Annotated in this window: 56 protein-coding genes and 1 pseudogene (1 of these 57 running past the window's edge); 24 read left to right on the forward strand and 33 right to left on the reverse strand. The window is 50.0% G+C overall.

All coding sequences use genetic code 11. From position 1 onward, the window contains the following. On the forward strand, nt 1–117 hold a 117-nt coding region (locus FQZ95_RS26995), incomplete at its 5' end, for an autotransporter outer membrane beta-barrel domain-containing protein (protein WP_123057327.1). A 366-nt stretch (nt 118–483) separates the two neighbouring features. Here the strand turns inward: FQZ95_RS26995 and minE are convergent. The 3 genes from minE to minC are packed head-to-tail and all read right to left on the reverse strand — an operon-like array spanning nt 484 to nt 2,285. Beyond that, nucleotides 484–750, reverse strand: coding sequence for a cell division topological specificity factor MinE (minE, locus tag FQZ95_RS13715; protein ID WP_001185665.1), 267 nt, complete (start codon nt 748–750; stop codon nt 484–486). Nucleotides 751–753: 3 nt separating this feature from the next. Further along, nucleotides 754–1,566: a septum site-determining protein MinD gene (minD, locus tag FQZ95_RS13720; RefSeq protein WP_000101055.1), complete on the reverse strand. Its 813-nt coding sequence runs from the start codon at nt 1,564–1,566 to the stop codon at nt 754–756. A 23-nt stretch (nt 1,567–1,589) separates the two neighbouring features. Further along, entirely contained in the window at nt 1,590–2,285 is a 696-nt protein-coding gene (gene minC, locus FQZ95_RS13725; protein ID WP_000072536.1) for a septum site-determining protein MinC, read from the reverse strand. A 519-nt stretch (nt 2,286–2,804) separates the two neighbouring features. On the opposite strand from minC, the gene FQZ95_RS13730 reads away from it, so the two are divergent. Continuing rightward, nucleotides 2,805–3,173: a YcgJ family protein gene (locus FQZ95_RS13730; protein WP_001056847.1), complete on the forward strand. Its 369-nt coding sequence runs from the start codon at nt 2,805–2,807 to the stop codon at nt 3,171–3,173. A gap of 102 nt (nt 3,174–3,275) precedes the next feature. Here FQZ95_RS13730 and pliG read toward each other — a convergent pair whose 3' ends face one another. Further along, nucleotides 3,276–3,677, reverse strand: coding sequence for a g-type lysoyme inhibitor PliG (pliG, locus tag FQZ95_RS13735; protein WP_000693759.1), 402 nt, complete (start codon nt 3,675–3,677; stop codon nt 3,276–3,278). Between the two features lie 239 nt (nt 3,678–3,916). Here pliG and FQZ95_RS13740 point away from each other — a divergent pair, with 239 nt between their 5' ends. From FQZ95_RS13740 to FQZ95_RS13750, 3 genes are all read left to right on the forward strand, one after another. Further along, nucleotides 3,917–4,210 carry a YcgL domain-containing protein gene (locus tag FQZ95_RS13740; RefSeq protein ID WP_001297679.1) on the forward strand — a complete coding sequence of 98 codons (294 nt, stop codon included), beginning with the start codon at nt 3,917–3,919 and terminating at the stop codon, nt 4,208–4,210. A gap of 70 nt (nt 4,211–4,280) precedes the next feature. Continuing rightward, complete coding sequence (locus FQZ95_RS13745) at nt 4,281–4,940, forward strand: fumarylacetoacetate hydrolase family protein (protein ID WP_000284282.1); 660 nt, start codon at nt 4,281–4,283, stop codon at nt 4,938–4,940. 91 nt (nt 4,941–5,031) lie between these two features. Continuing rightward, nucleotides 5,032–5,478, forward strand: coding sequence for a YcgN family cysteine cluster protein (locus FQZ95_RS13750; RefSeq protein ID WP_024218650.1), 447 nt, complete (start codon nt 5,032–5,034; stop codon nt 5,476–5,478). Nucleotides 5,479–5,684: 206 nt separating this feature from the next. On the opposite strand, the gene hlyE is transcribed toward FQZ95_RS13750, so the two are convergent. Further along, nucleotides 5,685–6,596 carry a hemolysin HlyE gene (gene hlyE / locus FQZ95_RS13755; RefSeq protein ID WP_001306826.1) on the reverse strand — a complete coding sequence of 304 codons (912 nt, stop codon included), beginning with the start codon at nt 6,594–6,596 and terminating at the stop codon, nt 5,685–5,687. 371 nt (nt 6,597–6,967) lie between these two features. Between hlyE and FQZ95_RS13760 the strand changes: the two genes are divergently transcribed. Both FQZ95_RS13760 and umuC read left to right on the forward strand, forming a co-directional pair. Next, nucleotides 6,968–7,387 carry a translesion error-prone DNA polymerase V autoproteolytic subunit gene (locus tag FQZ95_RS13760; protein ID WP_000897378.1) on the forward strand — a complete coding sequence of 140 codons (420 nt, stop codon included), beginning with the start codon at nt 6,968–6,970 and terminating at the stop codon, nt 7,385–7,387. Further along, nucleotides 7,387–8,655: a DNA polymerase V catalytic protein gene (gene umuC, locus FQZ95_RS13765; protein WP_032302892.1), complete on the forward strand. Its 1,269-nt coding sequence runs from the start codon at nt 7,387–7,389 to the stop codon at nt 8,653–8,655. The genes FQZ95_RS13760 and umuC overlap by 1 nt, the downstream gene beginning before the upstream one ends. 44 nt (nt 8,656–8,699) lie before the next feature. Here the strand turns inward: umuC and dsbB are convergent, their stop codons facing one another. Continuing rightward, complete coding sequence (gene dsbB, locus FQZ95_RS13770; RefSeq protein WP_000943444.1) at nt 8,700–9,230, reverse strand: disulfide bond formation protein DsbB; 531 nt, start codon at nt 9,228–9,230, stop codon at nt 8,700–8,702. Nucleotides 9,231–9,375: 145 nt separating this feature from the next. Continuing rightward, nucleotides 9,376–10,917 carry a Na(+)/H(+) antiporter NhaB gene (gene nhaB / locus FQZ95_RS13775; protein WP_088542326.1) on the reverse strand — a complete coding sequence of 514 codons (1,542 nt, stop codon included), beginning with the start codon at nt 10,915–10,917 and terminating at the stop codon, nt 9,376–9,378. Between the two features lie 221 nt (nt 10,918–11,138). Here nhaB and fadR point away from each other — a divergent pair, with 221 nt between their 5' ends. Then, nucleotides 11,139–11,858: a fatty acid metabolism transcriptional regulator FadR gene (fadR, locus tag FQZ95_RS13780; protein WP_000234823.1), complete on the forward strand. Its 720-nt coding sequence runs from the start codon at nt 11,139–11,141 to the stop codon at nt 11,856–11,858. A 51-nt stretch (nt 11,859–11,909) separates the two neighbouring features. Here the strand turns inward: fadR and FQZ95_RS13785 are convergent, their stop codons facing one another. Further along, entirely contained in the window at nt 11,910–13,442 is a 1,533-nt protein-coding gene (locus FQZ95_RS13785; RefSeq protein ID WP_000190855.1) for a SpoVR family protein, read from the reverse strand. Nucleotides 13,443–13,771: 329 nt separating this feature from the next. On the opposite strand from FQZ95_RS13785, the gene dadA reads away from it, so the two are divergent. Beyond that, the gene (gene dadA / locus FQZ95_RS13790; RefSeq protein ID WP_001266925.1) at nt 13,772–15,070 is read left to right on the forward strand and encodes a D-amino acid dehydrogenase; all 1,299 of its coding nucleotides are present in this window, start codon (nt 13,772–13,774) and stop codon (nt 15,068–15,070) included. 9 nt (nt 15,071–15,079) lie between these two features. Beyond that, on the forward strand, nt 15,080–16,150 hold the full coding sequence (gene dadX, locus FQZ95_RS13795; RefSeq protein ID WP_088542325.1) for a catabolic alanine racemase DadX: 1,071 nt from the start codon (nt 15,080–15,082) through the stop codon (nt 16,148–16,150). Between the two features lie 167 nt (nt 16,151–16,317). Here dadX and FQZ95_RS13800 read toward each other — a convergent pair whose 3' ends face one another. Beyond that, nucleotides 16,318–17,727 (reverse strand): hypothetical protein, encoded by a 1,410-nt coding sequence (locus FQZ95_RS13800; RefSeq protein ID WP_160530302.1) that lies wholly within the window; start codon nt 17,725–17,727, stop codon nt 16,318–16,320. 151 nt (nt 17,728–17,878) lie between these two features. Here FQZ95_RS13800 and FQZ95_RS26170 point away from each other — a divergent pair, with 151 nt between their 5' ends. Then, nucleotides 17,879–18,286 carry a hypothetical protein gene (locus FQZ95_RS26170; protein ID WP_186269286.1) on the forward strand — a complete coding sequence of 136 codons (408 nt, stop codon included), beginning with the start codon at nt 17,879–17,881 and terminating at the stop codon, nt 18,284–18,286. A gap of 53 nt (nt 18,287–18,339) precedes the next feature. Beyond that, nucleotides 18,340–18,528: a hypothetical protein gene (locus tag FQZ95_RS27000; RefSeq protein WP_420106936.1), complete on the forward strand. Its 189-nt coding sequence runs from the start codon at nt 18,340–18,342 to the stop codon at nt 18,526–18,528. On the opposite strand, the pseudogene FQZ95_RS13805 reads toward FQZ95_RS27000, so the two are convergent. Together FQZ95_RS13805 and ldcA are read right to left on the reverse strand one after the other, a co-directional pair. After that, nucleotides 18,466–20,136: pseudogene (locus tag FQZ95_RS13805) on the reverse strand (potassium/proton antiporter); the annotation flags it as partial. The gene FQZ95_RS27000 and the pseudogene FQZ95_RS13805 overlap by 63 nt on opposite strands. A 94-nt stretch (nt 20,137–20,230) precedes the next feature. After that, nucleotides 20,231–21,145: a muramoyltetrapeptide carboxypeptidase gene (ldcA, locus tag FQZ95_RS13810; protein ID WP_160530303.1), complete on the reverse strand. Its 915-nt coding sequence runs from the start codon at nt 21,143–21,145 to the stop codon at nt 20,231–20,233. A 99-nt stretch (nt 21,146–21,244) separates the two neighbouring features. Between ldcA and emtA the strand changes: the two genes are divergently transcribed. Further along, the gene (emtA, locus tag FQZ95_RS13815) at nt 21,245–21,856 is read left to right on the forward strand and encodes a membrane-bound lytic murein transglycosylase EmtA (RefSeq protein ID WP_001295616.1); all 612 of its coding nucleotides are present in this window, start codon (nt 21,245–21,247) and stop codon (nt 21,854–21,856) included. 1 nt (nt 21,857) lies between these two features. On the opposite strand, the gene ycgR is transcribed toward emtA, so the two are convergent. Beyond that, the gene (ycgR, locus tag FQZ95_RS13820) at nt 21,858–22,592 is read right to left on the reverse strand and encodes a flagellar brake protein YcgR (protein WP_160530304.1); all 735 of its coding nucleotides are present in this window, start codon (nt 22,590–22,592) and stop codon (nt 21,858–21,860) included. A gap of 200 nt (nt 22,593–22,792) precedes the next feature. Here ycgR and FQZ95_RS13825 point away from each other — a divergent pair, with 200 nt between their 5' ends. Next, nucleotides 22,793–23,047: a GlsB/YeaQ/YmgE family stress response membrane protein gene (locus tag FQZ95_RS13825; RefSeq protein ID WP_000511315.1), complete on the forward strand. Its 255-nt coding sequence runs from the start codon at nt 22,793–22,795 to the stop codon at nt 23,045–23,047. 49 nt (nt 23,048–23,096) lie between these two features. Here the strand turns inward: FQZ95_RS13825 and FQZ95_RS13830 are convergent, their stop codons facing one another. The 10 genes from FQZ95_RS13830 to dhaK form a co-directional block, all read right to left on the reverse strand. After that, complete coding sequence (locus FQZ95_RS13830; protein ID WP_160530305.1) at nt 23,097–25,067, reverse strand: TonB-dependent receptor plug domain-containing protein; 1,971 nt, start codon at nt 25,065–25,067, stop codon at nt 23,097–23,099. Nucleotides 25,068–25,092: 25 nt separating this feature from the next. Next, nucleotides 25,093–25,947, reverse strand: a complete 855-nt coding sequence (gene modD, locus FQZ95_RS13835) for a ModD protein (protein ID WP_000576817.1) — start codon at nt 25,945–25,947, stop codon at nt 25,093–25,095. Beyond that, entirely contained in the window at nt 25,944–26,756 is an 813-nt protein-coding gene (locus FQZ95_RS13840; protein ID WP_160530306.1) for a class I SAM-dependent methyltransferase, read from the reverse strand. Before FQZ95_RS13840 ends, modD begins: the two co-directional genes overlap by 4 nt. A gap of 9 nt (nt 26,757–26,765) precedes the next feature. Continuing rightward, nucleotides 26,766–27,524, reverse strand: coding sequence for an ABC transporter ATP-binding protein (locus tag FQZ95_RS13845; RefSeq protein ID WP_000173311.1), 759 nt, complete (start codon nt 27,522–27,524; stop codon nt 26,766–26,768). Further along, on the reverse strand, nt 27,521–28,501 hold the full coding sequence (locus FQZ95_RS13850; RefSeq protein ID WP_001261252.1) for a FecCD family ABC transporter permease: 981 nt from the start codon (nt 28,499–28,501) through the stop codon (nt 27,521–27,523). The genes FQZ95_RS13845 and FQZ95_RS13850 overlap by 4 nt, the downstream gene beginning before the upstream one ends. Next, a complete protein-coding gene (locus tag FQZ95_RS13855) occupies nt 28,501–29,523 on the reverse strand; it encodes an iron ABC transporter substrate-binding protein (RefSeq protein WP_160530307.1) in 1,023 nt (340 codons plus the stop codon). The genes FQZ95_RS13850 and FQZ95_RS13855 overlap by 1 nt, the downstream gene beginning before the upstream one ends. Nucleotides 29,524–29,852: 329 nt before the next feature. Then, nucleotides 29,853–31,550, reverse strand: a complete 1,698-nt coding sequence (gene treA / locus FQZ95_RS13865) for an alpha,alpha-trehalase (RefSeq protein ID WP_160530308.1) — start codon at nt 31,548–31,550, stop codon at nt 29,853–29,855. Nucleotides 31,551–31,870: 320 nt separating this feature from the next. Next, nucleotides 31,871–33,289, reverse strand: a complete 1,419-nt coding sequence (gene dhaM, locus FQZ95_RS13870; protein WP_160530309.1) for a dihydroxyacetone kinase phosphoryl donor subunit DhaM — start codon at nt 33,287–33,289, stop codon at nt 31,871–31,873. Nucleotides 33,290–33,299: 10 nt separating this feature from the next. After that, nucleotides 33,300–33,932, reverse strand: coding sequence for a dihydroxyacetone kinase subunit DhaL (gene dhaL, locus FQZ95_RS13875; RefSeq protein ID WP_160530310.1), 633 nt, complete (start codon nt 33,930–33,932; stop codon nt 33,300–33,302). Nucleotides 33,933–33,942: 10 nt separating this feature from the next. Continuing rightward, a complete protein-coding gene (gene dhaK, locus FQZ95_RS13880; protein ID WP_105271254.1) occupies nt 33,943–35,013 on the reverse strand; it encodes a dihydroxyacetone kinase subunit DhaK in 1,071 nt (356 codons plus the stop codon). Nucleotides 35,014–35,240: 227 nt separating this feature from the next. Here dhaK and dhaR point away from each other — a divergent pair, with 227 nt between their 5' ends. Beyond that, nucleotides 35,241–37,160 carry a dihydroxyacetone kinase operon transcriptional regulator DhaR gene (gene dhaR, locus FQZ95_RS13885; RefSeq protein ID WP_176263664.1) on the forward strand — a complete coding sequence of 640 codons (1,920 nt, stop codon included), beginning with the start codon at nt 35,241–35,243 and terminating at the stop codon, nt 37,158–37,160. 99 nt (nt 37,161–37,259) lie between these two features. On the opposite strand, the gene FQZ95_RS13890 is transcribed toward dhaR, so the two are convergent. The 3 genes from FQZ95_RS13890 to pth all read right to left on the reverse strand — a co-directional run bounded on the left by FQZ95_RS13890 (nt 37,260) and on the right by pth (nt 42,764). After that, nucleotides 37,260–40,127 (reverse strand): autotransporter outer membrane beta-barrel domain-containing protein, encoded by a 2,868-nt coding sequence (locus FQZ95_RS13890; protein WP_088542313.1) that lies wholly within the window; start codon nt 40,125–40,127, stop codon nt 37,260–37,262. 844 nt (nt 40,128–40,971) lie between these two features. Further along, nucleotides 40,972–42,063, reverse strand: coding sequence for a redox-regulated ATPase YchF (gene ychF / locus FQZ95_RS13895; RefSeq protein ID WP_000505866.1), 1,092 nt, complete (start codon nt 42,061–42,063; stop codon nt 40,972–40,974). Between the two features lie 116 nt (nt 42,064–42,179). Further along, nucleotides 42,180–42,764 carry an aminoacyl-tRNA hydrolase gene (gene pth, locus FQZ95_RS13900; protein WP_160530311.1) on the reverse strand — a complete coding sequence of 195 codons (585 nt, stop codon included), beginning with the start codon at nt 42,762–42,764 and terminating at the stop codon, nt 42,180–42,182. Nucleotides 42,765–43,041: 277 nt separating this feature from the next. Between pth and ychH the strand changes: the two genes are divergently transcribed. Beyond that, nucleotides 43,042–43,320 (forward strand): stress-induced protein YchH, encoded by a 279-nt coding sequence (gene ychH, locus FQZ95_RS13905; protein ID WP_000823885.1) that lies wholly within the window; start codon nt 43,042–43,044, stop codon nt 43,318–43,320. Nucleotides 43,321–43,374: 54 nt separating this feature from the next. Here the strand turns inward: ychH and dauA are convergent, their stop codons facing one another. From dauA to lolB, 4 genes are all read right to left on the reverse strand, one after another. Further along, complete coding sequence (gene dauA, locus FQZ95_RS13910; protein ID WP_001033364.1) at nt 43,375–45,054, reverse strand: C4-dicarboxylic acid transporter DauA; 1,680 nt, start codon at nt 45,052–45,054, stop codon at nt 43,375–43,377. 124 nt (nt 45,055–45,178) lie between these two features. Next, nucleotides 45,179–46,126, reverse strand: coding sequence for a ribose-phosphate diphosphokinase (gene prs, locus FQZ95_RS13915; protein ID WP_001298109.1), 948 nt, complete (start codon nt 46,124–46,126; stop codon nt 45,179–45,181). 150 nt (nt 46,127–46,276) lie between these two features. Next, complete coding sequence (ispE, locus tag FQZ95_RS13920) at nt 46,277–47,128, reverse strand: 4-(cytidine 5'-diphospho)-2-C-methyl-D-erythritol kinase (RefSeq protein ID WP_032302911.1); 852 nt, start codon at nt 47,126–47,128, stop codon at nt 46,277–46,279. Further along, on the reverse strand, nt 47,128–47,751 hold the full coding sequence (gene lolB, locus FQZ95_RS13925; RefSeq protein ID WP_160530312.1) for a lipoprotein insertase outer membrane protein LolB: 624 nt from the start codon (nt 47,749–47,751) through the stop codon (nt 47,128–47,130). Before lolB ends, ispE begins: the two co-directional genes overlap by 1 nt. 213 nt (nt 47,752–47,964) lie before the next feature. Between lolB and hemA the strand changes: the two genes are divergently transcribed. From hemA to kdsA, 6 genes are read left to right on the forward strand one after another with little or no spacing between them, the layout of a single operon-like run. Next, nucleotides 47,965–49,221, forward strand: coding sequence for a glutamyl-tRNA reductase (gene hemA, locus FQZ95_RS13930; protein WP_001299679.1), 1,257 nt, complete (start codon nt 47,965–47,967; stop codon nt 49,219–49,221). Nucleotides 49,222–49,261: 40 nt separating this feature from the next. Further along, complete coding sequence (prfA, locus tag FQZ95_RS13935) at nt 49,262–50,344, forward strand: peptide chain release factor 1 (RefSeq protein ID WP_000804726.1); 1,083 nt, start codon at nt 49,262–49,264, stop codon at nt 50,342–50,344. Beyond that, nucleotides 50,344–51,177 (forward strand): peptide chain release factor N(5)-glutamine methyltransferase, encoded by an 834-nt coding sequence (prmC, locus tag FQZ95_RS13940; RefSeq protein ID WP_000456456.1) that lies wholly within the window; start codon nt 50,344–50,346, stop codon nt 51,175–51,177. The genes prfA and prmC overlap by 1 nt, the downstream gene beginning before the upstream one ends. Then, nucleotides 51,174–51,566 (forward strand): invasion regulator SirB2, encoded by a 393-nt coding sequence (gene sirB2, locus FQZ95_RS13945; RefSeq protein WP_000200378.1) that lies wholly within the window; start codon nt 51,174–51,176, stop codon nt 51,564–51,566. Before prmC ends, sirB2 begins: the two co-directional genes overlap by 4 nt. A 3-nt stretch (nt 51,567–51,569) precedes the next feature. Further along, entirely contained in the window at nt 51,570–52,379 is an 810-nt protein-coding gene (gene sirB1, locus FQZ95_RS13950) for an invasion regulator SirB1 (protein ID WP_160530313.1), read from the forward strand. A 35-nt stretch (nt 52,380–52,414) separates the two neighbouring features. After that, nucleotides 52,415–53,269, forward strand: a complete 855-nt coding sequence (gene kdsA, locus FQZ95_RS13955; protein ID WP_000811065.1) for a 3-deoxy-8-phosphooctulonate synthase — start codon at nt 52,415–52,417, stop codon at nt 53,267–53,269. Nucleotides 53,270–53,416: 147 nt separating this feature from the next. Here kdsA and FQZ95_RS13960 read toward each other — a convergent pair whose 3' ends face one another. The 3 genes from FQZ95_RS13960 to chaA all read right to left on the reverse strand — a co-directional run bounded on the left by FQZ95_RS13960 (nt 53,417) and on the right by chaA (nt 55,565). Continuing rightward, entirely contained in the window at nt 53,417–53,524 is a 108-nt protein-coding gene (locus FQZ95_RS13960; RefSeq protein ID WP_000170965.1) for a type I toxin-antitoxin system toxin Ldr family protein, read from the reverse strand. A 427-nt stretch (nt 53,525–53,951) separates the two neighbouring features. After that, nucleotides 53,952–54,059: a type I toxin-antitoxin system toxin Ldr family protein gene (locus FQZ95_RS26175; RefSeq protein ID WP_000170956.1), complete on the reverse strand. Its 108-nt coding sequence runs from the start codon at nt 54,057–54,059 to the stop codon at nt 53,952–53,954. Nucleotides 54,060–54,464: 405 nt separating this feature from the next. Then, entirely contained in the window at nt 54,465–55,565 is a 1,101-nt protein-coding gene (chaA, locus tag FQZ95_RS13970; RefSeq protein WP_001301956.1) for a sodium-potassium/proton antiporter ChaA, read from the reverse strand. 269 nt (nt 55,566–55,834) lie between these two features. Between chaA and chaB the strand changes: the two genes are divergently transcribed. After that, complete coding sequence (gene chaB / locus FQZ95_RS13975; protein WP_001146444.1) at nt 55,835–56,065, forward strand: putative cation transport regulator ChaB; 231 nt, start codon at nt 55,835–55,837, stop codon at nt 56,063–56,065. A 157-nt stretch (nt 56,066–56,222) separates the two neighbouring features. After that, on the forward strand, nt 56,223–56,918 hold the full coding sequence (gene chaC, locus FQZ95_RS13980; protein WP_032184002.1) for a glutathione-specific gamma-glutamylcyclotransferase: 696 nt from the start codon (nt 56,223–56,225) through the stop codon (nt 56,916–56,918). Nucleotides 56,919–56,961: 43 nt separating this feature from the next. On the opposite strand, the gene ychN is transcribed toward chaC, so the two are convergent. Continuing rightward, nucleotides 56,962–57,083: the 3' end of a DsrE/F sulfur relay family protein YchN gene (ychN, locus tag FQZ95_RS13985; protein ID WP_001169669.1), read on the reverse strand. Its footprint extends 232 nt past the window's final position; 122 of the gene's 354 nt are visible here — the last part of the coding sequence; the start codon falls outside the window, past its right edge; the stop codon is at nt 56,962–56,964.

Consider the following 57,083-nt stretch of genomic DNA (forward strand, 5'->3'; position numbering starts at 1 on the left):
GGTATTAAAGCCTCATTCAGCAGTTCGTTAAGCGGGCATCTCGGGGTGGGGTATAGCCATGGTGCCGGTGTGGAATCGCCATGGAACGCGGTGGCTGGTGCGAACTGGTCGTTCTGACCATCAACGCTTAAACTGCGCTTCGGCGTAGTTTCCGTTTACAGGATGTTAAAAGGGAAAATTCTGCGGCAAAAAAAGCCCGCCAGTTACGGCGGGAAACCTCATCCTATGGGAGAACAATGAATAATGAAATTGCGGGGTTATCATCTCCCAGCATACCAATACTAACAATAAGGTTATTTACTCAGCCAGGTATAAACAATTTGTTCTGTGTGGGGGGAACGGCATTAAGGTGTAAAGGGGGGGGAAGCAATGAGTAGCATCAGCAAGAATACTCGCCGCTCTTATCAAACGTGGATGAGGGGGATGAAAAACTCAAGGCAGAGATGACTCTGCCTTGAAGATAAATGCGCTTTTACAGCGGGCTTATTTCAGCTCTTCTGCTTCCGGTAAGGTCACGTTCAGCTCAAGAATAGAAATATCGCCATCTTTTTGCTCAAGCTGTACGGTTACCATCTCAGGATCAATTTGTACGTATTTACAAATGACCTCAAGAATATCTTTACGCAACTGCGGCAGATAATGCGGTTCTGCATCGCTGCGACGGCGTTCAGCAACAATAATCTGCAGCCGTTCTTTTGCAATGTTGGCCGTGTTTTTCTTCCGCGAGAGAAAGAAATCGAGTAATGCCATAACTTATCCTCCGAACAAGCGTTTGAGGAAGCCTTTCTTCTCTTCTTCAATGAAGCGGAAAGGACGTTCTTCTCCCAACAGACGTTCTACGGTATCTGCGTAGGCTTTACCCGCATCGGCGTTAATGTCGAGAATGACCGGTTCACCCTGGTTAGAGGCGCGCAATACTGATTGATCCTCAGGAATCACGCCGACGAGTTTGATGCGCAGGATCTCCAGCACATCTTCCATGCTCAGCATGTCACCTCTGCTTACGCGGCCTGGGTTATAGCGCGTTAACAGCAGGTGCTCTTTAATAGGCTCTTCGCCATTTTCTGCGCGGCGTGATTTCGACGCCAGAATGCCTAAAATACGGTCAGAGTCGCGTACTGAGGAGACTTCCGGGTTGGTGGTAATAATGGCTTCGTCTGCAAAATAGAGTGCCATTAACGCACCGGTTTCAATCCCTGCCGGGGAGTCACAAACGATAAATTCAAAGTCCATCGCTTTCAGATCATCAAGAACTTTGGCGACCCCTTCACGGGTAAGGGCATCTTTATCGCGTGTTTGCGATGCCGGAAGAATATAGAGATTTTCAGTACGCTTATCTTTAATTAACGCCTGATTTAGCGTTGCATCGCCCTGAATGACGTTGACGAAATCGTAAACGACCCGGCGTTCACAACCCATAATCAGGTCGAGATTACGCAGGCCGATATCAAAATCTATCACGACAGTTTTCTTTCCCTTCTGGGCCAAACCAGTGGCGATGGCCGCGCTGGAGGTTGTCTTACCAACACCCCCTTTGCCCGAAGTAACAACAATAATGCGTGCCATAGAAATTCCTTGTTAAAAAGGGATCAATTTAACGGTTGAACGGTCAAAGCGTTTTCGACTAACTGTAGTCGCGCTGCTTTGCCATAAAATTCTGCTGGGATTTGATCACTCAGCCAGTATTCACCTGCGATGGACACCAGTTCCGCCATCAGGTTCGTACAAAATATTTGCGTTTCCCGGTCACCACTTGCCCCTGCCAGCGCACGACCGCGCATCATGCCATAAACATGAATGTTACCATCGGCAATCAATTCGGCCCCAGCGCTAACGTGGCTTGTAACAATCAGATCACATTGTGGAGCATAAATACGCTGACCGGAACGCACCGGGGTATCTATTAAACGCGTTTTTGTGACCGGCGTTGTATTTTGCGCTGGAGCCTGCGGTGCGGGAGCTGGACGCGGCGCTTTTTCCTTTCCTTCCGTCAGGATAGGCAGCCCCATCTTTTCAATTTCGGCTTTAAGTTGCGCATCTTTGCAGCCACTTACGCCAATAACCCGCAAACCGGTTGCCGAAACAGCCTTATGCATCGCTGACCAGTTTACCGGGTCTTCAAGTGCACTGACGTTGAGTACAACAGGGGCATGTTTTAAAAATGCGGGGGCCTGAGCGATTTTGTCTTCCAGCGCCTGATGGATAACCTTAGGTTCTGCCTCATGCAGATGAACCACAGATAAAGTGAAGCTACTGCCTTTAAGCTCGATTGGCGTGTTTGACATCCTGGCCTTACTCAATTAGCTATTAATCATCGCCAGCGCGCGATGATGTTCCGAAGACTATAAGGCATGTTATAGTCTGGATTATATTGAGGCAAGTCACCCTCCCATTTATTCAGAGTAAAAGTCTATTCTGTGATAAATGGCGCTGATTCATAGCTTAAAAAATATCCTTGTCAATCAACCTATTGCCGTCGTACTTTTGATTGTTCTTATTTACGCTTCCTTTTTCCGCACCCTAATCGTGACAGCATCTTCAGACCTGTTTAAATATCCAGTATTGAGACGAGTGTATTTTTTCACCACGCCAGGCTTTCTTAACTTTCCATTTTTTGCAGCATCATTAAAGAACAGATACCCGTTATCTTAATATCCGCCACAGAATTGCTCTATCATAGAAACCGCAGAAGACGTCTGATACTTCTGTCAGGTCATCGTAACTCGTCCAGGTCAGCGGTTTTGATTACGGATTGATGATGAAATGAGCATAAGTGTTGTACGGTTGGATTATCAGGATGTGCTATGAATATGATGCGTATTTTTTATATCGGATTGTCAGGTGTGGGGATGATGTTCTCATCAATGGCGTCTGGAAATGACGCTGGCGGACTTCAATCTCCGGCGTGCGGCGTTGTTTGCGACCCGTATATTTGTGTTAACTCAGATGGCATTTCCCCAGAGTTAACAAGGAAATATCTCGGCGAAAAAGCCGCTGAAAACTTACAATCAGTACAAGGTTACGATCCCAGCGAATTTACATTCTCTAACGGTGTATTTTGCGATGTTAAAGAAAAATTATGTCGTGATGATCGTTATTTTGGTGTGAATGGTAAGCGGAGTGGAAAAATCAATCAAACCACCACAAAGATGTTATTTATGTGTCGTGAGTGATGTCTTGTTTACATTATGTTCTATTCGTCATTAACCTCTTAAGCGACAGAGAGGAGTGGGGCGTTAACGTTTATGACGGGGAGAGTCCCCGTCGATTGACATTTACTTAATTTGAATATCAACGTTATATTTTTTAGTTTTGTTTTTACGGGCGTCGTTTCGGGTTTGCAGCACACGCAGCTCATATTTGCCAGAAGCTGGGAGTGCGTATTGTCCGTGACTATCGAGTTCTGGGGAATATCTGGATAAATCAACAGAATCATCGATCCCTGGTCCGAAGAGGTAAGTATCAGCGCCTTCATTAGAGATACTCACATGCACTTTCTGGCCTTTTTTGGCATAGAAGGTATATGTATCGTAATCATATCCCTTTATTTCGCCGGAGTACTGAGCGCTGCTATGACCTTTTCTGAACTCAACATTGACATTCTTACCTGCAGCAAAGCTCGTAGAGGTTAGCAGTGCAAGCAGCAATACACCCTTACTGATGCCCTTGATTTTCATAGGTAGTCTCCTGTTCAGAATGAGTACGATGAACTGTTATAATATAACAATTCCTTACGGGGGAATTCCAGTGGCTTTCCTGTATTCGGTAAAATCCTGGTGCGGTATTCTTGCCGGGGATTACTTATAAAGGGCGCATGGATTGAACAAACCGCAGAAATCTACAGCTGGCTGGCTTGTGGCGCGGGTTTCATTGATGTTAGCTTATGCCAAAACCTGGCATTTTAAAGAGTAAATGTATGTTTTGTGTGATTTATCGAAGCAGCAAGCGTGACCAGACCTATTTATATGTCGAAAAAAAAGACGATTTTTCGCGTGTTCCTGAGGAACTGATGAAAGGTTTTGGTCAGCCTCAGTTAGCGATGATTCTGCCGCTGGATGGGCGGAAGAAATTGGTCAATGCCGATATTGAGAAGGTTAAACTGGCATTAACCGAGCAAGGTTACTATCTGCAGTTACCGCCACCCCCCGAAGATTTGCTGAAGCAACATCTTTCCGTAATGGGGCAGAAAACAGACGACACTAACAAATAACCGATATCCGGCGGTGGCATTATCTTTGTCGGCGCGGGTTTTCATATCCACGATAAGTGAGGGGAACATTATGTATCAACATCACAACTGGCAAGGTGCGCTGCTGGATTATCCGGTGAGTAAAGTAGTCTGTGTTGGCAGTAACTATGCCAAACATATTAAAGAGATGGGCAGTGCAGTGCCCGAAGAGCCAGTGCTGTTTATTAAACCAGAGACGGCACTGTGCGATCTGCGGCAGCCATTGGCGATCCCTTCCGATTTCGGTTCAGTTCATCATGAAGTCGAACTGGCGGTGTTGATTGGCGCGACGCTACGTCAGGCTACGGAAGAGCATGTCCGCAAAGCAATTGCCGGTTACGGCGTGGCGCTCGATCTGACATTGCGTGATGTTCAGGGAAAAATGAAGAAAGCCGGGCAGCCGTGGGAAAAGGCCAAAGCGTTTGATAACTCTTGTCCGCTTTCCGGGTTTATTCCAGCGGCGGAATTCACCGGCGATCCGCAAAATACAGTGCTGGGCCTGAGCGTCAACGGCGAACAACGCCAGCAAGGTACGACTGCGGACATGATCCATAAAATCGTTCCGCTGATCGCTTATATGAGCAAGTTTTTTACCCTCAAGGCCGGTGACGTTGTGCTGACAGGCACGCCTGATGGCGTCGGCCCCTTGCAAAGCGGTGATGAGCTGACGGTTACTTTCGATGGACATTCTTTGACAACTCGCGTTTTGTAATACTTTTTGCCGCCTGAAAGCGGCGGCAAAACTTGCATCGCTGTGCCAGACTGGTTATAAGGTGCGTTTTAACGTAATGGCGGAACACCTGATGAGCGATGTACCTTTCTGGCAAAGTAAAACCCTGGACGAAATGAGCGATGCGGAATGGGAGTCGTTGTGTGATGGTTGCGGTCAGTGTTGTCTGCATAAACTAATGGACGAAGACACCGACGAAATCTACTTCACTAACGTCGCCTGTCGCCAGCTCAATATTAAAACCTGTCAATGTCGGAACTACGAGCGTCGTTTCGAGTTTGAACCCGACTGCATTAAACTAACCCGTGAAAATCTGCCAACATTCGAATGGTTGCCAATAACCTGCGCTTATCGCTTGCTGGCGGAAGGTAAAGATTTACCTGCGTGGCATCCGCTGCTTACTGGTTCGAAAGCGGCAATGCATGGCGAACGTATCTCTGTGCGTCATATCGCAGTGAAAGAATCAGAAGTGATTGACTGGCAGGATCATATCTTAAATAAACCTGACTGGGCGCAGTGATAAATTTAATAGATGTTGATGGGGGCTTTCTTAATATACGTCTGGATGCTCGCCATTTCGTAGCCCTGTTTTTGAAAGCGCTCTGTCATAATGAGAGTTACCCGATACCTTATTATTAACAGGTAACTCTCAATCTTTAAAAAACGTCTGTATTTTTAAATGTGATAAACTTTATACCTTGAGTACATGGAGAGAATAATCGCTTATCAGACTTCAGGTACCTCAAAGAGTGTCTTCTTACCGTGTCTTTTCTGATACTCATTACAGGTGTTAATCATTTTTTTTGCCGCTTCTTTTAGCAAAGAAAGCATTAAATCATCATAATCAACGTAGAATCTGGTTGTTTCAGTTTCCGTTTTTATCTCCCCGATGGCGGCTATTTCGGTGGTTAATTTCAATTTGGCAGCATCGATATCTTTATTCGCTTGTTTAACCGTGTTAGACAGGGTGGTAAAGAAACTCTGCACAGATTTTAACTTGTTCTTCAATTCTGGAATCAGTTTCCCTTCAACTACGCCCGCAGCAATAGAATAGGAAATGATTAATCCAAATGGACCGGCGACGACACCGGCTGCGGCACCGGCATACGCTTCCTTCCTGATTTTATCTACCTGTGACTGGAAATAGCTGCTTTTTTCTGAAAAATCATTGGTTAACTGGCTATCTAACGCCAGCAGTTTTCCGGAAGCGTTGTTGAAACTTTGTGAGCTTACCAGCAGAGATTTTTGCGCTTCATTCAGCTTCGTGATGCCGTCATCCAGCACCTTAATGAGAATGTCTTTCTGGGCGGATGCTTTCTTCTCATTGTACTCATCAAATAGCAAAATATATGCTGCGAGCAATTGCGTCGCAACACCACACCATTCATACACCGTTTGGGTTGCTTCAAAATACTTATCCTGGCTATCCATAAGTAAGGTTTTAATATCGCCAACTAAAACGGAGGCTGCCTGTGAATACTCCTGTTTAAAGCGACTTAGCTCTTTTATGGTTTCATCGAAGGTCTGCCAGGGGATGACCTGATCGAGATATTTATTATAAAGGTCTAATGCTCCATCTGCGGTTTCGATTGCGTTTTTAACTACCTCTACCGTTTTATCTGCAACGATTTCAGTCATAATCATTCGCCTCTTTAAATATATAAATTGTAATGAAACCCCTGTTTTACAACTATTAATGAATTTTACTTCATCTAATTCATAGTTAGGCGGGTGAGATGCGTCAATGTCTTTATTTCTATTAATATGATAAATATCAAACAATGTTTAATGTCATTATGGCGAATGCTTCTATTCTATTTTTAGCCGGGTGATATTTTTCATTTCTGCTGGATGAGCGTCGTCGCCAGAAGGCCGCGTGAGCACAGGATAAGAGAACGAAAAATCAGCAGTCTATGCAGCGACAAATATTGATAGCCTGAATCAGTATTGATCTGCTGGCAAGAACAGACTACTGTATATAAAAACAGTATAACTTCAGGCAGATTATTATGTTGTTTATCAAGCCTGCGGATCTCCGCGAAATTGTGACTTTTCCGCTATTTAGCGATCTTGTTCAGTGTGGCTTTCCTTCACCGGCCGCAGATTACGTTGAACAGCGCATCGATCTGAATCAACTGTTGATCCAGCATCCCAGCGCGACTTACTTCGTCAAAGCAAGTGGTGATTCTATGATTGACGGTGGGATTAGTGACGGTGATTTACTGATTGTCGATAGCGCTATTACCGCCAGCCATGGTGATATTGTCATCGCTGCTGTTGACGGCGAGTTTACGGTGAAAAAATTGCAACTACGCCCGACAGTGCAGCTTATTCCCATGAACAGTGCATATTCACCCATTACCATCAGTAGCGAAGATACGCTGGATGTCTTTGGTGTGGTGATCCACGTCGTTAAGGCGATGCGCTGATGTTTGCCCTCTGTGATGTAAACGCGTTTTATGCCAGTTGTGAGACGGTGTTTCGCCCTGATTTATGGGGTAAACCGGTGGTTGTTTTATCTAATAACGACGGTTGTGTTATTGCCCGCAACGCCGAGGCAAAAGCGCTGGGCGTTAAAATGGGCGATCCCTGGTTCAAACAAAAAGATCTGTTTCGCCGCTGTGGCGTGGTTTGCTTTAGCAGTAACTATGAGCTTTACGCCGATATGAGCAATCGGGTGATGTCGACGCTGGAAGAGCTATCGCCCCGCGTCGAGATTTACAGTATTGATGAGGCATTCTGCGATCTGACCGGTGTGCGTAATTGTCGCGATCTGACTGATTTTGGCAGAGAAATTCGCGCAACGGTGCTACAACGTACCCATCTTACTGTTGGTGTGGGGATCGCCCAGACCAAAACGCTGGCTAAGCTTGCCAATCATGCGGCAAAAAAATGGCAGCGGCAGACGGGTGGGGTGGTGGATTTATCAAATCTGGAACGCCAGCGTAAATTAATGTCTGCTCTCCCCGTGGATGAAGTCTGGGGGATTGGACGGCGGATCAGCAAAAAACTGGACGCGATGGGGATCAAAACCGTTCTCGATTTGGCGGATACAGATATCCGGTTTATCCGTAAACATTTTAATGTAGTGCTCGAAAGAACGGTGCGTGAACTGCGCGGCGAACCCTGTTTGCAGCTGGAAGAGTTTGCACCGACGAAGCAGGAAATTATCTGTTCCCGCTCGTTTGGTGAACGCATCACGGATTATACGTCGATGCGGCAGGCCATTTGTAGTTACGCTGCCCGGGCGGCGGAAAAACTTCGCAGCGAGCATCAATATTGTCGGTTTATCTCCACGTTTATTAAGACGTCACCATTTGCGCTCAATGAACCTTATTACGGCAATAGCGCGTCGGTAAAACTGCTGACGCCCACTCAGGACAGCAGGGATATCATTAACGCCGCTACGCGATCTCTGGATGCCATCTGGCAAGCGGGCCATCGCTACCAAAAAGCGGGCGTGATGCTGGGGGATTTCTTCAGTCAGGGAGTCGCGCAGCTCAATTTATTCGATGACAACGCACCGCGTCCCGGGAGTGAGCAATTGATGACGGTGATGGATACGCTGAATGCCAAAGAGGGCAGAGGAACACTCTATTTTGCCGGGCAGGGGATCCAGCAACAATGGCAGATGAAGCGTGCCATGCTTTCACCACGTTATACAACACGAAGTACGGATTTACTGCGGGTCAAATGAACATAGCGGCAGCAAAAAGCGCTCCCGCAGGAGCGCCAAATGGATTAGCGACCGAACAGGTCACGTTTTTTCGCTTTAAACGGCTGGGAAATCACCACCAGCACCGCGACAATGAGGTAAGCGATAAAAATACCGAGCAGCCACTGCGGCATTTCCAGACCTAAAAATTCCCACTGACGCTCGGCACAATCGCCAGAGGCGACAAACACTTGCGGTACCCATTTATCCAGCGGCAGCCAGTCAGGGAAACGAACCATAAAATCACAGGTCGCAAACGGCGAAGGATAGAGCTGAAGCATGGTGTGCTCGTAAGTTAACTGCACACCGCGGAACGCACTATACAACCAGATAATCATCGCTACATAACGCAGCGGAGTTTTCGGGGCGATCGCGCCAATCAGCGCAGCACCCAGAATGCCGAATAATGCGCAGCGTTCATAAATACAGAGCACGCAAGGTTTCAGTAACATCACATGCTGGAACCACAGCGCCGTCAGTTCCAGTGCCAGAGCGGTAAACGCCATCAACAGCCACGCGCCCCGACCTTGTGAACATTGATTCAAAAATCGCAACATAATCATTTCCCTGCAATATGCATAGAGTGCGCAGTTTAAACCAATTCATTCGCTGCGCCACCAGGAGGCAGCAAAAATAGGAGGTAATTGGACAATTATCGGGCGAAAAGGCAAACCGGGCATTTATATGCCCGGTAAGTTGTTATCAAAGCGTTGCTATCCAGCCCATTTGCATAAACCATTCGGTTACAGGGGCAAGCGTAAACTCGACGCAAAGTAGTCCGACGAGTGTCAGGACGAAGGTGTAAGGCAGGGCCATCCACACCATGCGGCCATAAGAGAGGCGAATCAATGGCGCGAGTGCGGAGGTCAGCAGGAACAGGAACGCAGCCTGACCGTTCGGCGTAGCGACAGAGGGCAGATTGGTACCGGTATTAATGGCGACCGCCAGCAGCTCGTATTGCTTCAACGTGATAGCGCCACTTTCCATTGCCGCTTTCGCTTCGTTGATATAAATCGTCCCCACGAAGACGTTATCCGAAATGGATGACAGCAGACCGTTGAAAATATAGAACAGCGACAGCTGAGCATGTTCCGATGCCTGCAACACAAACTGAATAATCGGCGAAAACAGTTGTTGGTCGATAATCACCGCGACTACCGAGAAAAACACCGTCAACAGTGCGGTGAATGGCAGAGATTCGGTGAAGGCTTTACCGATAGCATGTTCATCGGTGACACCGGTCAATGATGTCGCCAGAATAATGACTGACAAACCAATCAAGCCAACCTCCGCCAGATGCAACGCCAGCGCGGTGACCAGCCAGACGCCGATAATCGCCTGGACAATCAGACGAATTTTATCCTGACGGGTACGCTGGTGGCGACTTTGATCGTCAAACTGTTGCAGCACTTCGCGGACTTTCTCCGGCAGCGTTTCGCCGTAGCCAAACCAACGTAGCTTCTCCACCAGCAGGCAGGTCAACAGGCCACAAATCAGAACTGGAACGGTCACCGGCGACATGCGCAGGAAGAAATCGCCAAAATGCCAGCCAGCCGCTTTAGCGATGATCAGGTTCTGTGGTTCGCCCACCATGGTCATCACGCCGCCTAATGCGGTGCCAACACCGGCATGCATCATCAGGCTACGCAGAAAGCCACGGAACTGTTCCAGAACCACTTTGTAATGCTTGTCGATATGACTATCGTCTTGCAGGTCGGTATCTTCAGTACGGGAAGAGGCTACGCGGTGATAAATACCATAAAAACCGACGGCAACGCTGATCACCACCGCCACGACGGTTAAGGCATCGAGGAACGCGGAGAGGAACGCCGCTGCCACGCAAAAAGAGAGCGACAGCAGCATTTTGGAGCGAATGCTTAACAGCAAACGGGTAAATATGAACAGCAACAGCTGTTTCATAAAATAGATACCCGCCACCATAAACATCAGTAACAGCAAGACTTCAAGATTTGCCGCCACCTCTTCACGGACGTGTTCCGCGCTGGTCATGCCGATGAATACCGCTTCGATAGCCAACAGGCCACCGGGGAGTAGCGGGTAGCATTTCAGGGCCATCGCCAGAGTGAAAATAAATTCCGCTACCAGCAACCAGCCAGCGACGAAAGGGCTGATGAGGAAAATTAACGGATTTACGATTAAGAAAATGATGAGGGCGAGTTTGTACCAGTCGGGGGACTGGCCCAAAAAATTGCGCCATAGCGCGCGGCCCCAGGAGATCTCCATGATGGTTTCCCTTACCTTACAAATAATCAATGATGTTTTTATGTTTAAACGCAAAGCTTAACGGTCAGGCAGGAGTGAGGCAAGTCTTGATAGTCAAGGGTAAAGAGATGCGGAAAATGAAGCCTTGATCCCTTTTTTCTTCTTTTTGTCTGCTATCAGCGTAGTTAGCCCTCTGGTATGATGAGTCCAACTTTGTTTTGCTGTGTTATGGAAATCTCACTATGGTCATTAAGGCGCAAAGCCCGGCGGGTTTCGCGGAAGAGTACATTATTGAAAGTATCTGGAATAACCGCTTCCCTCCCGGGACTATTTTGCCCGCAGAACGTGAACTTTCAGAATTAATTGGCGTAACGCGTACTACGTTACGTGAAGTGTTACAGCGTCTGGCACGAGATGGCTGGTTGACCATTCAACATGGCAAGCCGACGAAGGTGAATAATTTCTGGGAAACTTCCGGTTTAAATATCCTTGAAACACTGGCGCGACTGGATCACGAAAGTGTGCCGCAGCTTATTGATAATTTGCTGTCGGTGCGTACCAATATTTCAACGATTTTTATTCGCACCGCGTTTCGTCAGCATCCCGATAAAGCGCAGGAAGTGCTGGCTACCGCTAATGAAGTGGCCGATCACGCCGATGCCTTTGCCGAGCTGGATTACAACATATTCCGCGGTCTGGCGTTTGCTTCCGGCAACCCGATTTACGGTCTGATCCTTAACGGGATGAAAGGGCTGTATACGCGCATTGGTCGTCACTATTTCGCCAATCCGGAAGCGCGCAGTCTGGCGCTGGGCTTCTACCACAAACTGTCGGCGTTGTGCAGTGAAGGCGCACACGATCAGGTATACGAAACAGTGCGTCGCTATGGGCATGAGAGCGGCGAGATTTGGCACCGGATGCAGAAAAATCTGCCGGGTGATTTAGCTATTCAGGGGCGATAATCCCTTCCGTTTAAAAAGCAAACCCCTCAAACGAGGGGTTTTTTGTTGTTTTTACAGATTTCCCATTCTCGGCGGGCAACGTTCCAGCAACTCGACGCTGCCGTCTTCGTTTTGCTGTTCCAGCATCACATCAAATCCCCACAGGCGATGCACATGCTTCAGCACTTCTTTGCGCCCCCGATCCAGCGGTGCGCGATTATGTGGAATGTAACGCAGCGTCAGCGAACGGTCGCCGCGCAAATCCACGTTCCAGATCTGAATATTCGGCTCCAGATTACTTAAATTATATTGCGACGATAACCGGTTACGGATCTCCCGATAACCTTCTTCATTATGAATAGCGGAAATCTCCAGATAATTATGGCGATCGTCATCCAGCACGGTGAAGAAGCGGAAATCACGCATCACTTTCGGTGACAGGAACTGGCTGATAAAACTCTCATCTTTGAAATCACGCATCGCAAAATGCAATGTTTCCAGCCAGTCAGAACCGGCGATATCCGGGAACCAGTATTTGTCTTCTTCCGTCGGCGACTGACAAATCCGTTTAATATCCTGGAACATGGCGAAACCAAGCGCATACGGGTTTATTCCGCTGTACCACGGGCTGTTATAGGGCGGCTGGAAAACCACATTGGTGTGGCTGTGCAAAAACTCCAGCATAAAACGTTCCGTCACTTTCCCTTCATCATACAGATGATTAAGGATGGTGTAGTGCCAGAAGGTCGCCCAGCCTTCGTTCATTACCTGAGTCTGTTTTTGCGGATAAAAATACTGGCTCACCTTACGCACAATACGCAGAATTTCACGCTGCCATGATTCCAGCAGGGGTGCATTTTTCTCCATAAAATAGAGCAGGTTTTCTTGTGGCTCGGACGGATAGCGGCGCGCTTCAGCAACCGTTTTCTCTTCCTCGCGCTTCGGCAGGGTACGCCAGAGCATATTGACCTGACTTTGCAGATACTCTTCGCGACTTTTCTGCCGGGCTTTTTCTTCTTGCAGCGAGATTTTTTGCGGGCGTTTGTACCGATCCACACCGTAGTTCATCAGCGCATGACAGGAGTCAAGAAGCCGCTCTACTTCATCTACGCCATAACGTTCTTCGCACTCGGTAATATATTTACGGGCAAAAATCAGATAATCGACAATCGAACTGGCGTCGGTCCAGCTACGGAATAAGTAATTGTTTTTGAAGAAAGAGTTATGCCCATAGCAGGCGTGGGCCATCACAAGTGCCTGCATGGTGATAGTGTTCTCTTCCATCAGGTAAGCGATACACGGGTTAGAGTTAATGACGATTTCATAGGCCAGTCCTTGCTGACCGTGCTTATACAGCCGTTCAGTCTCGATAAACTTTTTACCGAATGACCAGTGTGGATAGTTAATTGGCATGCCGACGCTGGAGTAGGCATCCATCATCTGTTCTGAGGTGATCACTTCAATCTGGTGCGGGTAGGTATCCAGCCGATAGAGTTTCGCTACCCGGTCTATCTCTGCCAGATAAACATCCAGCAGGTCAAACGTCCAGTCGGGTCCATCGCTCAAACGTGTGGTGTCCTTATTCATAGAATCGATCGTCGCCATACGCGCACCTCATTGTTGTCGGTGCTCTCTGTGTGGAACACCTCATTTCAAGCATAGAACACCTGTTAAAAACCGCGTCGCCGAAGAATTTTTTTCTTTGCGATTTCTTATTATCAGAGTGCCAGTAATTCGCTTCTGAGCGGAATTTTATGCTGGTTAAAAAGGGTGTTCAGCAGGAGATACTAAAGATGCCATATTGCTGCAGAGTCAGGGAGATGTGAGCCAGCTCACCATAAAAAAGCCGTATGTTGAATAATATTTTCAACTGAGTTATCAAGATGTAATTAGATTATTGTTCTTTTACTGTATCTACCGTTATCGGAGTGGCTATGCGAGTTGTCATACTGGGAAGTGGTGTGGTAGGCGTTGCCAGCGCCTGGTACTTAAATCAGGCAGGACATGAGGTCACCGTCATTGATAGGGAGTCAGGAGCCGCCCTGGAAACCAGTGCTGCGAATGCCGGGCAAATTTCCCCCGGCTATGCTGCGCCGTGGGCAGCGCCAGGTGTACCTTTAAAAGCGATTAAATGGATGTTCCAGCGCCATGCGCCGCTGGCGGTTCGTCTCGACGGTACGCAGTTCCAGTTGAAATGGATGTGGCAAATGTTACGTAACTGTGACACCAGCCACTACATGGAAAACAAAGGGCGGATGGTGCGTCTGGCGGAATACAGCCGTGATTGCCTGAAAGCATTGCGCGCCGAAACTCATATTCAGTATGAAGGGCGGCAGGGCGGGACGCTGCAACTGTTCCGTACAGAACAACAATATGAAAACGCCACTCGCGATATCGCCGTGCTGGAGGATGCAGGCGTACCGTATCAACTGCTGGAATCCAGCCGCTTGGCGGAAGTAGAGCCCGCGTTGGCGGAAGTGGCGCACAAACTGACGGGCGGCCTGCAGTTACCCAATGACGAAACCGGAGACTGCCAGCTGTTTACCCAGAATCTGGCGCGGATGGCAGAGCAGGCGGGGGTTAAATTCCGCTTTAATACGCCTGTTGACCAACTGCTTTGCGACGGCGAGCAAATCTACGGCGTGAAGTGTGGCGATGAAGTGATTAAGGCCGATGCATATGTGATGGCATTTGGTTCTTACTCGACGGCGATGCTCAAAGGCATTGTTGATATTCCGGTGTATCCGCTGAAAGGCTACTCGCTGACTATTCCGATTGCACAGGAAGATGGTGCGCCGGTGTCTACCATCCTTGATGAAACCTACAAAATCGCCATTACCCGTTTCGATAACCGCATTCGTGTTGGTGGAATGGCGGAAATTGTTGGCTTTAACACCGAGCTGTTGCAACCGCGTCGTGAAACGCTGGAGATGGTGGTTCGCGATCTCTATCCACGCGGCGGTCATGTCGAGCAGGCCACATTCTGGACTGGTCTGCGCCCGATGACGCCAGACGGTACGCCGGTTGTGGGGCGTACACGTTTTAAAAATCTGTGGCTGAATACCGGTCACGGTACGCTCGGCTGGACGATGGCTTGCGGTTCCGGTCAGTTGTTAAGCGATCTGCTCTCTGGCCGTACGCCAGCGATCCCGTATGAGGATTTAAGCGTAGCACGCTACAGCCGTGGATTTACGCCATCACGCCCGGGCCATTTACATGGCGCGCACAGCTAAGGAAACGAGATGACCCGTCCGATACAGGCCAGCCTCGATCTGCAGGCATTAAAACAGAATCTTTCCATTGTCCGGCAGGCCGCGCCGCACGCGCGTGTCTGGTCGGTGGTAAAAGCGAATGCTTACGGGCACGGTATTGAGCGTATCTGGAGCGCGCTAGGGGCCACCGATGGCTTTGCATTACTTAATCTGGAAGAGGCAATAACGTTACGTGAGCGCGGCTGGAAAGGACCGATCCTGATGCTGGAGGGTTTTTTCCATGCACAGGATCTGGAAATTTATGACCAGTACCGCCTGACCACCTGCGTCCACAGCAACTGGCAGCTCAAAGCACTGCAAAATGCGCGGCTAAAAGCGCCGTTGGATATTTATCTTAAAGTGAACAGTGGGATGAATCGGTTGGGCTTCCAGCCCGATCGTGTGCTTACCGTCTGGCAGCAGCTGCGGGCGATGGCGAATGTTGGCGAAATGACTCTGATGTCGCATTTTGCCGAGGCGGAGCATCCTGATGGGATTGCCGGCGCAATGGCGCGTATTGAGCAGGCGGCGGAAGGGCTGGAATGTCGGCGTTCATTGTCCAATTCGGCGGCGACTCTGTGGCATCCGGAAGCGCATTTTGACTGGGTTCGGCCTGGCATTATTTTGTATGGTGCTTCGCCGTCGGGTCAGTGGCGCGATATCGCCAATACCGGATTACGTCCGGTAATGACGCTAAGCAGTGAGATTATTGGTGTCCAGACGCTAAAAGCGGGTGAGCGTGTGGGCTATGGCGGTCGCTATACTGCGCGCGATGAGCAACGAATCGGCATTGTTGCCGCAGGATACGCCGACGGTTATCCGCGCCACGCGCCTACCGGTACACCTGTTTTAGTCGACGGCGTGCGTACCATGACGGTGGGGACAGTCTCGATGGATATGCTGGCGGTCGATTTAACGCCTTGCCCGCAGGCGGGTATTGGTACACCGGTTGAGCTGTGGGGCAAGGAGATCAAAATTGATGATGTCGCCGCCGCTGCCGGAACCGTGGGTTATGAGTTGATGTGCGCGCTGGCGTTACGGGTCCCGGTTGTGACGGTGTAACTTGTTGTAAGCCGGATCGGAGGCAGTGTCTTCTGGTTGCAAAAAAATCATCCATCCGGCTGGTCAGCAACTTTCGCTGTTAATGTGACAGAGCCATTTTCCATGATAGTGCCCATTAAAATGATGGACACTATTTCCCCGGAACCTGAGCTCACCGCACAGGCGTTCTACATAAAACGCTTACGCTTCATTGTTGACTCGAACTCGACTTCAGATAAATCACGCTTTACCCTTAATGCAGATTCGGGTTCATGTTCAGAATGTTGATTAACAGGCTGCGAGTCCTGTTGTCTTTCCAGACTCAACAGGCCCAACTGCTGATCCAGGAGCTCCAGGTCCTCCTGTACCTTCACGCGCTCCAGGAGTACCGGATCCTCCAGGTGCTCCAGAGCCATCAGGTCCTCCAGGTCCTCCAGCTCCTCGAGTCCCTCCAGGTCAAACTGGCCTTCCTTGCGCAAAAAGTCTAAAAGGTCCACCAGGCCCTCCTGGTTTTTCAGGCCCTCGACGGCTTTGAGCAGCGTCGGTAAATTGTCTTTGTCCCAAGGGTTACTGTTACAGTCAAACAACTTCAGGCTATGGGGCTGCGGCACCGATATCGTTTTAAACTGGTTGTGACCACAGTAGTATATTATTAGCTTGGGCGGCAGCCGTGGTGCAGAGATCAAATCGTTACTAGAACAGTCAAATACTTTCAGGCGAGTCAAGTTCTCCAGCATCTCATCAGGTATTGAGTTAATATTGTTGCCGGCACAGGATAGTTTATACAGGTACTGGGGCATCGACGGCGGTAAAAATTGCAAGAAGTTTTCAGAACAGTTAATTACTCTCAGGTTAGTCGACAGCTCAGGTAGCCAGATAATATAGTTTTCACAGCACTTCAGTATCATCAGTTTCGGGGGCTGCACCTTTGGTAACAAGATCAAAACGTTATCCATACACTCAAGCACCCTCAGTTCCTTCGGCAACATCTTCGGTAATGCGGACAACACGTTATTATTGCAGTAAAATTTCATCAGAAGTGGAGGCAAATTTTCAGGGAGTGAGGTCAATCCAAGATCGCTAAGATTGAGCATAATTTGTCTATTTATGAGACATTCCTTCATTCTGCGCAATGCCTCTGCCCGGTTTTCAGTTCGGTTTGCTGGCAGGTTTTCTTCCAGGATATTTTTCAGGATTTCTTTCACGTCTTCTTGTGATATTTCTGGCACTTTTTTTTGCAGGATTTCTTGCTGGGTTTCTTTCAGAGTTTCGTGCAGGTTTTCTTGCAGACCATCTTGCTGTATAGCCCATGTGCACCATTCGGCGACCAACCTGAACTCGTTATATTGCGGATCCGGAGAGGCCTCCAACGTGATGGTAATATTGTTTTCCATCTGTATTTTCACTTTGTCCGCGTTACTGAGGTCAATGATCCTCTGGGGGGCATCACCCCAGCGAAATTTTTGCGGGCCGAGATACTGCATGTTCCGCAAAAGATGATTCTTGAATTCCACCGTCAGTAAGCGCCGCCCTGACGGGTGTACGCCTGTGTTATAGGAAGATGGGGCGAATAGGCGTATGTCTTTAATGCTGGCCATAATGCTATGCATCCTTGAAATAAATATCCTCTGGCAGCGCCGAAGACGTGAATGTGGTCACCGCAAAGGTGCCACAAAACGTCATTTGCGCTGATATAACGACTCATCGTTGACTTTTCCCGGGTCAGAAATGCCGTGTCGGGTCTGGTACATGCGTAACAGATCTGAACAAGTTTTATTACGGCCCAGGCAGCGTAGACGTATTAAAGAAAATACGAGAGCGAACGACCCGGAAATAATCGTTATTAAGCAAAAGAATAACTATAAGAAATCGCTCATTTATCCGGTGTTACAGGCGGATGAAACGCCACTACAGATACAGGGCAGTCTGATACGCGTATTGGTTCTCTATGGGCTATTTCAGCGCGGCAGGATGTGTGGGGGAATATTTTCGGGCGATGCCAGGCAGGGGCCCCTGATGGTTGACGGGTATACCGGTAATGCGGGGCTGGTTATTCTTCACCTGTTGCAGTCAGAAGAAGCCCTTACGCTGACTTTCTTGAGCCGGTGTTTTGAATTTATTAGCCAGAGCCTGCATGGTTTGTCATCCATAATTTAACCTTCTTCTGATGTTGGTATGAGCATATCAAAATCAGGAAATGACAAGTTTATATGCAGGCTCAGGCTGCGTTGTGCAAAGCATCGCATCCGGGGATAGATGCTGCATTAAATTTAAGATTCAGCTTCCTCTTCAGCCACCCGTACGCCAATCTTCAACACTTCATTATCTTCTTTCTCGGCCACCGTCCAGATCATCCCGGCAAACTCTACCTGGTCACCGACAACCGGTGCCGCGCCTAACAACTGCTGGACAATTTCACCCAGCGTTTGCTGCTTATCACGATATTCTCGCCCGTCTTCCAGGCCATATATCAGCGCCACATCAGCATATTTAGCGCTGGCTTCGAGAATGAAGTCACCAAAGAAGCGTTGATCCAGCGCGACAGGTGGCGACTGGCTGAACAGTTTACCGAGTGCCGGGAGATCGCGTTCCCGACCAATTACACACAACACATCGCCTTCGCGCAGTCGGGTGCTGCCGGTGGGATGAAGCAACTGGTTATCACGAAACAGTGCCGCAATACGCGTCTCTTTTGGCATATGCAGATCGCGCAGTGCCGCGCCCACGCACCATTTATCGGCACTCAATTGATAAACAAACTGCTCCCATGGATTTTCCGGATGAATATCCAGGCCAACGCGTGACACCGGACGCCCCACTGGTGGAACGACCACTTTAGCTTTTTTCGCCGCCCACGAGAGTGATGTTCCCTGCAAGAGCAGTGAAACCAGAACCACAAAGAAGGCGACATTAAAGAACAGTCGCGCATTCTCCAGCCCCGCCATCATCGGGAACACGGCCAGGATGATTGGCACCGCGCCGCGTAATCCCACCCAGCTGATAAACACGCGCTCACGCAGATTAAAACCACGGAACGGTAGCAATCCGGCAAATACCGAAAGAGGACGAGCGAAGAATATCATCCATGCGGACAAAATGAGCGCCGGAATGGCAATAGGCAGCAGATCGCTTGGGTTAACCAACAGCCCCAGCACCAGGAACATGGCGATTTGTGCCAGCCAGGCAAGGCCGTCGAAATTTTGCAGAATGCCGTAGCGGTTGCGAATTGGCCGATTACCCAGCAGAAAACCGCACAGATAAACAGCCAGAATACCGCTGCCTTCCAGCGCCGTGGTTAAAGCAAAAATTAAAATACCGCCGCTTAATGCCAGCAATGGATATAAACCGGCGGGCAGGGCGATGCGATTAATCATTTGCAGCAGTAAATAACCACCGCCAAGACCGATGACAATCCCGAGGCCAAATTGCTGCAGAATATCGACCACGAACATCCAGCTGACACTGCTTTCATGCTGCTGGATCATCGCAATCAGGGTAATCGTCAGAAAGACCGCCATTGGGTCATTACTGCCGGACTCTATCTCCAGCGTCGAGCCAACACGTTCATTAAGCCCCTTACCACCCAGTAAAGAAAAGACCGCCGCAGCATCGGTGGAGCCGACGATAGCGCCGATTAATAAACCTTCGATCAAATCAAGATTAAACAGCCACGCCGCCATCATGCCGGTTAAACCAGAGGTGATAAGCACGCCCAGCGTCGCCAGTGACAGCGCCGGTCCTAGCGCGACGCGAAAGGAGCTGGCCTGAGTGCGCATCCCGCCGTCGAGCAAAATAATCGCCAGCGCCAGGTTACTTACCATGTAGGCGAAGGGGTAATTATCAAACGGGATACCGCCGACGCCATCGACTCCCGCCAGCATGCCGATCGCCAGGAAAATAACCAGAATAGGAATGCCAAGACGGGAAGAAAATGAACTAAGTAAAATACTGCTGGTGACAAGGATGGATCCTAAGATGAAAAGGCTAATTATTGTTGTGGCATCCAACGGTCGGTTACTCCTGATTACGCTGTCTCTTATATAAACCCTACCATATTAGCGGCAGAGACAGCGTTTTACTTAGCCCTGAAGCGTGATTTTTTTACATTTTAAGAACAGGATGACCGTTAATCGTCAACTGAGTGCCTTCCTGGGTGTTATTAAGAATGGCATGTGCGCCCAACGGCAGCGTAACCGTACGTTGTTCATGACCAAAATCGAGGCCGGTAATGAGTGGAATCGACAGGCGGGAACGCAAAAACGCGTACACTGACTCCAGGTTGTAACCTGCGTCATAATCATTGGGCGTGCTGCCGCTAAAGCTACCGAGAATAATCGCCTTCTGACGTGGCAAAATTCCAGCATGATAGAGCTGCAACAGCATACGTTCGACGCGGAAAGGGTGCTCGTTAATATCTTCCAGCACCAGAACACCATTCTCAATTTGTGGCATCCATGGTGTGCCGATCAGAGAAATGAGCATCGCAAGATTGCCTCCCCATAACGTGCCTTCGGTCTGACATGTCGGGCCTTCCCCTTGCCATTCAAGGGTGAAGGTTTCATTGCGTAACGCCAGCCAGAAGTGGTGTTCGGTAAAGGCGTTCAGCTCATCCGCGCCAAAGTTTGCCACCAGCATCGGGCCGCTAAAGGTGATGACATTGCCTTGTGCCAGTAGACCGCACTGAATGGCCGTAAAATCGCTATGACCGCAAATGAGCAACGGGTCATGTTGTTGGCGAGCCGCCAGTGCCTGCCAGTCAATATCCGCCAGTAAACGACTGGCACCGTAACCACCGCGTACAGCCAGCACGATAGTGTTGGGGGTAGTGAGTTTGGCAAGGGAATTGAGATCTTCCAGACGCTCCGTTTCCGTACCCGCAAAACGCTCACAACGACGGGCAATAACCTCGACGTTATTGACCTGATGCCCCGCGTCGGTAAGGCGCTGGATACCACGCAGCGCATCGTGTTGTTTTATGCAGTAACCCGATGGGGCTATTAAGTGAAACAGAGACATGGCAATTCCTTGCTGACAACAGAAACGAAATGTATATCATGCCGCTTAGGTGTGCCGTTGTCACCTCAACGGCGATTCCAGGCTATAAGGATAGAAGAAGTGAAATTAAGATGGTTTGCCTTTTTGATTGTGTTATTAGCGGGTTGTTCATCAAAGCATGACTACACGAACCCGCCGTGGAACGCGAAAGTTCCGGTGCAACGTGCGATGCAGTGGATGCCAATAAGCCAGAAAGCCGGTGCAGCCTGGGGCGTCGATCCACAATTGATCACGGCGATTATCGCTATCGAATCGGGTGGTAATCCGAACGCGGTGAGTAAATCGAATGCCATTGGTTTGATGCAGTTAAAAGCTTCAACCTCCGGACGTGATGTTTATCGCCGTATGGGCTGGAGCGGTGAGCCGACGACCAGCGAGCTGAAAAATCCAGAACGTAATATTTCAATGGGCGCGGCTTACCTGAATATTCTGGAAACCGGCCCGCTGGCAGGCATTGAAGATCCGAAGGTACTGCAATATGCGCTGGTGGTGTCATATGCTAACGGGGCAGGTGCGTTGTTACGGACTTTCTCGTCAGATCGGAAAAAGGCGATCAGCAAAATCAACGATCTGGATGCTGACGAGTTCCTCGACCATGTAGCACGAAATCATCCTGCGCCGCAGGCACCGCGCTATATCTACAAACTTGAGCAGGCACTGGACGCGATGTAAATCAGTCGCGCACTTTGGTCGCTTTCTCCCGGGCTTCCCGCTCGAGAGAGAAAATAATCCGCTGTAATTGCCGCTCCACCGTCGGGCTGACGTTAAGAAAACGGAAGCTCAGACGGGGAGTGGTGATGGTTTCATTCTTGCCATCAATCACTTTGCGCTCGCTGATTGAGATTAACTGGGCGTCAAAGTTAAAAACACCCCATTGCCCCATGTTGACTTCAATCTGAGCGAAGCGCATGCCTTCGTGCAATCCGGCAGGCTTTGCCGTTTCCAGTAATGCGCCCATGCCGCCTAACGACAAATCATACAGGCGGAAACGTAACGTACTGTTATCCGCCAGTTTGGTCTGGCAAAAATAAGGCGGATGGAGTGGGGCGGAGATGCGGAAATATCGGCGTCGTTGTACAAACCACAAGGTGGGAGGCGGTACGGTAATAAATGCCGGAAGCTGCAAGTATTCACTCTGCTGTAGTTGTTCAACAGTAAATTCGACTTTCGCGCCCTGGGTTTCGGCGGTAATGGTAATGTGCTGCGCCTTTAACACAGCGTTGTTATCTTCGGCTTGACTGCCGAAATCCAGCACCAGTTTATCCGGGGTTATTGCCAGTATTTTGCTGATCAGCTGCCCGCCATTCCAGCTGATACGCAAAGGAATTGCGGCTTTGTGCAAATCGCGTAACACGCCCAGGACGGCTAACGGATTTTGTTTCAGGAACTGCTCATGGTAATGACTCACGCGGAAAAACTCCTGACTGACAAACTGTCTTTGGTTTATCGGTCACAGTTAACAAAACTTAATACAAATGCGTGAATATTTTTTACATGTTGTTCTTAAATCAGCCGACAAACGCCCAGCATCGATCCCGCCCTTGCCTATACTTAGAGCGTTGACGTAAGCATTTCTTGCGTCCGATTCATCGAAACGAGGGCCTGAACATGGGAATTATTGCCTGGATTATTTTTGGCCTGATAGCCGGCATTATCGCCAAGCTAATCATGCCGGGGCGTGATGGTGGTGGATTTTTCCTGACCTGTATTCTTGGGATAGTCGGTGCGGTGGTCGGCGGCTGGCTGGCGACCATGTTTGGCATTGGCGGCTCCATCAGCGGTTTTAATTTGCACAGCTTCCTGGTGGCGGTAGTGGGCGCTATCCTGGTGCTGGGTGTTTTCCGCCTCCTGCGAAGAGAATAAGATTTTCATAAGGCGGATAGCGATACAGATGTTGCTATCCGCTTTCACATCAGAACGTATATTCGACACCTGCCCAGAAATTGCGACCTTCTTCAATAAACCCTTCACTGTAGGCATATTTGGTATCAAACAGGTTATTGACCGACGCATTAACGCTGAAGCCATGACCTAAGGTGTAATCGGCTCGAATGTGGGTCACCGCAAAACCGGCGGCTTTTTGTGAACCGTCACTGTTGCTGTAGCTGGAGGAACGCGCCTCTTCCGACAGCGTTACGCTTAACGGCTCCCACGGTTTGAGAGTCATCCATGCGGTCATTGTCTGCGTTGGCAGATCGGTTATCTTGCCGATGTCTTTACGTTTGGCATCAGCGTGGATCAGGGCGTAGCTCAATCCTACATCCAGTATATTGCTGATTTTCCCCTTAATACCGGCATCCAGACCGCTGTAATCCACCGTGCCGCTGTTCTGATTTTGAATGGTATCGGCATCGATATTGTGCGAGAGGATGGCATCACTCACCCGGTTATAGTAAACGCTGACCTCAAATCCCCAGTCGTGCGTGAAGGCACCATTCCAGGTTAAATCCACCCCGCGCGCGCGTTCCGGCTTGAGCTGCGGGTTAACAATCGCTATCTGGTTATACGCAGGTTTGGACGTGGTATAGCGTTCTTTCAGCGTCGGAAAGCGTGTGCGGTCATAGTACGAAAGCGCCAGCGTGTCTTCATTGGCAAAGTGGTATTTCCCCATCACCTGCCAGTTAAAAGCTGACTGATTGTTGTCGTCATAATGGGTGATACTGCCATCTTTCTCATGTTTTTTCGCTTCTACGCTATCGCGCCAGTCATAGCTGATTCCAGCCACGACATCGACATTATCGGCAGCAGCCCATTGATATTCACTGGCGAGCGACCAGGTACGATCTTCATAGCGATCGTAAGCGGCGTGCGGCGCACCTTTTTCCCGGTGTACGTCATCTTTCCAGTTAACGGCAAACGACAGCAGATCGTTTTCACGCACATCGGCTGCCAGTTGTAACCCGGCACCGTCGCTGTAATCGGAATAATGGCTGTAGCTGCCTTTTTTATTTTTCAAATCAGCCAGCGAGTTGTACATCATTAGCGTATTTTCAAAGGTGTCGCGATACAGCCGACTTTTCAGGGTAAAACGATCGTTTAGTTGGGTCGTTCCCTGATAATAAAAACTTTCTTTGTCATACTCTGGCCACTGCCAGTAGCGTGATTTCTGACCACTATTTCCACTGTATGGCGGGTTATCTTTTTCACCATCCTGCTTAATGTAAGTCAATGTGTATTCATCGTTTTCGCGTGGTGTAAAACCGAGCTTCACAATGCCGCGTTTATCATCAGCCGATGAATTAATCATCTTGCCGTGTTTGCCTGCAATATCATTATTTACACCATGCGGCAGGCCGAGAAAATCCTGCTTTAGCTGGCTACCGCTGACTTGCAAATACCCCAGATCGCTGCTGGCGGCAAATGAAGCATGCATATCGTAGGCATTGTCCTGGCTACGGCTCCATCCCTGGCGATATCCCAGATTTGCTTCCAGAGGTTTTGTTGGCTTCTGGGTGGTGATATTAATGGCTCCGCCCATCTGATTAGGCCCCTGAAGCAGCGACGAATACCCTTTGGAAACTTCAACTGCCCCCAAATTGTTGGTCAGAATCCGCGCCAGATCGAGGTTGCCGTCATAGGGAACATAAATGGGCACACCGTCGAAATAGACCGGCACCTGACGACTATCAAAGCCACGAACTTTGACCTGTTCTTCGTTGCGGCTACCTGACTTTTGCAGCACCACGCCGGGGACGACACTTAATGCCTGAGCGACATTCTGTTTATCCAGGGCCTTCATGGTGGGTTGATCGAGAATGGTGGTCGTCGTCGATGATACCGGACTGGACCATACGGTCAGCGTGTCACTCTCCTGAGCCGCTACGGCCTGCTGGGTAAAGGCAAGTGATAATGCTGTGCAGAGATAACGTTTTTTGAGTCTCATAGAATAAATTCCGTTTAACAAAGAATTAAATAGAGGCTGCGGGTTGCAGACTGACTTTAATGTCAGCTGGTGTCGCGTAATAAGGCGCGGAGGTAATAAAAAGGCGAATGCCGCAGTCGAGGTAATTTTTGAGTGTTGTCAGATTAATTCCGCCGGTCAGAGCCAGCGTGCAGTGGGGAGCCAGCGACGGTGCTATTTGCGCAATTTCAGTTGCCTGTTGCGGACTAAATTTGTCGAGCTGAAGTACGTCTGGTTGCGCGCGTAACGCGGCGATTGCCTCTTTCGGCGTGTCGGCTTCAACAACTATTTTCTTCTCGGGTGCGTGGCGACGTAACTGATTGATTGCGCCTGACCAGTCCTGATTGTCATGAAGAAAATGGCGGTGGTTGGCAAACAATAATATGGTTTCCGCACATCCGGCACGATGAATCAGTCCTCCGGCAGCCAGAATTGCCTGCGAGGCCAGTAAGCGGGTACCCGGAATTGCTTTTCGGGTGCAGGCGATATTGCCATCAGGGTAACGTTCACGAAGTAACGCCAGCATTTGAGCGAGATAATCAGAAACACCGCAACTCCACTCCAGCACATTCTGGACTGCCTTCCATCCCTGATGAAGTGCTGCGGCATTACCTTGCGCACGGATTAGCCGCTGACCCGCGTTCGCTTGTGAACCGTCGCTGACCGCGTCATCAATAGTTAATCCCAGCGTAGTTAACATCTTACACGCGACAGAAATTCCGCTGACGCAGCCGCCCTGACGGTGAAAAAACTCTATATAGCCATGCTGGTGTCCAATATTTAATGCTCGCGTGGTCAGGTCACCGCCCTGGATATCTTCCAGAAGTAACGCATCGATTTGTGCCTGAGAAAGGAAAATCATCGCAGTGCCTCTTGCGGTACGCTATCCCACCAGATGAGCGCCCAGTCGCGGCTGGCAGGGGCGAGGGCACGAGCATCTTGTTGTTGATACCAGCGATATAACCGCTCACGCTCATCGTCGTTAAGCGCGCCCAGACTCCAGCTGACGTTCTGCTCAAAACGTTCCCAGGTGCTGTTATCCTGTTGGCAATTTTGTCCACGGATAAAATCAACGTGAGCATAAATTCCCATCTGATACAGGACGTTGAGCGCAAAGATATAGTTGGGTAATTCGATCACTTCCCGACCAGCCGCCCGCTGAATGGCTGGAGAGACGAACGAGGTGCTGACCAGATGAGTCGTATAGACGCGAAGCCGTGCCTGATTATTCAGTTTGCTCATTGCCTGGCGCATATCAGCCACCAGAGTGGAGCGGGAAGCCACGGCAATATCGCAGAGTGGCAGGTCACTCCAGTCCTCTTCCCAGGCGCGCTGGATCCAGTGGACATTGTCTGCCTTTAGCGCGGCGGCGCGACGGGCGGCAACCTTCAGCATCCCCTGACTGTAATCAACGCCATAAATCGTCGTGAGTTTGTCAGCCAGCGCCAGCGATACGGTACCCGGTCCGCAGCCCATATCGAATAAGGTTTGCGCGCCTTGCAGGTCAATTTTTGAGGTCAGTTGTTGCAGGTAGCTGTCCGTAGGCGAGGCGCAATTTTCCGCCATTTTTTCCGCCCGTTGATCCCAGTGATCCGGCGTTTTTTCTGTGCGATGGGCCAGCCTGAGTTGCTGAAGGTAAAGGTCTGCAAAATCAATATCATCAATGAGCATGATTGTTCCTTAGTGGCTAATTGCAGAGAGGTGATGATGAATCTGGTCGGCAGAAACCCGATACAGGGCAGCCAGTTTGTTCGTTGTTAACTGTTCGGTCGGTAAGCCTTGTGTTACTCGTCCATCTGGCTCTACCTGGATAATGCTGTCGGCAATGGCGTTGGCATGGAGCGGATGATGAGTCGACATTAGCATTGTCATGCCGTTATTTTTGAGCTGCGCTAGCGTGTCCAGTAGTTGGATCTGATGACCGAAATCGAGGCTGGAGGCAGGCTCATCCAGTAATAACAAGCGCGGTTGCTGGACGAGTGCACGGGCGATTAAAGCCAGCTGACGTTCACCGCCGCTAAGTGTATTCCAGCGTCGTGTCGCCAGATGCAAAATGCCCAGCTTTTCCAGTTGCTCCGTTGCTTTCAGGCGTTCTTGCTTACCGGGAACGGAAAAAGCGCCTATGGTGGGGGCCAGGCCCATCAACACCATATCCAGCACACTAAAAGCAAAAATGCCGTCGTGCGCCTGTGGCACCCAGGCAATAGCCTGCGCGCGCTGGCGATGGCTGAGTGTCTGCACAGGGAGGCTATCCAGTAAGATCTCGCCTTTTAATAACGGTATAACGCCAAGAATGGAGCGCATGAGTGTGGTTTTGCCGCAACCATTGGCTCCTAACAGACAACAAATTGTTCCTTGCGACAGGGTGAAGGACACGTCGCGTAGCACCGGATGGCGGGAGTAACCCAGAGACGCATGACGGACGGCAAGCAAAGTCACTGGCGACCTCCGCGTAACAACAAAAACAGGAAAAACGGTGCACCAACAAAAGCGGTCAGAATGCCAAGTGGGATTTCTGTTGTTCCAATGCTGCGTGCCAGCGTATCGGTAAGCAGGAGCAGAATCGCGCCAGTACACATTGCCATGGGCAACAGCTGCTGATGGTTATGACCGGTCAACAAGCGGGCAATGTGCGGAACGACCAGGCCGACCCAACCAATTATGCCCGCTATTGCTACCGTGCTGGCGGTGATTAGTGTGGCGCAGACAATTAATCCAAAGCGCAGACGTGTCACGTTCAGTCCCAGCGAATGGGCTTCGTCGTCGGAAAGCGTGAGTAAATTCATGCGCCAGCGGAGAAAAAACAGGGGCAAGGAGCCTATGAGAATGATCGGTGCAGCATAGCAGAGATCGCGTAAGGTCACGGTGGACAGCCCCCCCAGCAACCAGAAGGTAATTGACGGTAACTGGGTGTAAGGATCGGCCAGCGTTTTTATTAGCGATATCCCCGCTCCGCACAACGTTCCTAACGCAATGCCTACCAGCACCAGGGTTAAGATCGGATCGTGGCGGGTCACCCGACGCGTAATCAACCAGACGCCCGCGACCACCATCAGCCCGCCGCAAAATGCGTACAGCTGGATGTAAACAATGGATAATCCCCACAGGATTGCCGCGCAGGCACCAAGTCCGGCACCGGCGGAGACGCCTAAAATATCCGGTGACACTAAGGGATTACGGAACATTCCCTGATAGGTGGTTCCGGCCCCTGCCAGCGCCGCGCCCAGAAACAGCGCAGCAAGAATACGCGGCACGCGGATTTGCCAGAAGACAATTTGTTCCTGCACAGGAACATTTTCTTGACGCAGAATGAGCGCCAGCAGTTGCTGTATATCGAGATGATAAGCCCCACTTACGGCGGCAAAAGTGATACTGATAGCTGCCAGCAGCAAAATACATCCGTTTACGGTTCTCATTAGCTCGCCACCAATTTTTGATAGTCGGCGTCACTTAATGGGCAATGCCAGAACAGTTGGGCGTAATGCTGCATGTCACGTTTAAACTGGCGATTGATGGCGGGATCCAGCCAGGCGTGAAGTCTGCGTAATCCCAGAAGACGGTTGATTCCCGGCGGGGCATCCAGCCAGCCAAAGGGCAGGCCACTTAAAAATAAGATGCGTTGTTCCGCAACCGCTTTCACGCCCTGCCAGAGAGGATCACGACGAATAAAATCTGCAGTAACGGCCTCCTGAACCAGAATAATATCCGGTTGCCAGCGCAGGAGATTTTCCATGGAAACCTGTGTCAGACCGTGGCGATCGGCTATTTGCGCGACGTTGTGCAAACCTAATAATTCCGCCGCCTCGGTATGCAACGAACCCTGTAAGCCCGTTTCCAGCCCTCGAGGACCGCGCGCAGCATAAAAGCTGAGGTTAGCGGCGGGTGAGGTGGCGAATGCCTGAGCTTCACCAACGAAGCGGCTGGCGAGATTGGCTTGTTCTGCGGCGCGGTGCTCTTCGCCTAACGTTTTGCCAAGCGTTGTTAACTGTTCTGCTGATTGTTCCAGTTTCCCGTTAAGCAATAACCAGGGTATTTGTGTCTGTTCGCTAACCTGCCGTGCCTGGGAGATCCAGGTTTCATCCGTATTGCCGCAATCAACGACCAAATCGGGATGTAATGCCATAAGCCCTTCCAGCGAGAGTGTGCTGGCGCGCCCGGCGAGTCGTCCCAGCCTGGGGAACTGGCGAATGTGCTCTGGCAATGGAATTAATGCCTGACGGGCAAAATCAAAAGAGGAAAAACCGACCATTTTTTCTGGCGCGACAGCCAGCAATAGTAAATCGGCGGACGCGCCTGCGCTGACGATGCGTGTAATGTTTTGGGCTTCGGGAAGCGTCAGTGAGGCCCAGAATTTGACTGATTGTGCAAAGGACGGCAGATGATGCAGGAACAATGTCGACGCAAGAATCTGTGTAAACCTCCGTCTGGTTAGTGACATAAGTAATATCCTGATAATTAAAACCGCTATATACTTACACATATAGCGAAAAAGATCATGTTTGATGTCAAAATTTGTCTAAAGAGACAGAATGATTTGCTTGTTTCTTAAATAACACTTTGTTCCACAAGAAAATTGTCAGGGAGAATGGGGAGTGGGGGAAAATATAAATAGAGGTGTAATGATTAACAAGTTGATAAAATAAAATTAAAATCTTCCCTAATAAAAGAAAATAAAGGCATAGACTGTAGAAAGAGTGGTATTTCGTGATGAAGAAAGAGCAATGCCAATTTTATGCACGTAATGGCATTGCTCGATATACAGTAAAGTTAAGGCGTAGGTTCCGCCTCTTTTTGTTTTACCGGCTGTGTTGTTGATTCACTGAGTGGACGCGTCGCCGGAACATTGTCACATGGTTGCTCTTTCGGGCAGATCAAATCCAGCATTTTTAGCGTCACACCATTGGTCCAGCCAAAGCCATCCTGTAATGGATATTCGCCACCGCCGCCACCCGTTCCGGTAGTGCTGACATCATATTTTTCCACCAGCTTTTTCTCCCGATCATAGGTGTGCTGAACATTAGTCAGGAAGTGCCAGCTAATGTCCATCGCCACCTCTTTTTGCCCGTAGTTTTGTAATCCTTCTGTCGCGACCCACTGCAACGGTGCCCAGCCGTTTGGCGCATCCCATTGTTGCCCACTTTTCACCGACGTGGTGTTCAGGCCGCCTGGTTGCAGCAGATGTGTTTTCGTCGCCGTCGCCATTTTGCTGGCGCGATCTTTCGCTGCCGCATTGACGTACAGCGGGAACAGGGCGGCTGCGGTTAACTGATTGCGCACTTTATGACTTTTCAGGTCGTAATCGGCATACCAGCCTTGTTGATCGTTCCACAGATATTTTTCGATCCCTTTTTGACGGGCATTCGCCAGCGTTTCGTACTGGTTTGCCATCGCGTTATCTCCGGCAGCTTTGCTGGCGCGGGCAAGGATTTTTTCCATTTTGAACATCAGGCTATTCAGATCGACCGGTACGATGCTGGTGGTGCGTAAGGTATTTAACTGCTGCGGATTGTCCATCCAGCGCGAGCTAAAATCCCAGCCAGACGCAGCGGCAGAGCGCAGGTCGCGGTAAATTTCAGTGGCAGGCCGGTTCGGGTTGCTTTTGGCGGTGGCAATATCTTCCACCCATGACTCTGGTCGTGGCGTATCGCGATCGTCCCAGTAGCGGTTGAGAAGGGTACCATCCTGAAGTTTTACAACGCGTTTTTCCTGTTGTCCGGCTTGCAGGTTTTCAACACCGTCCATCCAGTAAGCATATTCTTTTTGCATTTGCGGCAGGTATTGCTTCAATGCGACATCACCGTCATGCTGCGCCAGTAACTCTACCATCAGGGCAAAGAAGGGCGGTTGCGAGCGGCTTAAATAGTAACTGCGGTTGCCGTTGGGAATATGACCGTAAGTGTCTATTTCATGAGCAAAATTGGCCACCATATCCGCAACTTTATCCCAGTGGTCGCTTTCGGCAAGCCCTAACATGGTGAAGTAACTGTCCCAGTAATATACCTCGCGAAAACGTCCGCCCGGCACGACATAAGGTTCCGGCAGCGGTAACAGAGAATCCCATTTTTCGGTGTTTTCGGTAGAACGCGTTAATACAGGCCAAAGTCCGTCAATATGTTCGCGCAGCGACTGCCCTTCTGGCGGAACATATTTCTCTCCCTCTTTCGGCAGAGTGAAATTGACGTTAACGAAATGGCGCAGATCAAAGCCGCTCTGGTTTTGCTGCATTCGATAATCTGCAAGGATCATTAGCGGATCGCTGTTCGGCACGGCATCAGCAAAGGTCTTTTGGTCCGGAAAAAGTTTGGCGTTTTGCACATCGTTAAACAGCGGCCCTAACAAAATATCAGGCGGCTGTGGCGTTACTGGCGTTTCTTCTGCCTGCACCGCTAGCGCAGCGAAACACAACAAAACGCAGGCGGGAATTAACGCTATTTTTTGCGGGCGAGGAGGGGCGGTGGCTTTCATCAATCATTCTCCTTGGGCGAAACCGAACAAAACGGTATTCAAGTATCAGAAAACCTTAGTTCAGGATCGCACTAACTGCATGATCGAAATCTCATTCTGCGAACTGTCAGGCATTTTAGAAAAGGGAATTAAAGGGATAAATAACGGCGAAATAGAGTGATTAAATAAAGTCTGTTTATTAGCCAGCCAGCGACGTTGGGTTCGCGATTAGCGCAGAAAAAATCATCATGATTTGGTAAAAAATATAACAGGTAGTTAAAAAACATCCGTGCAGAGTAAATAGCCGGATGGCATCAGAACGATGCCGTCCGAACGGTGGTTTAACCCTGACGGTTGAAACGTTGCGTTTTAACGTCCAGCGTTAGCGTTTCTTCTGGTTGTATCGCATACAGTTTCTCACCCTGCTGGCAAATCCAGCCAATCCCCAGTTCACGGGCGATTAGGGCGCTGTGGGATACCGGACTTCCGGCGCTAAGGCAGATCCCTTTTACAACCGCCGGATCCAGTTGCAGAACCGTGGACGGATAAATGTTCTCCGCCAGTAGAATAGTTGGCGAGTTAAACTGCGGGAGTTCTTCTTTCGTTTGGGTCAGGTGGACCAGGGTGCGATGCAGAAGATCGTCCACATCAATATAGCGAGCCTGTAGATATTCATCATCCAGCTGCTGGTATTGCTGGCTTAGTTCTTTAAGAACGTGCTGCCAGGCATATTCTGCTGTGCAATGCTCATGCTGAAGAAATTCGTTTGCCGCCGCCAGCAGTTCTGGATCATCTAACAGTGTATGGTGACCAGAAAAGATTGCTGCAATATCGTCAAGCCCGCTCGCTTCTGCTTTCGCTGTTAACGTCATCAGATCTAATAACGTGAAGTCAATGGCCTGGCGTAATCGTTCTTGTTCTTCATCCACGGTCAGGGTTGATTTTGCCTGTACCGTACATAAAACCGGTTGATAATAAAAGGCTTTACCCGAAACAGGCGGAACGGGACGCAGAGTAGGTGGAGCAACTTCCTCCGTTTCACCAAAGTTATCTTCAGCCAGCTGACGGAAAGCAACCAGCGCCTCTTCAGCTTCTGGCCCTTTCGCAATCAGGCGCAGCGTATCGTTATAGCGGACTTGTAGTAGCGCGATCTGGTTAATACTCTCCGGTGTGACGCATTTGCCGTTTTTCTCCAGCAACATATCGGCATTAAATGTCGATAAGGTATAAACCAGCCGGGAGGCCGGACGTACATGCAGGCCGTTACGGTTTTTTATGACCACCGACAGAGAACGGGCTTCTTCATCGTACGGAGGACATGTGTCAGCGATTTCGGTGTCGGAGGACGGTAAACCCAGTTGTTCACGTTTGGCTTCCAGCGCATGCATGGCGTCATAGATAACTTTGTCGATATCTGCTCCCGAGGCCGCGCTGACTGTTGCTGCCAGTGTACCTTCGACTAACGGTGCCGCACACAAACGTACTTTTGCGGCGATCTCGGGGGCCAGCAACTCCAGTGCAGTTTCAGCACTTAATAATGCGCTACCCATATCCATCATCACCAGCACATGGTCGGCATCGGCAACGGACTCGATGGCCTCCATCACTTTGACGGCATCGGTACCAATGGGATTTTGGGGATCGTCAATTCCCGCGGCAATGGCGATTTTACAGCTATCACTCATTAACATCTGACGGGCTAATTCACCGACACCTTCTCCCAGTCGGCTGCTATGTGAAACTATGACCAGGTTTACCATCACCATTTCCTTACTCTTTTGCGGCTAACGCCAGCATTTGTATCATAAACATCACCGAGGTCGCGCCGGGATCCTGGTGACCAATACTGCGTTCACCGAGATAACTGGCACGGCCTTTGCGGGCTTGCATCGTAATCGTACTTTGTGCAGCGGATTCGGCGACGCTACCGGCAGCTTCGAGCGCCGCCGGAATAGAGAGATTTTGCTCGCTGGACTGACGTAACGATTCCACCACCGGCACCCACACATCACACATAGTTTTATCGCCAGGTTCGGCTTTCCCGCGACTGATTACGCCGTCTACACCATCGCGGAACATCTGATACAGTTCTTCCAGCGTCAGGCTTTGCCGTGCCTGTGTCGCCTGTGCGGCGCGGATAAAGAAGGTACCGAACAGCGGACCACTGGCACCACCGACGCTGGAAAGCAGCGTCATCCCGGTATTCTTGAGAATGAAACCGATATCTTTATCTGCGATAGCAGGGAGTTTTTCTACCACCTTGCTAAAGCCACGGTTCATATTTAGCCCGTGGTCAGCGTCGCCAATTTCGCGATCCAGTCCGGTAAGATACTCGCTCTCGGTGCTGAAAATATCGCCACAACGAGTGAGCCAGTTAACAATTTGAGTTCTGCTCAGTGACATGGTTATCTCCTTATTTACCCCAGTTAAGCGCCGGGGTGTGGACCGGGGCGTCCCATAACGCCAGCGTTTCGTCATCAACTTTCAGTAAGGTGATTGAGAAACCGGTCATATCCAGTGAGGTGCAGTACGCGCCAATTAAATTACGCTCGATAGTCAATCCCGCTTGCTGGCAACGTGTGGTCAGGCGGTTATAGACGCCGTACAGCTCAGAAAGCGGAGTTGCGCCAAGATTGTTAACCAGCGCAATCACTCGATCGCCAGACTGGAGCGGTTGTTTGGTTTGTGATTCTTCCTGCCAGCTGCCTTGTTGATAATCCCAGAAACGCAAAGTGCGATGGTATGAGCCATTTTCCAGCAGGGTGTCGAACATTTCATCGACGGTTTGATCAAGGGAAGAGAAGGGACGGCGGTCAATACCTGGCTCACCATGAATGCCGACGCCAAACTCCATCTCATTATCTGCCAGCGTAAAAGAAGGTTTTCCCGCGGCAGGAACGGTACAGGCACCGAGAGCGATACCAATAGAATGGCCCTGATTGTTCAACTTACGCCCCAGTTGTGCACAAGCCTCCAGCGAGTCGCCACGCTCTGCCGCTGCGCCTACGATTTTTTCGATTAATACGGTGTTGGCAACGCCGCGCCGCCCAGCGGTATAAAGACTGTCTTTTACTGCAACGTCGTCATCAATGACCACGGTGGTCACTTTTACGCCGCTATCGTGCAGTAATTCTGTTGCTGTTTCGAAGTTAAGAATATCGCCGGTGTAATTTTTGATAATCAGCAGTACACCTTCGCCGCCATCAATTTGCATGGCGCATTCAAAAATTTTATCGGGCGTCGGTGAGGTGAATATTTCGCCCGGACAGGCTCCCGAAAGCATCCCTTGACCGATATAACCGCAGTGCATCGGTTCGTGTCCGCTGCCGCCGCCCGACAGCAGGGCGACTTTTCCTGCAACGGGGGCATCAGCTCGGGTGACATACACCGGATCCTGATGCAGTGTCAGCGATGAATGCGCTTTCGCCAGACCCGCCAGTTGTTCGTCCAGAACGTCTTGCACATCATTGATCAATTTTTTCATTATCTTGCTCCAGCAATTACGGTAGGGCATGGATGATGTTCAACGACACGGCGACCACTGACTGCCGATAAATCCATTGTGCATCAGGTAAGGGAAAAGAAAATTAGCCCAAATTATGTTTCATGGTGAAACATATGTTTTAATGAATGTTCCATATTGAAACTTTTACGCGTTTTAATACTAAAAATTGCGAGCCGGAACACCTTTTGTCACAAAGGATGCGGGATATGAGTGGCGCTTTTAACAACGATGAACGGGGCATATCTCCCTTAATTGCAGCCTCCTGGGAGCGATGCAATAAACTGATGAAACGGGAGACATGGAGCGTACCGCACCAGGCCCAGGGCGTGACATTTGCTTCTATCTATCGGCGTAAGAAAGCGATGCTGACGCTCGGGCAGGCTGCGCTGGAAGATGCCTGGGAATATATGGAATCGCGGGCGTGCGGACTGTTCATCCTTGATGAAACCGCCTGCATCCTTAGTCGTTTTGGTGATCCACAAACGCTGCACCAGCTTAGTGTCCTGGGATTCAATGACGGCACGTATTGCGCAGAGGGAATTATTGGTACCTGTGCGCTATCGTTAGCGGCTATCTCTGGTCAGGCCGTGAAAACGATGGCCGATCAACATTTCAAACAGGCACTCTGGAACTGGGCCTTTTGTGCAACACCGTTGTTTGACAGCAAGGGCCGATTGACGGGAACAATAGCGCTGGCGTGTCCGGTTGAGCAAACTACCGCAGCTGATTTGCCGTTGACGTTGGCAATCGCACGCGAGGTCGGAAATTTACTGCTGACCGACAATTTACTGGCTGAAACAAACCGACATTTAAACCAGCTTAACGCCTTACTGGAAAGTATGGACGATGGCGTGATTAGCTGGGACGAGCAGGGTAATTTGCAATTTATCAATGCCCAGGCGGCGCGAGTCTTGCGCCTTGACGCGACGGCAAGTCAGGGAAGGGCGATCACTGAACTCTTAACGTTACCCGCTGTATTGCAACAAGCAATAAAACAGGCACATCCGCTCAAACACGTAGAAGCAACCTTTGAAAGTCAGCACCAGTTTATTGATGCGGTGATAACCCTTAAACCGATAATAGAAACGCAGGGAACCAGCTTTATTTTGTTGCTCCATCCCGTGGAACAGATGCGGCAGTTGATGACCAGTCAATTGGGAAAAGTCAGCCATACCTTCGCTCATATGCCACAGGACGATCCGCAAACTCGCCGCTTGATTCATTTTGGCCGCCAGGCGGCGCGTAGTAGCTTTCCTGTTTTGCTTTGTGGCGAAGAGGGCGTAGGCAAGGCACTGCTAAGTCAGGCAATTCATAATGAAAGTGAGCGTGCAGCAGGTCCCTACATCGCCGTCAATTGTGAGTTATATGGTGATGCGGCGCTGGCGGAAGAATTTATTGGCGGCGATCGCACGGACAATGAAAATGGTCGTCTGAGTCGACTGGAACTGGCGCACGGCGGCACGCTGTTTCTTGAAAAGATTGAATATCTGGCGGTGGAGTTACAGTCTGCTTTGCTTCAGGTTATCAAGCAGGGTGTTATCACGCGACTGGATGCGCGGCGTTTAATACCAATTGATGTCAAAGTGATTGCCACAACGACCGCGGACCTGGCAATGCTGGTGGAACAAAATCGCTTTAGTCGCCAGCTGTATTACGCGCTGCATGCATTTGAAATTACCATCCCGCCTCTGCGTATGCGGCGTGGCAGCATTCCGGCGCTGGTGAATAACAAATTACGCAGTCTTGAAAAACGCTTCTCTACGCGTCTGAAAATTGATGACGATGCCCTCGCTCGCCTGGTTTCTTGTGCATGGCCAGGCAACGATTTTGAACTTTACAGCGTCATCGAGAATCTTGCTCTGAGTAGTGATAACGGGCGCATTCGCGTCAGTGATTTGCCTGAACATCTGTTTACCGAGCAGGCGACAGATGATGTCAGCGCCACTCGCCTTTCCACCAGTCTGTCATTTGCGGAAGTTGAAAAAGAGGCAATTATTAACGCAGCCCAGGTCACAGGCGGTCGCATTCAGGAAATGTCGGCTTTACTTGGAATCGGCCGCACTACGCTGTGGCGGAAAATGAAGCAACATGGCATTGATGCAGGGCAGTTTAAGCGCCGGGTATGAAAGACAGAGACGATTTCTGATACATCTGAGTGATCTGTATTTCATTCCGGCGCACGCTAACAATTTTCAGCATCGTTTAAGGGCTTGTCTATCCCGCACTTAAAAGCTGAAGCGATATCCTCCGTTGACTTGCTTCTGATCAAAGAGGTTACCCTGCGTGTAATCCGCTTCGAGATAGAATGTGTGCTGTTTGTTATACTGTGCACTGACTCCCACGCCGTTATTCCAGCCATTACCTTTGAAACTGTACTTCTCCCGGGAGTTGTTCAACAGATATTCGGTATCCCCTGAAAACTCGCGGATAGCGCCAGTCTTCACATAGACATTCAGCTGGCTGTTGCCTGCGGTGATGTCATATCCCAGTATCATGCTGGCACGCCCCAGCAGCGATTCGTAGTGATTCAGATGTATATTGAGACCATTACTCGCCTTCATAGCCATCCCATTCTGGTGGCTGTATGTGAGCTGGGTTTGCGGCTCTATATAGAACCCATAACCAGTAGGGGTCAGGTTGAACCTCTGCCCGGCTTCCAGGGAGATGCTCAATCCATTCGCAGTGCCGTTGGCGTTAACGCCGTTGTTCTGACTGTCCAGTACGTGGAAACTATTTTTCTGGTGCGATGCTTTTACAACGAGATCGCTGTAAAAACCGTTGTGTGCCATGTAACTGGCGTACATTCCCATGTAGTCTGAACGTGCGGTACCGTCGCCTCCGCTATAGTCCGGCGATGCATGTGTTGAGCCAATATACAGACCGACATACAACGGCATTTCATCAGAGAGACGTTTATCCCCACCAAACTGGATACCGCTGTAACCCATGTCAAAGCCGCTCAGTTTGCCACTGGCAAAGGAGTCCAGGCTTCCCCCATAACTGCGCAACCAGATATTACCGTCTTTACCCTGATTTCGCAGGTCACCCATCCGTTGCATCAGCGTACGGTTTTCAACATAGTTCAATAAGTAACCGACATTGAGATAATTGCCGCCAGCATCTGCGGTCGTGGTGGGTTTAGGCGTGGGAGCGGGGGCAGGCGTAGGATCGGGGTTGACTATGGGGGGCTGAGCGGGAGCTGGTGTGGGCTCTGGATTAGGAGTCGGCTCCGGAATTGTCCCGGAAGCATAAAGCTCCCAGTTAGTGCCATTTTTACGCACATCATACAGATATCCCCCCAACTCAACCTGAGAAGACGCGCTGAACGAGGCCGCGCCGTCAGTGGTTTTTACCACTGTCAGAACTTCATTTCCCGTTGTGGCCTCGCTGCCCTGGTTACGGATAGCCAATACGTGATTACCAGCACTACTCCCGCAGATATTCAATAAATCTCCTTTATTATTAACGCCATTACCCTCGCCAACAACATCAGCACGCATAATAAAGGTACTGTTACCGCTAAGGTTCTCTACGTTTAATGTGGTAAATGTGCCGGCAGTTGACGCGTGGCTGGCAAAATCGACAGTTGAATGGCTCAGCGCCAGCGTGTCGAGATTAGAATTACTTGTTACTTTCCAGACGCTGTTATTCATTGCAACGTCCAGTTTCCCGCCATTGACATTATCGCTGAGGGAAGAACCTGTCCAAACCGACCCAGGGTGCATATCCAGATTGATTAGCCCACCTTTAGAAAGAACGCTACCGTTGATAAGCATACGACCCGAGGCGTTGATGCGGCTGGCGGCATAACCATCGTCATGTTGCGTTGCGATGGCCATCTGGTCGGGTGTACTCATATCAATGACCAGATCGCTCGTGAGATCGATCTGGCTGTTGGTCATGGCATAAATCCCCCTGGCTCCTGCCGCGCCGGTGATAGCCAAACTGTCTCCGGTTATTCTACCGCCGCTGAGCGCCCACAAACCCAGCGCCAGACTGCCATTACGATCAACCGTAATATTGGTATTTTGCATGTTGATAACAGCCGTTGCCGTCTGGGCTGAGGCACCATAAGAACCGCTGGAAAAGATGCTGTTTCGTTGCGCTGCCGTGCCAGAAAAATTGATTGTCGCGTCTGAACCACTGGTTACGAGGCCACCGCCCTGCGCGGAAGAAATATGGCTATCAGCACCGATAGTGGTTGTACCACCACGAACTTCGACGCCATTGGCAGCGGCTCCAGTTACATCAACAGTGAGTGCATTCGCGCTCACCTGGCCAAAGCTCCAGAGGCCGTGTGCATTATCGCCATTGGTTTTAATGGTACTGTTTGTTCCGAGATCGACAACAGAGTTTTTCTGTACGTTTATCCCCATGGCGCTGTAGCCCTGAACATCGATTGTCAGGTCTGTCGCCGTAAAACGCGCAGCACCATTGGCGTTATTGCCGTTGAGACCACCGATATAAACACCTGTACTTCCATCGGTCTTGATTTTACTTCCGCTTCCAAGATCGACACTGGTGCCATAGTCATTGATGGTTAGGCCTATACCGTTCGAGTTTTCAATGGTGAATTGAGTGGCTGTTAGTGTTGAGCTATGTCCAATAATGATGCCGTCATCGTTACTCTTAATGGTGCTGCCTGTGCCTAAGTCAGCATGGGTATAGTCACCAATTAAATTAATGCCGATGGCAGAGGTTTGACCAACAACATCTACTGTAAGTCGGTTAGCTGTCAGGGAGCTGTTCTTGCCCTGAATAATGATTCCCTTTGCATATCCAGAGGCGTCGTTGACATTGACGGTGACATCATTACCCAGGTTGATATTGCCAGGCGTGTTTCCTGCTGGGGTCATTACACCATAGAGGTTTCCTGATGGATCGGCGGTATCTCCTGTAATTCTGTCACCATCACTAATAGTAATATTGGTGCCATTTTGACTTCCTAAATCAGCAGCTATCAGCAGGGGGGAAAAGATAATTGCATTCAAACCAATAGCGCCATATTTTATCAGTTGAATGGAGGGCGAACGGATTTTTAATTCAGCGAGACGATCGGCTTTGGTATTCCCATTGTGTTGTTTGATGCCCATACCACTCCTATATAGTACCCAGGCTATGGGTCTATGGATTTTGTCACTTTGTTTAAGTCAATGAATAATATCCTCTTATCATCATGATATTTGTATGGTGCAATCATGATGAGCTGCTCTGAGAATAATTCTCTATTACCGGGCAAAATCAGGAACACAGGAATTAATATATATTTAACATCCCCCTTACAAAGGTGAGTTTAGATCGAGTTATTCCCTAAGTTGTCGTTACTTATTCCAATTCGTTACTATGAATATGACAAAAACATTACAACAAACAGCGGTTAAATAATTTGGTGAATATTTTTGGTAATAATCCTAATTAGTTATGGGGTTTTCGCTTGATGTATCTGCATAACAAAAACAATATGAGCCATTTTTGCATTACTAATAAGAAAAAGCAAAAAACATCGATATTCATTTTTGATCAATGGATTTTCTGGCATATCGTTATTATCGTGATACTGGTTATCATTTTCATCTTGCCAGGATCGCACGTAATCACGTTATTCGGGGGCTTTATCTGCTGGATATTGCCCTTCAGGCAAGTCCTTTTCTCGCCAGCATATTGGAGCGTGATCAATATTGATCAGCTGTAAAAGGTGTCTGATGTGCAGTGGAACACAAACTTACGTGATCTCATTGCTAATGAGATATCCCTCATCTGAACACTTATGTCTTTAATTATTCTCGTGGTTCACTATAGGCAATAAGCACAAAAGTGTAGGATGTTATAAGAATGGTTAGGACTCGGTGAAATGAAAAATCCACGCAATTGCGTGGATTTTATATACTTTTGCGCTCTTCATGAGATTTAGCGAAACCTCATGAGACAACAAATTAATTAGACGTTGAACAGGAAGTTCATTACATCGCCATCTTTAACGATGTAATCTTTACCTTCTGCACGCATTTTGCCTGCTTCTTTCGCGCCTTGTTCACCTTTGTAAGTGATGAAATCTTCGAACGAAATAGTTTGTGCGCGGATAAAGCCTTTTTCAAAATCAGTATGGATTTTGCCAGCGGCCTGCGGCGCGGTTGCACCAACCGGAATGGTCCATGCACGCACTTCTTTCACCCCAGCAGTGAAGTAAGTTTGCAGGTTCAGCAGCTTATAACCGGCACGGATCACGCGGTTCAGGCCCGGCTCTTCCAGCCCAAGCTCCTGCATAAACTCGTCACGTTCTTCGTCGTCCAGTTCGGCAATGTCTGCTTCAACAGCAGCACAAACCGGAACCACAACAGAACCTTCTTTCGCCGCGATTTCACGCACCTGGTCAAGATACGGGTTGTTTTCAAAACCGTCTTCGTTGACGTTGGCGATGTACATTGTTGGTTTCAGCGTCAGGAAGCTCAGGTAACGAATAGCCGCTTTCTCTTCAGCGCTTAAATCCAGCGCGCGCAGCATACCTGCGTTTTCCAGCTGTGGCAGGCATTTTTCCAGTACCGCCAGCTCGGCTTTCGCGTCTTTATCGCCGCCTTTGGCTTTCTTCTGTACGCGATGAATCGCACGTTCGCAGGTGTCGAGGTCTGCCAGCGCCAGTTCTGTGTTGATAACTTCAATATCATCCGCCGGGTTAACTTTGCCGGAAACGTGAATGATGTTGTCGTTTTCAAAGCAGCGAACAACGTGACCGATCGCTTCGGTTTCACGGATGTTGGTCAGGAACTGGTTACCCAGACCTTCGCCTTTCGATGCGCCTTTTACCAGACCGGCGATATCGACAAATTCCATGGTCGTGGGAAGCGTACGCTGCGGTTTTACGATTTCAGCCAGTTGATCCAGGCGAGGGTCAGGCATTGGTACGACGCCTGTGTTCGGCTCGATGGTGCAGAATGGAAAGTTGGCCGCTTCAATACCGGCTTTGGTCAGCGCGTTGAACAGGGTAGATTTCCCGACGTTGGGCAAACCGACGATACCGCATTTGAATCCCATGATTTAAATCACCTTAATATCTTAATAATCAACCTGTTATTGCTAACAGATTGCAGAAATGGAAATAACTTTGCCTATTATACACGGCACTCGGCAAAAATGCCGCAGACAACGACTTATTGCGCTTTAAAGGCGTGCAATCGGTTCGTTGCTTTGATCAAGCCCTCTGTAAACCACATTTCAGTACAACGTGCCGCTTCGTCGATGGCTTCATCAATTAACTTCTGTTCACTAACAGGCGGTTTGCCTAACACAAAACCGACAACTTTATTTTTATCGCCCGGATGACCGATTCCGATGCGTAAACGGTGAAAGTTAGGGTTATTACCCAATTTACTGATGATGTCTTTCAGTCCATTGTGACCACCATGGCCACCGCCCAACTTAAATTTGGCGACGCCAGGTGGCAGATCCAGTTCGTCGTGGGCAACCAGAATTTCGTCCGGATTAATGCGGAAAAAACTGGCCATCGCCGCAACGGCTTTGCCGCTGAGATTCATAAATGTAGTCGGGACTAACAGGCGGACATCTTCGCCTCCAAGGGTGACTCGCGAAGTATAACCAAAGAATTTAGCCTCTTCGCGCAGCGGAGCGCGCAAACGCTCAGCCAGTAAGTCAACGAACCAGGCGCCAGCATTATGTCGCGTTGCGGCGTATTCAGCGCCGGGGTTCGCCAGACCGACAATCAATTTAATCGTCACGTTTTTTTGTCCTGAGTGAGTACATAACTGGCGCGTAGTTTACTGGTTGCGGCCCCGCTTGACAAAAAACTGCGTATCAAATGCAGATAACGCAATAATTGCCTAAGTGGACTATTAGAAAGTCAAGGTGTTCAGGCGTTTATTTGTAAAGTTTTGTTGAAATAAGGGTTGTAATTGTGATCACGCCCGCACATAACCCACAGGGTGTTGTCTATACTTTACACATAAGGAAGAGGGGTATTCCCTGTTACAACCCAGAAAGTTCCGGAGGTGACATATGAAACGCAAAAACGCTTCGTTACTCGGTAACGTGCTCATGGGGTTGGGTCTGGTGGTGATGGTAGTTGGTGTGGGGTATTCAATCCTCAACCAGTTACCACAGTTTAATATGCCCCAGTATTTCGCACATGGTGCAGTGCTAAGTATTTTCGTCGGTGCCATTCTCTGGCTGGCGGGTGCCCGTGTTGGCGGGCATGAACAGGTGTGCGACCGTTACTGGTGGGTTCGCCACTATGACAAACGTTGCCGCCGTAGCGATAATCGCCGTCATAGCTAACAAATAATGCAGTTTGCTGACCAGTCAGTTTGCGCTGACTGGTCAATTTCGTACTTATAAATCCGCCATCGCCGCGCGACGATTCGGGAAGAAAGCAAGGCGGCCCGGGATCGGTTGAATGCCTGCGCGAGCCATAGTGCGCAGCGGCTGGAATTCCACGTTACACACGCGCAGTTCACATCCTTCGGGCAGACGCTTCACAAAACGCTGGAACGCATCAAGGCCACCAGCATCAAGCACCGGAACGGCATCCCACTTCAGAATGACAATCCGCTTGCCTTCAAGACGTGACTCCAGGTCCGTGAACAGGCCTTCAGCCGCAGCAAAGAACAGCGGGCCAATAACGCGCAGAACCAGGACATCGTCTGGAACGTCTACGACTACTGGGGCCAGGCGAGTCATACGCGCGATACGACGCATAAACAGCAGCGATGCCAACACGATCCCCACACTGATGGCAATAACCATATCAAACAGCACAGTCAATGACATACACAGTAGCATGACGATGATGTCATCTTTCGGCGCATGACGCAGCAAGTCGACCACTTTGTGCGCTTCACTCATGTTCCACGCTACCATCAACAGCAGGGCCGCCATGGCGGAAAGCGGCAGCCAGGAGAGCAGCGGTGCCAGTACCAGCAGGGCAAGAATAACCAGAATAGAGTGGATCACCGCCGAGATAGGGGAAGTAGCCCCGGCACGGACGTTAGCGGCAGAACGCGCGATGGCAGCTGTAGCGGTAATACCACCAAAGAATGGGGCGATGATATTCCCCAGTCCCTGACCAACCAGTTCACTGTTCGCTTTGTGTTTCGTTCCTGTCATACCATCCAGTACCACGGCGCAGAGCAGTGATTCAATTGCCCCTAACATCGCCATCGAAAATGCTGCCGGAAGCAGAGTGCGAATGGAGTCCCAGGTGAGGGTAAATTCGGAATTGGGCAGGTCCCACGGCAGTACCAGTTGCGGCAGCAGTTGCGGAATACCGTTACCCTGAGAACCATCGGCCAGAACGTAGTGGAATTGCGAACCGATGGTAGCAACATGTCCGCCGAGCAGGTTAACAATCCCCATCACCGCGCAACCAGCCAGCAAGGCCGGAAGGTGACCGGGTAAACGAATGCCCAGACGCGGCCAGAAAACCAGAATGCCAAGCGTCACAATGCCAATGGCAGCATCACCCACATTAATGGTCGGCAACGCCATAAATAATGCGCCGACTTTTTGTAGATAATGTTCCGGGACATGGGCCATTTGCAGACCGAGAAAATCTTTAATCTGCATGGTACCGATGGTGATCCCGATACCGGAAGTAAAACCTAAGGTAACGGAAACCGGAATATATTCAATCAAGCGTCCAAAACGTGCCAGCCCCATCAGGATCAAAAAGACACCTGACATGAGTGTCGCGACCAGCAGTCCTGCCAGTCCAAACTGTTGCGAAACGGGATAGAGAATTACCACAAATGCCGCAGTCGGACCGGAAACGCTAAAGCGTGACCCACCCGTCAGAGCAATGACAATCCCCGCAACAGCTGCGGTATATAAACCGTACTGGGGTGCCACACCACTACCAATAGCCAACGCCATCGCCAGCGGGATAGCAATAATCCCGACGGTTATCCCGGCAATCAGGTCACGGGTAAACCGTGCGGCAGTATATTTTTCTTTCCAGCAAGCGTCGATCAGAGCGCGGAAAGGCATCACATGTGAGGAAAATATTTTGTTCACAATAATGTTTCATCCGTGAGCGCATCATCTGTCAACTAAATGGCAGGTGAAGGAGGCATAGGTCATACAAATGGATATTACAGACAAAAAAACCCGCCGCAGCGGGTCTTTGAGCCGGGTTCGATTAGTGTTCGAACATGGCAGAGATCGATTCTTCGTTGCTGATACGACGAATCGCTTCGGCCAGCATACCTGACAGGGTCAGAGTACGCACGTTCGGCAGTGATTTGATTTCATCGCTCAGCGGAATGGTATCGCAGACAACGACTTCATCAATTACAGAGTTACGCAGGTTGTTCGCCGCGTTGCCAGAGAAGATCGGGTGAGTCGCGTACGCAAATACACGTTTAGCACCACGTTCTTTCAGCGCTTCAGCAGCTTTACACAGCGTACCGCCAGTGTCGATCATATCATCGACCAGTACGCAGTCACGACCTGCAACGTCACCGATGATATGCATCACCTGGGAAACGTTCGCACGCGGACGACGTTTGTCGATGATTGCCATATCGGTATCGTTCAGCAGCTTAGCGATAGCGCGGGCACGCACAACGCCGCCGATGTCCGGAGAAACCACAATTGGGTTATCCAGATTCAGCTGCAGCATGTCTTCCAGCAGGATCGGGCTACCAAATACGTTATCAACCGGAACGTCGAAGAAACCCTGAATCTGTTCAGCGTGCAGATCCACTGTCAGCACACGGTCAACACCGACGCTGGAGAGGAAGTCTGCAACCACTTTCGCAGTGATTGGTACACGAGCGGAACGGACGCGACGGTCCTGGCGCGCATAGCCAAAGTAGGGGATAACAGCGGTGATACGACCTGCGGAAGCACGACGCAGGGCATCAACCATAACGACTAATTCCATCAGGTTGTCGTTAGTAGGGGCACAAGTGGACTGGATGATGAAAATATCACCACCGCGTACATTTTCGTTGATTTGTACACTGACTTCGCCGTCGCTAAAGCGACCTACAGCGGCGTCGCCGAGTGAAGTGTACAGGCGGTTGGCAATACGTTGTGCTAGTTCCGGGGTGGCGTTACCAGCAAAAAGCTTCATATCAGGCACGAGAAGAACCTCAGGCATGCGTCCATTGGTGGAAAGAATCTGCCGAAAACTGTGCGGGCCAGGCATGATTCTTTCCAGGCGGTGTATTAAAGAGCGCGATGCAACGTCTGGAACAAGGTGACGTTGTCACCGAAACTCAGCTTGCCCGGCTTAAAGCATGGCTCTGTGCAATGGGGAAAGATTAACGCCTTTCGCCACAAAGCCATTGAGCCATTCCGGGGCTTGCTCTAGCACCTGGCGGGCTTCAGACTCTGTATCAAATTCAGCAAAGACACAGGCCCCTGTCCCAGTCAGGCGCGACGGGGCGTATTCTAACAGCCAGGAAAGCACCGCATCAACCTCGCGAAAACGTTTTCTTGCGATAACCTCGCAATCATTGCTGAATTCACATTTTAGCAACGTTTCTATTGACCTTTTTGGCGTATTGCGCGGGAGTTCAGGATCTTTAAAAATCACCGGAGTCGGAATACTTACACCAGGGTGCGCCACCAAGTACCACTTCTCTGGCGGATCCACCGGCGTTAGTATTTCACCAACGCCTTCGGCAAACGCGGCATGCCCCCGAACAAAGACAGGAACATCTGCGCCCAGCGTCAGCCCCATTTCCGCCAGTTCATCAATGCTTAGCCCGCATTGCCAGAGATGGTTTAATGCCACCAGCACCGTCGCGGCATTGGATGAACCACCACCCAGACCGCCGCCCATCGGCAAACGCTTGTCAATACTGATTTCTGCACCGCTTCCCGTAGGAAGACGCCCGCTGGCGGCTGCTGTTTTCATCAGCAACCGTGCTGCGCGAACGATCAGGTTATCTTCATGTTCCACGCCTTCAACGGGTGTTAACAGACGAATATCCCCATCGTCACGAAGCTCAATGCTGATGGTGTCGCCGTAATCCAGGAACTGAAACAGCGTTTGCAGCGTGTGGTAACCGTCCGCACGCTGACCGGTAATGTATAAAAACAGATTAAGTTTTGCCGGAGAGGGCCACTGTGTCCGCATTATTTCACTATCCAGTTATCCATTTTTAACTTGATGCGCTGACCACCATCGGTGAGTTCCATATTGGCTGGCATCGCAGGTTGCGTTTTGGTGTCATAACCACCGTAAACAACTTTCCAGTTTTTGCCGTTTTGGCTGTAGGTGATTTCGCTGAGGCGATATTGATCGTCCAGTTTGTAGTCGGTTGCATCACCCGGTAAACCTAAAATCCACTGACGCAAACTGTTGAGCGGAATCGGCATTCCGGTCAATTTGCCAATCATCTCTTCAGCGTCATCGGCGGTATAACGCTGACCTTTATTGTCGACTAACTGCACGTCACCCGGTTGAGCATTCAGCTCCAGTTCCGTGCTGCCCAATGGGTTAGTCAGCAGCAGACGGTAGCGCTCCTGGCCAGTTTGCTGCCAGAAGAAACGGGCGTACACTTTTTGTTGGTCAGAAATATAAGCGAACGCGCCGCGAGTTTGATACTGATTAAGATTGCGCACGTCTTGCTGATGCTGACGCCATTGTGGCGAATCCGGGCTTTTGCCAGGACCTTTGGGCGTGGTAACGGAACAGGCAGTGAGCACAAGAGCAGCCAGCGGTAGCAGGCGGATAAGACGAAAATCGGGCAGGGGCATAGTGATGACAAGTCCTTGAGATACGTTGCAGTTATAACCCTTAATGCTAGCGTTACCGCCCGCTATCGTCTATGTTCAAGTTGTCTTAATTGCCAGAATCTAACGGCTTTCGGCAATTACTCCAAAAGGGGGCGCTCTCTTTTATTGATCTTACGCATCCTGTATGATGCAAGCAGACTAACCCTATCAACGTTGGTATTATTTCCCGCAGACATGACCCTTTTAGCACTCGGTATCAACCATAAAACGGCACCTGTATCGCTGCGAGAACGTGTATCGTTTTCGCCGGATAAGCTCGATCAGGCGCTTGACAGCCTGCTTGCGCAGCCGATGGTGCAGGGCGGCGTGGTGCTGTCGACGTGCAATCGCACGGAACTTTATCTTAGCGTTGAAGAGCAGGATAACCTGCAAGAGGCGTTAATCCGCTGGCTTTGCGATTATCACAATCTTAATGAAGAAGACCTGCGTAAAAGCCTCTACTGGCATCAGGATAACGACGCGGTTAGCCATTTAATGCGTGTTGCCAGCGGCCTGGATTCACTGGTTCTGGGGGAGCCGCAGATCCTCGGTCAGGTAAAAAAAGCCTTTGCTGATTCGCAAAAAGGTCATATGAAGGCCAGCGAACTGGAACGCATGTTCCAGAAATCTTTCTCTGTAGCGAAACGCGTTCGCACTGAAACCGATATCGGTGCCAGCGCTGTGTCTGTCGCTTTTGCGGCTTGCACGCTGGCGCGGCAGATCTTTGAATCGCTCTCTACGGTAACAGTATTGCTGGTTGGCGCGGGGGAGACTATCGAGCTGGTGGCGCGTCATCTACGTGAACACAAAGTACAGAAGATGATTATCGCCAACCGTACTCGCGAACGCGCCCAAATTCTGGCAGATGAAGTCGGCGCAGAAGTGATTGCCTTGAGCGATATTGACGAACGTCTGCGCGAAGCCGATATCATCATTAGTTCTACCGCCAGTCCGTTGCCGATTATCGGTAAAGGCATGGTGGAGCGCGCATTAAAAAGCCGTCGCAACCAACCGATGCTGTTGGTAGATATTGCCGTTCCGCGCGATGTTGAGCCGGAAGTTGGCAAACTGGCGAATGCTTACCTTTATAGTGTTGACGATCTGCAAAGCATTATTTCGCATAACCTGGCGCAACGTAAAGCTGCCGCAGTTGAGGCGGAAACTATTGTCGCTCAGGAAACCAGCGAATTTATGGCGTGGCTGCGTGCACAAAGCGCCAGCGAAACCATTCGCGAGTATCGCAGCCAGGCAGAGCAAGTTCGCGATGAGTTAACCGCCAAAGCGTTAGCAGCCCTTGAGCAGGGCGGCGACGCGCAAGCCATTATGCAGGATCTGGCATGGAAACTGACTAACCGCCTGATCCATGCGCCAACGAAATCACTTCAACAGGCTGCCCGTGACGGGGATAACGAACGCCTGAATATTCTGCGCGACAGCCTCGGGCTGGAGTAGCAGTACATCATTTTCTTTTTTACAGGGTGCATTTACGCCTATGAAGCCTTCTATCGTTGCCAAACTGGAAGCCCTGCATGAACGCCATGAAGAAGTTCAGGCGTTGCTGGGTGACGCGCAAACTATCGCCGACCAGGAACGTTTTCGCGCATTATCACGCGAATATGCGCAGTTAAGTGATGTTTCGCGCTGTTTTACCGACTGGCAACAGGTTCAGGAAGATATCGAAACCGCACAGATGATGCTCGACGATCCTGAAATGCGTGAAATGGCGCAGGATGAACTGCGCGAAGCTAAAGAAAAAAGCGAGCAACTGGAACAGCAATTACAGGTTCTCTTGCTGCCAAAAGATCCTGATGACGAACGTAACGCCTTCCTTGAAGTGCGTGCCGGAACTGGTGGTGATGAAGCGGCACTGTTCGCTGGCGATCTGTTCCGAATGTACAGCCGTTATGCCGAAGCCCGCCGCTGGCGTGTAGAAATCATGAGCGCCAGCGAGGGTGAACATGGTGGCTATAAAGAGATCATCGCCAAAATTAGCGGTGATGGTGTATATGGTCGTTTGAAATTCGAATCTGGCGGTCATCGCGTGCAGCGTGTGCCTGCTACGGAATCGCAGGGTCGAATTCATACTTCTGCTTGTACCGTTGCGGTAATGCCAGAACTGCCTGACGCAGAACTGCCGGACATCAACCCAGCAGATTTGCGCATTGATACTTTCCGCTCGTCAGGGGCGGGGGGTCAGCACGTTAACACCACCGATTCGGCAATTCGTATTACTCACTTGCCGACCGGGATTGTTGTTGAATGTCAGGACGAACGTTCACAACATAAAAACAAAGCTAAAGCACTTTCTGTACTTGGTGCTCGCATCCACGCTGCAGAAATGGCAAAACGGCAACAGGCCGAAGCGTCTACCCGTCGTAACCTGCTGGGGAGTGGCGATCGCAGCGATCGTAACCGTACTTACAATTTCCCGCAGGGGCGCGTTACCGATCACCGCATCAACCTGACGCTCTACCGTCTGGATGAAGTGATGGAAGGTAAGCTGGATATGCTAATTGAACCGATTATCCAGGAACATCAGGCCGACCAACTGGCGGCGTTGTCCGAGCAGGAATAATGGAATATCAACACTGGTTACGTGAAGCAATAAGCCAACTTCAGGCGAGCGAAAGCCCGCGGCGTGATGCTGAAATCCTGCTGGAGCATGTTACCGGCAAAGGGCGTACTTTTATTCTCGCCTTTGGTGAAACGCAGCTGACTGACGAACAATGTCAGCAACTTGATGCGCTACTGACGCGTCGTCGCGATGGTGAACCTATTGCTCATTTAACCGGGGTGCGAGAATTCTGGTCGCTGCCGTTATTTGTTTCGCCAGCGACCTTAATTCCGCGCCCGGATACGGAGTGTCTGGTGGAGCAGGCACTGGCGCGGTTGCCTGAACAGCCTTGCCGTATTCTCGATCTCGGGACGGGTACCGGGGCGATTGCGCTGGCGCTGGCTAGCGAGCGCCCGGACTGTGAAATTACCGCTGTAGATCGTATGCCAGATGCTGTCTCTCTGGCACAACGTAATGCCCAGCATCTGGCGATCAAAAATATCCATATTCTGCAAAGCGACTGGTTTAGCGCGCTAGCCGGGCAGCAGTTTGCGATGATTGTCAGTAATCCGCCGTATATTGACGAGCAGGACCCACATCTTCAACAAGGCGATGTCCGCTTTGAGCCGCTCACTGCGCTGGTTGCGGCAGACAGTGGAATGGCAGACATCGTGCATATCATCGAACAGTCGCGTAACGCGCTGGTATCCGGCGGCTTTCTGCTTCTGGAACATGGCTGGCAGCAGGGCGAAGCGGTGCGACAGGCATTTATCCACGCGGGATATCATGACGTCGAAACCTGTCGGGACTATGGTGATAACGAGCGCGTAACGCTCGGCCGCTATTATCAATGACAAGTTTTTCTACACTGCTTAGCGTTCATCTCATTAGCATTGCGCTTTCTGTAGGGCTATTAACCTTACGTTTCTGGCTACGTTATCAGAAGCATCCACAGGCATTTGCTCGTTGGACGCGCATTGTGCCGCCGGTTGTCGATACGGTGTTATTGTTAAGCGGCATTGCGTTGATGGCTAAAGCGCACATCCTGCCATTTTCCGGGCAGGCACAGTGGCTGACTGAAAAGCTGTTTGGAGTTATCATTTATATCGTTTTGGGTTTTATTGCACTCGATTATCGTCGTATGCACAGTCAGCAGGCGCGCATTATTGCCTTCCCGCTGGCGTTGGTGGTGCTGTACATCATCATTAAACTCGCCACCACAAAAGTACCGTTACTGGGGTAAGTCATGAGATCGTTAGCTGATTTCGAATTTAATAAAGCGCCATTGTGCGAAGGCATGATCCTGGCTTGCGAAGCAATCCGCCGCGATTTTCCCTCGCAAGATGTTTATGACGAACTGGAGCGTCTCGTTACTCTGGCGAAGGAAGAAATCAGCCAGCTTCTGCCTTTAGAAGAGCAGCTGGAAAAACTGATCGCGCTGTTTTACGGCGACTGGGGATTTAAAGCCTCACGCGGCGTTTATCGTCTTTCCGATGCATTATGGCTGGACCAGGTGTTAAAGAATCGACAGGGCAGTGCCGTATCATTAGGTGCCGTTTTATTATGGGTCGCGAATCGTCTCGATTTGCTGCTGCTGCCGGTGATTTTCCCTACGCAGCTGATATTGCGCATTGAATGTCCGGATGGCGAAATTTGGCTGATTAATCCTTTTAACGGTGAATCGTTAAGCGAACATATGCTGGACGTATGGTTAAAGGGAAATATCAGCCCGTCGGCGGAACTGTTTTATGAAGACCTTGATGAAACTGATAACATTGAGGTAATCCGCAAATTGCTGGATACACTCAAAGCTTCGTTGATGGAAGAAAATCAGATGGAGCTGGCGCTACGTACCAGCGAAGCATTATTACAATTTAACCCGGAAGATCCCTATGAAATTCGCGATCGCGGGTTGATTTATGCGCAACTGGATTGCGAACACGTTGCGTTGAACGATTTAAGTTATTTCGTTGAACAGTGTCCGGAAGACCCGATCAGCGAAATGATCCGTGCGCAAATAAATAACATCGCGCATAAACATATTGTGCTGCATTAATTAATCGACATTTTACTCAAGATTAAGGCGATCCTATGAAACAAAAAGTGGTTAGCATTGGCGACATCAACGTAGCAAATGATCTGCCGTTCGTGCTGTTTGGCGGTATGAACGTGCTGGAATCTCGCGATCTGGCGATGCGCATTTGCGAGCACTACGTAACCGTGACCCAGAAACTGGGTATCCCTTACGTGTTCAAAGCCTCTTTTGACAAAGCCAACCGCTCCTCCATCCACTCTTATCGTGGACCAGGTCTGGAAGAAGGGATGAAAATCTTCCAGGAGTTGAAGCAGACTTTTGGCGTGAAAATTATCACCGACGTTCACGAACCAAGCCAGGCTCAGCCCGTTGCTGATGTTGTGGATGTGATTCAGTTGCCGGCGTTTCTTGCTCGCCAGACTGACCTGGTTGAAGCCATGGCGAAAACCGGTGCGGTAATTAACGTCAAGAAACCGCAGTTTGTCAGCCCAGGCCAAATGGGTAATATCGTTGATAAATTCAAAGAAGGCGGCAACGAAAAAGTGATTCTTTGCGATCGCGGTGCTAACTTCGGCTATGACAACCTGGTTGTTGATATGCTGGGCTTCAGCATCATGAAGAAAGTGTCTGGTAATTCACCGGTGATTTTCGACGTGACCCACGCACTGCAATGCCGCGATCCGTTTGGCGCAGCTTCCGGCGGTCGTCGTGCTCAGGTGGCTGAGCTGGCACGTGCCGGTATGGCGGTAGGTCTGGCGGGGCTGTTTATTGAAGCGCATCCGGATCCGGAACATGCGAAATGTGATGGTCCATCCGCGCTGCCGCTGGCTAAACTGGAACCGTTCCTCAAGCAGATGAAAGCGATTGATGACCTGGTGAAAGGTTTCGAAGAACTGGATACCAGCAAGTAATCTTTTTTGCCTGAAAACTAAAGCCTTAGCGTTCTGCGTTAAGGCTTTTTTCATGGGGCCGGATACAAAAAAGGCCGCAGGCTGTTACCCCTGCGGCCGGTTTCGGGCGCATATTGCCATCACGGCAGCCTGACGCCCGTTTTTACCTTACTTCCGGTTACGCCACCAGCTGACAATCGCTGCGGTAATAATTCCCGCCAGGATCGGTGCTGCCAGGTCGTGCCAGAAAGTCATGGCAAACTGCGCGAGCGTCATATAGCCGCCTTGTTGTAATGACAACATTTTGCGGCTATTCTTGAAGTGTCTGGTTTCAAGATTAGCCCCCGTTCTGTTGTCAGGTTGTACCTCTCAACGTGCGGGGGTTTTCTCTTTCCAGCAACCAATGCCACCAGGGATAGAGCCCCCGCAACATTGCGCCTCACCGGATAACTCCGGCTTGGTGTGGATACTACGTCTCAATTCATCTTCACTTCATCCCTGAAATGTTTGCAATGAAGAGTGCATTCCGGTTTTTCAACAGCTGTTACAGTCGTTTCATGAGTGCTCTGGATGATGCTTCCAGCTCGGGTTGCCAATATTTACTTGCAGAAGAGATAAAGACAAAAAGGGCCGCAGGCTGTTACCCCTGCGGCCGGTTTCGGGCGCATATTGCCATCACGGCAGCCTGACGCCCGTTTTCACCTTACTTCCGGTTACGCCACCAGCTGACAATCACTGCGGTAATAATCCCCGCCAGGATCGGTGCCGCCAGGTCGTGCCAGAAAATCATGGCAAACTGCGCGAGCGTCATATAGCCGCCTTGTTGTAATGACAACATTTTGCGGCTATTCTTGAATTGTTGATGGTTCAAGATTAGCCCCCGTTCTGTTGTCAGGTTTTACCTCTCAACGTGCGGGGGTTTTCTCTTTCCAGCAACCAATGCCACCAGGGATAAAGCCCCCGCAACATTGCGCCTCACCGGATAACGCCGGCTTGGTGTGGATATTACGTCTCAATTCATCTTCACTTCATCCCTGAAATGTTTGCAATAAAGAGTACATTCCGGCTTTTCAACAGCTGTTGCAGTGGTTTCGTGCAGGTTGTGGTACAGGCTCGCAATTCTGATTAACGACCTGTTCAGGTAGTATGAAGAAATACAATAAGCAGGAATTTATATTATCTCCCCCGATTTCTGTCATCGGAGGAGATATAACTGTCAGGCAAATATCGTCATCAAATAGGCGGCAAACAGTGCCAGATGCGCTGCGCCATTGAGCACGTTAGTACGTCCGGTGGAGAAGGAGATATGGCACAGCACTAAAGAGGCCACCATCACCACCATTTCTGGCGCACCAAGTGCAAACTGCAATTCGTTACCCGTCATAAAGGCAATTAGCGTGACGACAGGTACGGTAAGCGAAATGGTTGCTAACACTGAACCAAAGAACAGATTCATCGCGCGCTGGACCTGGTTGTTCAACACTGCTTTTAACGCACCTAAACCTTCCGGCGACAGAATCAACAGAGCCACCAGGAAGCCAGTAAAGGCGACAGGGGCATTCATGCTGTCGAGCAATGTCTCCAGCGGGCTGGCGTTCATTTTGGTGACTGCAATAACGGCAATCAGATGGATAATCAACCAGATAGCATGCCACAGGCTGCTATGGGCAGACGGTTTACCGTGGTGCGGGTCGTCATCATCACTGTCATCTTCGTGCTCGTAGACAAATAAACTTTGATGCGTTTTGGTCTGGATCAGCAAAAATACACCATACATTGCCGCAGAAATTAATGCTACCAGTAACGCCTGACCGGTTGAAAAATTCGCCGCAGGCAGAGCCATTGGAAATACCAGTACGATTATCGCCAGGGGGAACAGCGCAATTAAATACTGCTTGATACCAAACAGATTCATATATTGGGTGGCAAACTTACGACCGCCCAACAATAATGAAAAGCCAACCAGCCCACCGGTAACAATCATAATGATTGAATAGAGCGTATCACGCATTAGCGTTGGCGCGGCGTCGCCGGTTGCCATTAAAGCTGAAATCAAACTGACTTCAAGAATAACCACTGAAAGGCTAAGAATAAGCGAACCGTAAGGTTCTCCCAGGCGATGGGCTAATACGTCCGCATGACGGACAACACTAAAGGCGCTACTTAAAATACCAATAAGAGCAAGAAGATTGATGGCAATGACCACTGGTAGTGTCTGGCTGCTTCCCCACAGGAACAGCACTACCAGCGCCAGAACCGGGAAAATAAGCGAAGTCTCCTTGTGGCGGGTTTTTACCGCCTCTTGAGCATTTGACATTATGGTTATCCCTTTGCAGATGAATTTATCGAAAATGTAAAAAATAGGTAGGAAAAATAACAGAAAGTGTCTGGATATCGGTAACATTTTACGAAATTTTACCCCGCTGTCGATTTTTTACTCATCGGGCCATAAAAATAAGCAATGCGTTTAGACAATGTTTGTTTTAGCGTTTCTTAAGAAGAGTCTGACATGAAAATTCTTATGTTTGGGCAAGAGTGGATATTGTTGACCACACTTAATGTTCAACTTTGTAAAAGGAGTCAACGATGCCGTATAAAACGAAAAGCGATCTGCCGGAAAGCGTAAAGCACGTGCTTCCGTCTCATGCCCAGGATATCTATAAAGAAGCGTTTAACAGCGCATGGGATCAATATAAAGATAAAGAAGATCGGCGTGATGACGCCAGTCGCGAAGAAACCGCGCATAAAGTGGCCTGGGCTGCTGTGAAGCATGAATATGCCAAAGGGGATGATGATAAATGGCATAAAAAATCGTAAAACCGGTAGCTTAGTTAAAGCTATTCGTGCGGTGTTGCCTTGCAAGTGGTCCGTGGATTGCATATTGTCCCGTTAGTGGTTTCAAAATGAGCAGTAAAAATGTCCGGAAGACACCAAAAAGTTGTCGCAGGGAAGTATGCAGTGGCGGAGGTGTAAGGTGATAACGCGTGATTTCTTGATGAATGCCGATTGTAAAACGGCATTTGGTGCCATTGAAGAATCACTCTTATGGTCAGCAGAGCAACGGGCGGCTTCGCTGGCGGCGACGCTGGCTTGTCGACCTGATGAGGGACCGGTGTGGATCTTCGGTTATGGATCGTTGATGTGGAATCCGGCACTGGAGTTTACCGAGTCGTGCACCGGTACACTGGTTGGATGGCATCGCGCGTTTTGCCTGCGCCTGACCGCCGGGCGCGGGACTGCGCACCAGCCGGGACGGATGCTTGCACTGAAAGAGGGCGGACGCACCACAGGCGTCGCCTATCGACTGCCAGAAGAGACGCTGGAGCAGGAACTAACACTGTTGTGGAAGCGCGAGATGATTACCGGCTGTTATCTGCCAACCTGGTGTCAGCTTGATCTTGATGATGGACGCACAGTAAACGCCATTGTGTTTATTATGGACCCGCGACATCCAGAATATGAATCTGACACTCGCGCTCAGGTCATCGCGCCGTTGATTGCGGCGGCGAGCGGTCCACTGGGAACCAACGCACAATACCTGTTTTCACTGGAACAGGAGCTTATCAAACTGGGAATGCAGGACGATGGGCTGAATGATTTGCTGGTATCGGTAAAAACACTGCTGGCGGAGAATTATCCGGATGGTGTGTTACGGCCGGGATTCGCCTGAGTAAACTTCCCTCATAGTGGGGCGTCAGACGCCCCCTCAAACATTAAAATGTGAGCACTTTATCGGCTGACAGCGTCCATTGCGCCAGTTCCACAAGAGTACCGATTTCCACCCCATCAATCAGAGGAAGTGTACTAATCCCGCGCCCGTCGGTACAGGTTTTGC

It is taken from the genome of Escherichia sp. HH41S, assembly GCF_009820115.1.
GTDB lineage: Bacteria > Pseudomonadota > Gammaproteobacteria > Enterobacterales > Enterobacteriaceae > Escherichia > Escherichia coli_F.

Bases quoted from the DNA above. Each gene is read 5' to 3' on its own strand.
- minE (WP_001185665.1), bottom strand. From the start codon at position 750: ATGGCATTACTCGATTTCTTTCTCTCGCGGAAGAAAAACACGGCCAAC.
- minD (WP_000101055.1), bottom strand. From the start codon at position 1,566: ATGGCACGCATTATTGTTGTTACTTCGGGCAAAGGGGGTGTTGGTAAG.
- minC (WP_000072536.1), bottom strand. From the start codon at position 2,285: ATGTCAAACACGCCAATCGAGCTTAAAGGCAGTAGCTTCACTTTATCT.
- FQZ95_RS13730 (WP_001056847.1), top strand. From the start codon at position 2,805: ATGAATATGATGCGTATTTTTTATATCGGATTGTCAGGTGTGGGGATG.
- pliG (WP_000693759.1), bottom strand. From the start codon at position 3,677: ATGAAAATCAAGGGCATCAGTAAGGGTGTATTGCTGCTTGCACTGCTA.
- FQZ95_RS13740 (WP_001297679.1), top strand. From the start codon at position 3,917: ATGTTTTGTGTGATTTATCGAAGCAGCAAGCGTGACCAGACCTATTTA.
- FQZ95_RS13745 (WP_000284282.1), top strand. From the start codon at position 4,281: ATGTATCAACATCACAACTGGCAAGGTGCGCTGCTGGATTATCCGGTG.
- FQZ95_RS13750 (WP_024218650.1), top strand. From the start codon at position 5,032: ATGAGCGATGTACCTTTCTGGCAAAGTAAAACCCTGGACGAAATGAGC.
- hlyE (WP_001306826.1), bottom strand. From the start codon at position 6,596: ATGACTGAAATCGTTGCAGATAAAACGGTAGAGGTAGTTAAAAACGCA.
- FQZ95_RS13760 (WP_000897378.1), top strand. From the start codon at position 6,968: ATGTTGTTTATCAAGCCTGCGGATCTCCGCGAAATTGTGACTTTTCCG.
- umuC (WP_032302892.1), top strand. From the start codon at position 7,387: ATGTTTGCCCTCTGTGATGTAAACGCGTTTTATGCCAGTTGTGAGACG.
- dsbB (WP_000943444.1), bottom strand. From the start codon at position 9,230: ATGTTGCGATTTTTGAATCAATGTTCACAAGGTCGGGGCGCGTGGCTG.
- nhaB (WP_088542326.1), bottom strand. From the start codon at position 10,917: ATGGAGATCTCCTGGGGCCGCGCGCTATGGCGCAATTTTTTGGGCCAG.
- fadR (WP_000234823.1), top strand. From the start codon at position 11,139: ATGGTCATTAAGGCGCAAAGCCCGGCGGGTTTCGCGGAAGAGTACATT.
- FQZ95_RS13785 (WP_000190855.1), bottom strand. From the start codon at position 13,442: ATGGCGACGATCGATTCTATGAATAAGGACACCACACGTTTGAGCGAT.
- dadA (WP_001266925.1), top strand. From the start codon at position 13,772: ATGCGAGTTGTCATACTGGGAAGTGGTGTGGTAGGCGTTGCCAGCGCC.
- dadX (WP_088542325.1), top strand. From the start codon at position 15,080: ATGACCCGTCCGATACAGGCCAGCCTCGATCTGCAGGCATTAAAACAG.
- FQZ95_RS13800 (WP_160530302.1), bottom strand. From the start codon at position 17,727: ATGGCCAGCATTAAAGACATACGCCTATTCGCCCCATCTTCCTATAAC.
- FQZ95_RS26170 (WP_186269286.1), top strand. From the start codon at position 17,879: ATGCGTAACAGATCTGAACAAGTTTTATTACGGCCCAGGCAGCGTAGA.
- FQZ95_RS27000 (WP_420106936.1), top strand. From the start codon at position 18,340: ATGCAGGCTCAGGCTGCGTTGTGCAAAGCATCGCATCCGGGGATAGAT.
- ldcA (WP_160530303.1), bottom strand. From the start codon at position 21,145: ATGTCTCTGTTTCACTTAATAGCCCCATCGGGTTACTGCATAAAACAA.
- FQZ95_RS13825 (WP_000511315.1), top strand. From the start codon at position 22,793: ATGGGAATTATTGCCTGGATTATTTTTGGCCTGATAGCCGGCATTATC.
- FQZ95_RS13830 (WP_160530305.1), bottom strand. From the start codon at position 25,067: ATGAGACTCAAAAAACGTTATCTCTGCACAGCATTATCACTTGCCTTT.
- modD (WP_000576817.1), bottom strand. From the start codon at position 25,947: ATGATTTTCCTTTCTCAGGCACAAATCGATGCGTTACTTCTGGAAGAT.
- FQZ95_RS13840 (WP_160530306.1), bottom strand. From the start codon at position 26,756: ATGCTCATTGATGATATTGATTTTGCAGACCTTTACCTTCAGCAACTC.
- FQZ95_RS13850 (WP_001261252.1), bottom strand. From the start codon at position 28,501: ATGAGAACCGTAAACGGATGTATTTTGCTGCTGGCAGCTATCAGTATC.
- FQZ95_RS13855 (WP_160530307.1), bottom strand. From the start codon at position 29,523: ATGTCACTAACCAGACGGAGGTTTACACAGATTCTTGCGTCGACATTG.
- treA (WP_160530308.1), bottom strand. From the start codon at position 31,550: ATGAAAGCCACCGCCCCTCCTCGCCCGCAAAAAATAGCGTTAATTCCC.
- dhaM (WP_160530309.1), bottom strand. From the start codon at position 33,289: ATGGTAAACCTGGTCATAGTTTCACATAGCAGCCGACTGGGAGAAGGT.
- dhaL (WP_160530310.1), bottom strand. From the start codon at position 33,932: ATGTCACTGAGCAGAACTCAAATTGTTAACTGGCTCACTCGTTGTGGC.
- dhaK (WP_105271254.1), bottom strand. From the start codon at position 35,013: ATGAAAAAATTGATCAATGATGTGCAAGACGTTCTGGACGAACAACTG.
- dhaR (WP_176263664.1), top strand. From the start codon at position 35,241: ATGAGTGGCGCTTTTAACAACGATGAACGGGGCATATCTCCCTTAATT.
- FQZ95_RS13890 (WP_088542313.1), bottom strand. From the start codon at position 40,127: ATGGGCATCAAACAACACAATGGGAATACCAAAGCCGATCGTCTCGCT.
- ychF (WP_000505866.1), bottom strand. From the start codon at position 42,063: ATGGGATTCAAATGCGGTATCGTCGGTTTGCCCAACGTCGGGAAATCT.
- ychH (WP_000823885.1), top strand. From the start codon at position 43,042: ATGAAACGCAAAAACGCTTCGTTACTCGGTAACGTGCTCATGGGGTTG.
- ispE (WP_032302911.1), bottom strand. From the start codon at position 47,128: ATGCGGACACAGTGGCCCTCTCCGGCAAAACTTAATCTGTTTTTATAC.
- lolB (WP_160530312.1), bottom strand. From the start codon at position 47,751: ATGCCCCTGCCCGATTTTCGTCTTATCCGCCTGCTACCGCTGGCTGCT.
- hemA (WP_001299679.1), top strand. From the start codon at position 47,965: ATGACCCTTTTAGCACTCGGTATCAACCATAAAACGGCACCTGTATCG.
- prfA (WP_000804726.1), top strand. From the start codon at position 49,262: ATGAAGCCTTCTATCGTTGCCAAACTGGAAGCCCTGCATGAACGCCAT.
- prmC (WP_000456456.1), top strand. From the start codon at position 50,344: ATGGAATATCAACACTGGTTACGTGAAGCAATAAGCCAACTTCAGGCG.
- sirB2 (WP_000200378.1), top strand. From the start codon at position 51,174: ATGACAAGTTTTTCTACACTGCTTAGCGTTCATCTCATTAGCATTGCG.
- sirB1 (WP_160530313.1), top strand. From the start codon at position 51,570: ATGAGATCGTTAGCTGATTTCGAATTTAATAAAGCGCCATTGTGCGAA.
- kdsA (WP_000811065.1), top strand. From the start codon at position 52,415: ATGAAACAAAAAGTGGTTAGCATTGGCGACATCAACGTAGCAAATGAT.
- FQZ95_RS13960 (WP_000170965.1), bottom strand. From the start codon at position 53,524: ATGACGCTCGCGCAGTTTGCCATGACTTTCTGGCACGACCTGGCAGCA.
- FQZ95_RS26175 (WP_000170956.1), bottom strand. From the start codon at position 54,059: ATGACGCTCGCGCAGTTTGCCATGATTTTCTGGCACGACCTGGCGGCA.
- chaA (WP_001301956.1), bottom strand. From the start codon at position 55,565: ATGTCAAATGCTCAAGAGGCGGTAAAAACCCGCCACAAGGAGACTTCG.
- chaB (WP_001146444.1), top strand. From the start codon at position 55,835: ATGCCGTATAAAACGAAAAGCGATCTGCCGGAAAGCGTAAAGCACGTG.